The 56,347-nt window shown below is 72.5% G+C and carries 52 protein-coding genes, 1 tRNA gene, 3 pseudogenes and 1 riboswitch (1 of these 57 cut by a window edge); of the genes and pseudogenes, 29 read left to right on the plus strand and 27 right to left on the minus strand.

Features of this window, described 5'->3' with window-relative positions; genetic code table 11:
* Positions 1 to 95 precede the first annotated feature (95 nt).
* The 4 genes from AB0C73_RS17625 to AB0C73_RS17640 all read right to left on the minus strand — a co-directional run bounded on the left by AB0C73_RS17625 (position 96) and on the right by AB0C73_RS17640 (position 4,347).
* Positions 96 to 1,010 carry a DUF2690 domain-containing protein gene (locus AB0C73_RS17625; RefSeq protein ID WP_362530496.1) on the minus strand — a complete coding sequence of 305 codons (915 nt, stop codon included), beginning with the start codon at positions 1,008 to 1,010 and terminating at the stop codon, positions 96 to 98.
* A gap of 130 nt (positions 1,011 to 1,140) precedes the next feature.
* Positions 1,141 to 2,217: a prenyltransferase/squalene oxidase repeat-containing protein gene (locus AB0C73_RS17630; RefSeq protein WP_362530498.1), complete on the minus strand. Its 1,077-nt coding sequence runs from the start codon at positions 2,215 to 2,217 to the stop codon at positions 1,141 to 1,143.
* Complete coding sequence (locus AB0C73_RS17635; protein WP_362530500.1) at positions 2,214 to 2,966, minus strand: class I SAM-dependent methyltransferase; 753 nt, start codon at positions 2,964 to 2,966, stop codon at positions 2,214 to 2,216. Before AB0C73_RS17635 ends, AB0C73_RS17630 begins: the two co-directional genes overlap by 4 nt.
* 49 nt (positions 2,967 to 3,015) lie before the next feature.
* Positions 3,016 to 4,347 carry a glycosyltransferase family 4 protein gene (locus AB0C73_RS17640; RefSeq protein ID WP_362530502.1) on the minus strand — a complete coding sequence of 444 codons (1,332 nt, stop codon included), beginning with the start codon at positions 4,345 to 4,347 and terminating at the stop codon, positions 3,016 to 3,018.
* A 218-nt stretch (positions 4,348 to 4,565) separates the two neighbouring features.
* On the opposite strand from AB0C73_RS17640, the gene AB0C73_RS17645 reads away from it, so the two are divergent.
* On the plus strand, positions 4,566 to 5,231 hold the full coding sequence (locus tag AB0C73_RS17645; protein WP_362530504.1) for a TetR family transcriptional regulator: 666 nt from the start codon (positions 4,566 to 4,568) through the stop codon (positions 5,229 to 5,231).
* A 20-nt stretch (positions 5,232 to 5,251) separates the two neighbouring features.
* On the opposite strand, the gene AB0C73_RS17650 is transcribed toward AB0C73_RS17645, so the two are convergent.
* The 3 genes from AB0C73_RS17650 to AB0C73_RS17660 all read right to left on the minus strand — a co-directional run bounded on the left by AB0C73_RS17650 (position 5,252) and on the right by AB0C73_RS17660 (position 7,619).
* Positions 5,252 to 5,821, minus strand: a complete 570-nt coding sequence (locus AB0C73_RS17650) for a hypothetical protein (protein WP_362530507.1) — start codon at positions 5,819 to 5,821, stop codon at positions 5,252 to 5,254.
* 104 nt (positions 5,822 to 5,925) lie between these two features.
* On the minus strand, positions 5,926 to 6,159 hold the full coding sequence (locus tag AB0C73_RS17655; protein ID WP_362530509.1) for a ferredoxin: 234 nt from the start codon (positions 6,157 to 6,159) through the stop codon (positions 5,926 to 5,928).
* Entirely contained in the window at positions 6,159 to 7,619 is a 1,461-nt protein-coding gene (locus AB0C73_RS17660) for an aldehyde dehydrogenase (RefSeq protein WP_362530512.1), read from the minus strand. The genes AB0C73_RS17655 and AB0C73_RS17660 overlap by 1 nt, the downstream gene beginning before the upstream one ends.
* Positions 7,620 to 7,752: 133 nt before the next feature.
* Here AB0C73_RS17660 and AB0C73_RS17665 point away from each other — a divergent pair, with 133 nt between their 5' ends.
* From AB0C73_RS17665 to AB0C73_RS17695, 7 genes are all read left to right on the plus strand, one after another.
* Positions 7,753 to 8,805 carry an MBL fold metallo-hydrolase gene (locus AB0C73_RS17665; RefSeq protein WP_362530514.1) on the plus strand — a complete coding sequence of 351 codons (1,053 nt, stop codon included), beginning with the start codon at positions 7,753 to 7,755 and terminating at the stop codon, positions 8,803 to 8,805.
* Positions 8,806 to 8,913: 108 nt separating this feature from the next.
* A riboswitch (cobalamin riboswitch) is annotated at positions 8,914 to 8,987 on the plus strand.
* A gap of 94 nt (positions 8,988 to 9,081) precedes the next feature.
* Complete coding sequence (locus AB0C73_RS17670; RefSeq protein ID WP_362530517.1) at positions 9,082 to 10,353, plus strand: prenyltransferase/squalene oxidase repeat-containing protein; 1,272 nt, start codon at positions 9,082 to 9,084, stop codon at positions 10,351 to 10,353.
* A gap of 365 nt (positions 10,354 to 10,718) precedes the next feature.
* Positions 10,719 to 11,366, plus strand: coding sequence for an SCO2322 family protein (locus AB0C73_RS17675; protein ID WP_362530985.1), 648 nt, complete (start codon positions 10,719 to 10,721; stop codon positions 11,364 to 11,366).
* Positions 11,363 to 12,499 (plus strand): energy-coupling factor transporter transmembrane component T, encoded by a 1,137-nt coding sequence (locus AB0C73_RS17680; RefSeq protein ID WP_362530520.1) that lies wholly within the window; start codon positions 11,363 to 11,365, stop codon positions 12,497 to 12,499. The genes AB0C73_RS17675 and AB0C73_RS17680 overlap by 4 nt, the downstream gene beginning before the upstream one ends.
* Positions 12,496 to 14,313 carry an ATP-binding cassette domain-containing protein gene (locus AB0C73_RS17685; protein WP_362530522.1) on the plus strand — a complete coding sequence of 606 codons (1,818 nt, stop codon included), beginning with the start codon at positions 12,496 to 12,498 and terminating at the stop codon, positions 14,311 to 14,313. The genes AB0C73_RS17680 and AB0C73_RS17685 overlap by 4 nt, the downstream gene beginning before the upstream one ends.
* Positions 14,310 to 15,281, plus strand: a complete 972-nt coding sequence (locus AB0C73_RS17690) for an ECF transporter S component (RefSeq protein ID WP_362530525.1) — start codon at positions 14,310 to 14,312, stop codon at positions 15,279 to 15,281. The genes AB0C73_RS17685 and AB0C73_RS17690 overlap by 4 nt, the downstream gene beginning before the upstream one ends.
* 324 nt (positions 15,282 to 15,605) lie before the next feature.
* Entirely contained in the window at positions 15,606 to 16,007 is a 402-nt protein-coding gene (locus tag AB0C73_RS17695) for a transglycosylase SLT domain-containing protein (RefSeq protein WP_362530527.1), read from the plus strand.
* 166 nt (positions 16,008 to 16,173) lie between these two features.
* Here AB0C73_RS17695 and AB0C73_RS17700 read toward each other — a convergent pair whose 3' ends face one another.
* A complete protein-coding gene (locus tag AB0C73_RS17700) occupies positions 16,174 to 17,352 on the minus strand; it encodes a steroid 3-ketoacyl-CoA thiolase (protein ID WP_362530529.1) in 1,179 nt (392 codons plus the stop codon).
* 225 nt (positions 17,353 to 17,577) lie between these two features.
* Between AB0C73_RS17700 and AB0C73_RS17705 the strand changes: the two genes are divergently transcribed.
* The 5 genes and pseudogenes from AB0C73_RS17705 (at position 17,578) to AB0C73_RS17725 (ending at position 21,797) form a co-directional block, all read left to right on the plus strand.
* Positions 17,578 to 18,831 (plus strand): cytochrome P450, encoded by a 1,254-nt coding sequence (locus tag AB0C73_RS17705; RefSeq protein ID WP_362530531.1) that lies wholly within the window; start codon positions 17,578 to 17,580, stop codon positions 18,829 to 18,831.
* Between the two features lie 138 nt (positions 18,832 to 18,969).
* A complete protein-coding gene (locus AB0C73_RS17710; RefSeq protein WP_362530534.1) occupies positions 18,970 to 20,106 on the plus strand; it encodes a DUF2330 domain-containing protein in 1,137 nt (378 codons plus the stop codon).
* Positions 20,103 to 20,780 (plus strand): annotated as a pseudogene (locus tag AB0C73_RS17715) (O-methyltransferase); the annotation flags it as partial. The gene AB0C73_RS17710 and the pseudogene AB0C73_RS17715, both read left to right, overlap by 4 nt.
* A 118-nt stretch (positions 20,781 to 20,898) precedes the next feature.
* A complete protein-coding gene (locus AB0C73_RS17720) occupies positions 20,899 to 21,228 on the plus strand; it encodes an antibiotic biosynthesis monooxygenase (protein ID WP_362530537.1) in 330 nt (109 codons plus the stop codon).
* 92 nt (positions 21,229 to 21,320) lie between these two features.
* Positions 21,321 to 21,797, plus strand: a complete 477-nt coding sequence (locus tag AB0C73_RS17725) for a GNAT family N-acetyltransferase (RefSeq protein WP_362530540.1) — start codon at positions 21,321 to 21,323, stop codon at positions 21,795 to 21,797.
* A 12-nt stretch (positions 21,798 to 21,809) separates the two neighbouring features.
* On the opposite strand, the gene AB0C73_RS17730 is transcribed toward AB0C73_RS17725, so the two are convergent.
* Complete coding sequence (locus AB0C73_RS17730; protein ID WP_362530542.1) at positions 21,810 to 23,882, minus strand: MFS transporter; 2,073 nt, start codon at positions 23,880 to 23,882, stop codon at positions 21,810 to 21,812.
* Positions 23,883 to 24,313: 431 nt separating this feature from the next.
* On the opposite strand from AB0C73_RS17730, the gene AB0C73_RS17735 reads away from it, so the two are divergent.
* From AB0C73_RS17735 to AB0C73_RS17755, 5 genes are all read left to right on the plus strand, one after another.
* Positions 24,314 to 25,381 carry a peptidoglycan-binding domain-containing protein gene (locus AB0C73_RS17735; protein ID WP_362530545.1) on the plus strand — a complete coding sequence of 356 codons (1,068 nt, stop codon included), beginning with the start codon at positions 24,314 to 24,316 and terminating at the stop codon, positions 25,379 to 25,381.
* Between the two features lie 189 nt (positions 25,382 to 25,570).
* Positions 25,571 to 26,242, plus strand: coding sequence for an HAD-IA family hydrolase (locus tag AB0C73_RS17740; protein ID WP_362530548.1), 672 nt, complete (start codon positions 25,571 to 25,573; stop codon positions 26,240 to 26,242).
* A 320-nt stretch (positions 26,243 to 26,562) separates the two neighbouring features.
* Positions 26,563 to 27,213: an HNH endonuclease family protein gene (locus AB0C73_RS17745; RefSeq protein ID WP_362530551.1), complete on the plus strand. Its 651-nt coding sequence runs from the start codon at positions 26,563 to 26,565 to the stop codon at positions 27,211 to 27,213.
* A gap of 186 nt (positions 27,214 to 27,399) precedes the next feature.
* Entirely contained in the window at positions 27,400 to 27,861 is a 462-nt protein-coding gene (locus AB0C73_RS17750; RefSeq protein WP_362530554.1) for a DoxX family protein, read from the plus strand.
* A gap of 148 nt (positions 27,862 to 28,009) precedes the next feature.
* Positions 28,010 to 28,705: a VTT domain-containing protein gene (locus AB0C73_RS17755; RefSeq protein WP_362530557.1), complete on the plus strand. Its 696-nt coding sequence runs from the start codon at positions 28,010 to 28,012 to the stop codon at positions 28,703 to 28,705.
* An 88-nt stretch (positions 28,706 to 28,793) separates the two neighbouring features.
* Here the strand turns inward: AB0C73_RS17755 and AB0C73_RS17760 are convergent.
* Positions 28,794 to 29,000: pseudogene (locus AB0C73_RS17760) on the minus strand (DUF2277 domain-containing protein); the annotation flags it as partial.
* 74 nt (positions 29,001 to 29,074) lie between these two features.
* Positions 29,075 to 29,296, minus strand: coding sequence for a hypothetical protein (locus AB0C73_RS17765; RefSeq protein WP_362530560.1), 222 nt, complete (start codon positions 29,294 to 29,296; stop codon positions 29,075 to 29,077).
* Positions 29,297 to 29,516: 220 nt separating this feature from the next.
* On the opposite strand from AB0C73_RS17765, the gene AB0C73_RS17770 reads away from it, so the two are divergent.
* Positions 29,517 to 30,281: a GntR family transcriptional regulator gene (locus AB0C73_RS17770; RefSeq protein ID WP_362530562.1), complete on the plus strand. Its 765-nt coding sequence runs from the start codon at positions 29,517 to 29,519 to the stop codon at positions 30,279 to 30,281.
* Here AB0C73_RS17770 and AB0C73_RS17775 read toward each other — a convergent pair.
* Both AB0C73_RS17775 and AB0C73_RS17780 read right to left on the minus strand, forming a co-directional pair.
* Positions 30,278 to 30,826, minus strand: a complete 549-nt coding sequence (locus AB0C73_RS17775) for a DUF4231 domain-containing protein (protein ID WP_362530565.1) — start codon at positions 30,824 to 30,826, stop codon at positions 30,278 to 30,280. The two genes, AB0C73_RS17770 and AB0C73_RS17775, sit on opposite strands and share 4 nt — an antisense overlap.
* Before the next feature lie 176 nt (positions 30,827 to 31,002).
* Positions 31,003 to 31,629 (minus strand): hypothetical protein, encoded by a 627-nt coding sequence (locus AB0C73_RS17780; protein WP_362530568.1) that lies wholly within the window; start codon positions 31,627 to 31,629, stop codon positions 31,003 to 31,005.
* A 113-nt stretch (positions 31,630 to 31,742) separates the two neighbouring features.
* Here AB0C73_RS17780 and AB0C73_RS17785 point away from each other — a divergent pair, with 113 nt between their 5' ends.
* A complete protein-coding gene (locus tag AB0C73_RS17785) occupies positions 31,743 to 32,399 on the plus strand; it encodes an HAD family hydrolase (RefSeq protein ID WP_362530570.1) in 657 nt (218 codons plus the stop codon).
* A 44-nt stretch (positions 32,400 to 32,443) separates the two neighbouring features.
* Entirely contained in the window at positions 32,444 to 33,019 is a 576-nt protein-coding gene (locus tag AB0C73_RS17790; protein WP_362530572.1) for a helix-turn-helix transcriptional regulator, read from the plus strand.
* Between the two features lie 579 nt (positions 33,020 to 33,598).
* Here AB0C73_RS17790 and AB0C73_RS17795 read toward each other — a convergent pair.
* Complete coding sequence (locus tag AB0C73_RS17795; RefSeq protein ID WP_362530574.1) at positions 33,599 to 33,994, minus strand: hypothetical protein; 396 nt, start codon at positions 33,992 to 33,994, stop codon at positions 33,599 to 33,601.
* Positions 33,995 to 34,378: 384 nt separating this feature from the next.
* Positions 34,379 to 34,453, minus strand: a tRNA-Val gene (locus AB0C73_RS17800).
* Positions 34,454 to 34,642: 189 nt separating this feature from the next.
* Between AB0C73_RS17800 and AB0C73_RS17805 the strand changes: the two genes are divergently transcribed.
* On the plus strand, positions 34,643 to 35,965 hold the full coding sequence (locus AB0C73_RS17805) for a hypothetical protein (RefSeq protein ID WP_362530987.1): 1,323 nt from the start codon (positions 34,643 to 34,645) through the stop codon (positions 35,963 to 35,965).
* Positions 35,966 to 35,988: 23 nt separating this feature from the next.
* Entirely contained in the window at positions 35,989 to 36,198 is a 210-nt protein-coding gene (locus AB0C73_RS17810) for a zinc ribbon domain-containing protein (RefSeq protein ID WP_362530576.1), read from the plus strand.
* 11 nt (positions 36,199 to 36,209) lie between these two features.
* Here the strand turns inward: AB0C73_RS17810 and AB0C73_RS17815 are convergent.
* From AB0C73_RS17815 to AB0C73_RS17830, 4 genes and pseudogenes are all read right to left on the minus strand, one after another.
* Positions 36,210 to 36,452, minus strand: a pseudogene (locus AB0C73_RS17815) (helix-turn-helix transcriptional regulator); the annotation flags it as partial.
* Positions 36,453 to 36,477: 25 nt separating this feature from the next.
* Positions 36,478 to 37,395, minus strand: coding sequence for an HAD family hydrolase (locus AB0C73_RS17820; protein ID WP_362530989.1), 918 nt, complete (start codon positions 37,393 to 37,395; stop codon positions 36,478 to 36,480).
* A gap of 41 nt (positions 37,396 to 37,436) precedes the next feature.
* Positions 37,437 to 40,418: a phosphoribosyltransferase gene (locus AB0C73_RS17825; RefSeq protein WP_362530579.1), complete on the minus strand. Its 2,982-nt coding sequence runs from the start codon at positions 40,416 to 40,418 to the stop codon at positions 37,437 to 37,439.
* 33 nt (positions 40,419 to 40,451) lie between these two features.
* Positions 40,452 to 41,729 (minus strand): HpcH/HpaI aldolase/citrate lyase family protein, encoded by a 1,278-nt coding sequence (locus AB0C73_RS17830; RefSeq protein ID WP_362530581.1) that lies wholly within the window; start codon positions 41,727 to 41,729, stop codon positions 40,452 to 40,454.
* A gap of 155 nt (positions 41,730 to 41,884) precedes the next feature.
* On the opposite strand from AB0C73_RS17830, the gene AB0C73_RS17835 reads away from it, so the two are divergent.
* Positions 41,885 to 42,781 (plus strand): TerD family protein, encoded by an 897-nt coding sequence (locus AB0C73_RS17835; RefSeq protein WP_362530583.1) that lies wholly within the window; start codon positions 41,885 to 41,887, stop codon positions 42,779 to 42,781.
* 48 nt (positions 42,782 to 42,829) lie between these two features.
* Here the strand turns inward: AB0C73_RS17835 and AB0C73_RS17840 are convergent, their stop codons facing one another.
* From AB0C73_RS17840 to AB0C73_RS17865, 6 genes are all read right to left on the minus strand, one after another.
* A complete protein-coding gene (locus tag AB0C73_RS17840) occupies positions 42,830 to 43,567 on the minus strand; it encodes a Tellurium resistance (protein WP_362530586.1) in 738 nt (245 codons plus the stop codon).
* A gap of 167 nt (positions 43,568 to 43,734) precedes the next feature.
* The gene (locus AB0C73_RS17845) at positions 43,735 to 44,883 is read right to left on the minus strand and encodes a DUF475 domain-containing protein (RefSeq protein WP_362530991.1); all 1,149 of its coding nucleotides are present in this window, start codon (positions 44,881 to 44,883) and stop codon (positions 43,735 to 43,737) included.
* 39 nt (positions 44,884 to 44,922) lie between these two features.
* A complete protein-coding gene (locus AB0C73_RS17850; RefSeq protein WP_362530589.1) occupies positions 44,923 to 45,498 on the minus strand; it encodes a TerD family protein in 576 nt (191 codons plus the stop codon).
* A 178-nt stretch (positions 45,499 to 45,676) separates the two neighbouring features.
* Positions 45,677 to 46,252 carry a TerD family protein gene (locus tag AB0C73_RS17855; RefSeq protein WP_356063160.1) on the minus strand — a complete coding sequence of 192 codons (576 nt, stop codon included), beginning with the start codon at positions 46,250 to 46,252 and terminating at the stop codon, positions 45,677 to 45,679.
* Positions 46,253 to 46,320: 68 nt separating this feature from the next.
* A complete protein-coding gene (locus AB0C73_RS17860) occupies positions 46,321 to 46,803 on the minus strand; it encodes a peroxiredoxin (protein WP_362530592.1) in 483 nt (160 codons plus the stop codon).
* A gap of 178 nt (positions 46,804 to 46,981) precedes the next feature.
* Complete coding sequence (locus AB0C73_RS17865; protein WP_362530595.1) at positions 46,982 to 47,404, minus strand: DUF3052 domain-containing protein; 423 nt, start codon at positions 47,402 to 47,404, stop codon at positions 46,982 to 46,984.
* A 436-nt stretch (positions 47,405 to 47,840) separates the two neighbouring features.
* On the opposite strand from AB0C73_RS17865, the gene aceE reads away from it, so the two are divergent.
* Positions 47,841 to 50,573, plus strand: coding sequence for a pyruvate dehydrogenase (acetyl-transferring), homodimeric type (gene aceE, locus AB0C73_RS17870; protein WP_362530597.1), 2,733 nt, complete (start codon positions 47,841 to 47,843; stop codon positions 50,571 to 50,573).
* Between the two features lie 131 nt (positions 50,574 to 50,704).
* Positions 50,705 to 51,463: a potassium channel family protein gene (locus AB0C73_RS17875; RefSeq protein WP_362530994.1), complete on the plus strand. Its 759-nt coding sequence runs from the start codon at positions 50,705 to 50,707 to the stop codon at positions 51,461 to 51,463.
* Here AB0C73_RS17875 and AB0C73_RS17880 read toward each other — a convergent pair.
* Complete coding sequence (locus AB0C73_RS17880; protein WP_362530600.1) at positions 51,444 to 51,905, minus strand: peptidase inhibitor family I36 protein; 462 nt, start codon at positions 51,903 to 51,905, stop codon at positions 51,444 to 51,446. The genes AB0C73_RS17875 and AB0C73_RS17880 overlap by 20 nt on opposite strands.
* Positions 51,906 to 52,040: 135 nt before the next feature.
* Positions 52,041 to 53,663, minus strand: a complete 1,623-nt coding sequence (locus tag AB0C73_RS17885; protein WP_362530602.1) for an MFS transporter — start codon at positions 53,661 to 53,663, stop codon at positions 52,041 to 52,043.
* A gap of 116 nt (positions 53,664 to 53,779) precedes the next feature.
* Here AB0C73_RS17885 and AB0C73_RS17890 point away from each other — a divergent pair, with 116 nt between their 5' ends.
* The 3 genes from AB0C73_RS17890 to AB0C73_RS17900 form a co-directional block, all read left to right on the plus strand.
* Positions 53,780 to 54,412: a TetR family transcriptional regulator gene (locus AB0C73_RS17890; protein ID WP_362530605.1), complete on the plus strand. Its 633-nt coding sequence runs from the start codon at positions 53,780 to 53,782 to the stop codon at positions 54,410 to 54,412.
* A 128-nt stretch (positions 54,413 to 54,540) separates the two neighbouring features.
* Positions 54,541 to 55,752 (plus strand): alpha/beta hydrolase, encoded by a 1,212-nt coding sequence (locus AB0C73_RS17895; RefSeq protein ID WP_362530608.1) that lies wholly within the window; start codon positions 54,541 to 54,543, stop codon positions 55,750 to 55,752.
* Positions 55,753 to 55,828: 76 nt separating this feature from the next.
* Positions 55,829 to 56,347, plus strand: partial view of a DUF4429 domain-containing protein gene (locus tag AB0C73_RS17900; protein ID WP_362530611.1) — the 5' portion only. 345 nt of this gene lie beyond the right edge of the window; the window shows 519 of its 864 coding nt (coding positions 1-519); the start codon lies at positions 55,829 to 55,831; its stop codon lies beyond the right edge, outside the window.

A 56,347-nucleotide genomic window follows, 5' to 3' on the forward strand; every position in this document is an offset into this window, starting at 1 on the left:
ACGTCCGCCCCGCCCCCACCGCGGGCCCGCGGGGCCCCGCCCCCAGGGGGGTGTGCCGGGCCCCGTCGCCACCGGAGAGGTGCTCGCTGCCGCTCTTACGGCTGCTGCGCCTGCTCCTGGCTCGGGATGAAACGGCCCGTGCAGGTGGGCGCGTTGTCCTCGGCGCCCTTCTTCTTCGGGAGGGCGGCGCAGGCGAAGACCGCACCGTTGTCCGGGGCCGCGATCAGCGGGGTGTAGACGTCGCGGTCGTAGTGGACGACGTCCGCCTGGGCGGCGCCGTCGGAGTTGTTGACGACGACGGTGGCGCCGACCTCGGCGTAGGAGATCCGGCCCCAGGCGGCCTTGCAGGCGCGGCTGTAGCGCAGCTCGATGACCAGGTCCTTGGGGATGGAGCCGGTGCGGACGGTGACCGCGTCGGCGCCGCAGTTCATCTTCTTCGGGTCGCGGCCCTCGCAGGCCGCGAGGGTGCAGCCGGTCGCCGGGCCCGCGACCTTCACGGCCTGGGTCGGCTTCGGGGCCGACGGCTCGTCGTCGCCGGAGAAGGCGGCGACGGCGTACGCGCCCGCGCCGGCCACCAGGAGGACGGCGAGGACGAGCGAGACCCAGAGGGCGCGGCCGCCGCGGCGGGCGGAGCCGGACTCGGGCTCGGCCTCGGGCCCGGCCTCAGGACCGGACTCGGACTCAGGCTCGGGCCCGGGCTCGACGGCCGCCTCGGGCTCCCTGAGCTCCTTGGGCTCGCTCGGCTCCCCGGGCTCGGCCGGGGCGGTGCGGCGGGCGTCCTCCGCGTCCCAGAGGGCGAGCAGCGGCCCCGGGTCGGTGTCGCAGAGCCTCGCGAGGCTCTCGACGGCGTCGCGGGGCGGGAACTGCTTGCCGTTGACCCAGCGCTCCCACGAGGACTTCGCGTAGTGGGTCTTCTCGCTGAGCTGGGCGAAGCTCGATCCCGACGCCTTCTTCAGCGCGAGCAGTTCCCCCGCAAGGTCAAGGTCTCTGTCCGACCCCGCACCGTCCATCGTGCCCGGTTCTCCCTGTTGTGCATGCCCATGCCAGTCATGGGCACGCACATCCTAGAGCGGCCCCGGAGCCCGCTTTTACATGCATCGCGCATGAGTCGAACGGGCGAACGGGCGAGCGGGCGGACGATCAGGCGCAGCAGTCCGGTTCCAGGCCCCGGGGCAGCCGCTCGCCGCCGAAGACCGCGACCGTCGCCTCCTCGCCGCCGAGCGCCGCCACCGCGAGCAGCAGCGAACCGGCGGTCCAGGTGGTCTGCTCCTCCGGCCAGACCGCACGGTTGCCCTCGAAGACGTAACCCGTCCAGTAGTTGCCGTTCCCCGCCCGCAGGTGCCCGATGGAGGTGAGGATCTCCAGCGCCCGGTCGGATTCGCCCATCGCCCAGAGGGTGAGGGCGAGTTCGCAGCTCTCGCCGCCCGTGACCCAGGGGTTGGGCAGTACGCAGCGCACGCCGAGACCGGGCACGACGAATTCGTCCCACTTCTCGTCGATACGGGTCTTCGCCGCCGCGCCGGTGACCGCGCCGCCGAGCACCGGGTAGTACCAGTCCATCGAATAGCGGGACTTGTCGAGGAAGCGTTCCGGGTGGCTGCGGATCGCGTGGCCGAGCGCGCCCGCCGCCAACTCCCAGTCGGGCTGCGGCTCCTCGCGCTCCTCGGCGATGGCGAGGGCGCAGCGCAGTGCCTGGTGGATCGACGAACTGCCGGTGAGCAGCGCGTCGTCGACCGGCGTGCCGTCGTCCTCGCGCTTCCATCCGATCTGCCCGCCGGGCTGCTGGAGCCCGAGGACGAACTCGACGGCGGCGTACACGACCGGCCACATGCGGTCGAGGAAGGCGTCGTCGCCGGTCGACAGATAGTGGTGCCAGACGCCGACGGCGATGTACGCGACGAAGTTGGACTCGCGGCCGCGGTCGGTGACGTCGTCCGGGTCGCCGTCCCGGTAGGCCGCGTACCAGGAGCCGTCCGGGTTCTGGTGCCGGGCCAGCCACTCGTACGCCCGGCGCGCGGCGGCGTGCTCCCCGGCGGTGTCCAGGGCCATGGCGGCCTCGGTGTGGTCCCACGGGTCGAGGTGGTGCCCGCGGAACCACGGTATGGCGCCGTCCTCGCGCTGCGTGGCGAGGATGCCGGCCACGGTCTCGGCGGCCTGCTCGGCGCTGAGGACACCGGGGAGCACCAGGTGCTCCGCGATCCGCTCGGGAGAGGTCACTTGGCGCCGGCCTCTGCCTTCGCGGCGTCCACGGGGAGGTGCGGCTTGGTCGCGTAGGCCACGAAGCTCTTGCCGACGACCGGGTTGAGCAGCTGCTCGGCGACCCGGGTCACGGCGGGCTTCTTCATGATGTCCCAGACCAGGAGCTTGTGGTACGCGCGGACCGGCAGCGCCTTCTCGTTGTCGACGCCGAAGGCGCACTTGAGCCACCAGTACGGCGCGTGCAGCGCGTGGGCGTGGTGGGTGCCGTACGGCCTGAGGCTGGCCTGGCGCATCTTGGCGAGCAGCTCGTCCGCCTTGTAGATGCGGATGTGGCCGCCCTCGACCTCGTGGTACGCGTCGGAGAGCGCCCAGCAGACCTTCTCCGGGCCGTAGCGCGGGACGGTGATCGCGATCCGGCCGCCCGGCCTGAGGACCCGGACCATCTCGGCGAGCACGCCCTTGTCGTCCGGGATGTGCTCCATGACCTCGGAGATGATGACGACGTCGAAGGACTCGTCGGGGAAGGGCAGGTTGAGCGCGTCGCCCTCCATGGCGGTCGCGGACGCCCCGGCCGGGGCCTCGCCGGCCTCCTTCATGGCGGCGAACCACTTGGCGACCTCGCGGATCTCCTCGCCGTTCTGGTCGAGGGCGACGACCTGGGCGCCGCGCCGGTAGGCCTCGAAGGCGTGCCGGCCCCCGCCGCAGCCCAGGTCGAGCACGCGGTCGCCGGGGGCGAGCGGGAAGCGGGTGAAGTCGACGGTCAGCACGGGGTCTGCCTTTCGGGGGCTGCTACGGGGGCGTGGGGGGCACGATCGTTCAGGAGCGGGTGGCCGCGGCGCGGCCGCGGGGCGCTGCGGCAATGGCTTCGCGGTACAGCTCGGCGGTGCCCTGGGCCGCGCGGGCCCAGGTGAAGTTGGCGAGGACCCGCTCCCGGCCGGCCCGGCCGAGCCGCGCCCGCAGGTCCGCGTCGCCGAGAACCCGTCCGAGCCCAGCGGCCAGCGCCCCCGCGTCGCCCGTCGGCACGGCGAGGCAGGTCTCGCCGTCGGGGCCCGCGACCTCGGGGATCGCGCCGCCGGTGGTGGCGACGAGCGGGGTGCCGGTGGCCATGCCCTCGGCGGCGGGCAGAGAGAAGCCCTCGTAGAGGGAGGGGACGCAGGCGACCTGGGCCGACCGGTAGAGGTCGACGAGCTCGGCGTCGCTGATGCCCTTGACGAAGCGGACGGCGCCGTCGAGCCCGTACCGCTCGATGGCCTGGGCGACCGGCCCGTCCTCGGCGCGCTTGCCGACGACGACCAGGTGCGCGTCGGGCTGCTCGGTGCGCAGCTTGGCGAGCGCCTCGATCAGGTAGACCAGGCCCTTGAGGGGGACGTCGGCGCTGGAGGTGGTGACGATCCGGCCGGGGACCTCGGCGACGGAGGGGTCCGGGGACCACAGGCCGGTGTCGGCGCCGATGTGCACGACCCGGATGCGGTCCTCCCGTACGCCGAGGTGTTCGACGATCTCCTGGCGCGAGGTGCCGGAGACGGTGAGGACGGACGGCAGCCGGCGGGCGACGCGCTTCTGCATGCGGGTGAAGGCGTACCAGCGGCGGACGGAGGCGCGGCGCTTCCAGTCGGTGGCGGCGTCGAGTTCGAGCTGCCGGTCGACGGTGATGGGGTGGTGGATCGTGGTGACGAGGGGGGCGCCGAGGGCGCGGGGGCCGCCGAGGAGTCCGTACCCGAGGGTCTGGTTGTCGTGGACGACGTCGAAGGCGCCGCGGCGGGCGGCGAGCATGCGCCGGGCGCGCAGCGAGAAGGTGAGCGGCTCGGGGAAGCCGCCGGTCCACATGGTGCCGACCTCGACGGCGTCGATCCAGTCCCGGTACTCCTCGCGCTTCGGCGTGCGGAAGGGGTCGGGCTGGCGGTAGAGGTCGAGGCTGGCGATCTCGGTGAGCGGGACGCCCTCGTCCAGGGTGGGGTACGGCTGGGAGCCGATGACCTCCACGCTGTGGCCGAGGCGGGCGAGCTCGCGGGAGAGGTGGCGGACGTAGACGCCCTGGCCACCGCAGAACGGATTCCCCTTGTACGTGAGGAGAGCGATCCGCAACGGACGGTCACCGCCCGGGCCGGCACCCTGTCGGGGGCTTGCCTCTATGGCCTCCGCGGTCAACTGGGACCCCCTTCGAGCGTGCTTTTCGCGGGAGCGTAACCGCCCGCGCTAATCTAGAACAAGTTACAGACTTGATCGTGATCGATCCTTCGAGGAGCACAGAATCTACCGGCAGGTAGCTCCGCCGTGAGATCCGGAACAGGTGATTCGCGCCACGGCGGCCGCACGGCCATACTGTCGCTCCCCCACCGAACGGAAGCCGCACGGAACGGGACCTCATGAGCGTGGAAGACAGACCTGCGTCGCCGCCCCTGACCGAACGCCAGGAGGCCCGCCGACGGCGCATCCTGAGTGCCAGTGCGCAGCTGGCCGGGCGGGGCGGCTTCGACGCCGTGCAGATGCGGGAGGTCGCCGAGGCGGCCGGGGTCGCGCTCGGCACGCTCTACCGCTACTTCCCGTCCAAGATCCATCTCCTGGTCGCCACCATGCAGGACCAGCTCCAGCACATGCACACGACGCTGCGCAAGCGCCCGCCGGCCGGCGACGACCCGGCGGAGCGGGTGGCCGAGACGCTGATGCGGGCCTTCCGGGCGCTGCAGCGCGAGCCGCAGCTCGCGGACGCGATGGTGCGGGCGCTGACCTTCGCGGACCGGAGCGTGAGTCCCGAGGTGGACACGGTGTCGCGGCTGACGACGGCGATCATCCTGGACGCGATGGGCGCCGAGCACCCGACGCCCGAGCAGCTGTCGGCGGTGCGGGTGATCGAGCACACCTGGCACTCGGCGCTGATCACGTGGCTCTCGGGGCGGGCGTCGATCGCACAGGTGAAGATCGACATCGAGACGGTCTGCCGGCTGATCGACCTGACGGCGCCGGGCGACGCCGGTACGGGGGCGAGCGCCGGGGCCGCGCCCGTGCCCGTGAGGGGGCGCGGGCGCGGCTGAGGCCGTACCGCCGAGTCGCGTCAGGAGGTCTTCGCCGGACCGGCGGCCTTGAGCGCCTCCGCGCAGGAGGGCTTGGCGTCGGTGGCGACGAACATGACCAGCTTGAGCGTGCCCATGTTGTGCGCCTTCATCAGCCAGGTCCCCTTGTTGAGGCTCTTGATGGTGGTGCCGGCCTGCTCGAAGCTCTTGCCGGTCGTCCAGCCCTCCTTGCCGAGGGCGGCGACCGTCTCCGCGTAGGACTTCGCCGGGTCGGCGGCCTTCTTGCCGTCGGCGTTCCACATGACCATGCACTTCTCGGCACCGGCCGGGACCGGGTCGCCGGTGGTGTCCTGCTGGAAGCCGGCGCCGGTCGCGGCGGTCTCGATCTCCTGCTTGACGTCGTCCGCCGACAGCTCCTCGCCGCCGTCCGAGCCCGACCCACCGGCCGCCCCGGCGGACGCCGAGCCCGCCGAGGACGACGAGCCGCCCGAACCACCCTTGTCCGACCCGCCGTTGCTCCCGCAGCCCGCGACCAGCAGCACCACACCGGCGGCCGCCGCCACCCGCCCCCAGAGCTTCGCCTGGGGGTACCCCCATCTCGCTTCGCTCACCTTGCGCACAACTCTCCCAAATACGTGCGCACGAAGGCCCCTTGCCCCCGTGACCAAGGGAGTAGTTTTGCATACGGGAACCAGTCCTCCGGCCTCCTCCGGCCCTACTCCTCGGGCGGGAACACCGGCTCGCCGCCGTCCGCGAGGGTGATCGTGATCGCCTCCACCGGGCAGCCCTCGGCCGCCGCGAGCACCCGCTCGTTCGCGTCCGACTCCGGCTCGCGCGGGTGGGACTGGCGGGCGGTGTCGAGACGGAAGCCGTCCGGGGCGTGGTTGACGCACATGCCGGAGCCGATGCAGACGGCGCGGTCGACCTCGACGTGCCAGCGGTCGCCCATCACGCCTCCCCGTACCCGGCCGGCAGGTGGATCATCTTGTGCTCCAGGTACGCGGACAGGCCCTCGGGGCCGAACTCCCGTCCCACGCCGCTGTTCTTGTAGCCGCCGAAGGGGCCGAGCATGTCGAGGCTGAAGGTGTTGACGTTGAAGGTGCCGGTGCGGACCTCGCGCGCGAAGCCGATGCCGCGCTCGACGTCGCCGGTCCAGACGCTGCCGGACAGGCCGTAGTCGGAGTCGTTCGCGATCCGCAGCGCCTCGGCCTCGTCCCCGTACGGCAGAAGGCAGATGACCGGCCCGAAGATCTCCTCGCGGGCGATCCGCATCGAGTTGTCGACGCCGCCGAAGAGGGTCGGCTCGACGTACCAGCCGCGCTCCAGGCCCGCCGGACGGCCGCCGCCGGCGAGCACCTTGGCGCCCTCGGCCTGGCCGATGCCGATGTAGTCGAGCGAGCGCCGCTGCTGGCGCCGGGCGACGAGCGGGCCGACCTGGGTGGCCGGGTCGAGCGGGTCGCCGACCACGAGCGCGCCGGCCGCGGCGGCGAAGGCCTCGGCGATCTCCTCGTAACGGGAGCGCGGGGCGAGGATGCGGGTCTGGGCGACGCACGCCTGCCCGTTGTTCATCCACGCGGCCGGCACGATCCCGGCGACGGCCGTGTCGAGGTCGGCGTCCGGCAGGATCACGGCGGCGGACTTGCCGCCGAGTTCGAGGGTGACCCGGGTGAGGTTGCGGGCGGCGACCTCCATCACGCGCTTGCCGGCGGCGACGGAGCCGGTGAAGGAGACCTTGTCGACGCCGGGGTGCCCGACCAGGTACTCACTGACCTCGCGGTCGGCGGGGAGGATGCTGAGCACCCCCTCCGGCAGCCCGGCCTCCGCCGCGATCTCGCCGAGGATGTACGAGTCGAGCGGCGACTCCGGCGAGGGCTTGAGGATCACCGTGCAGCCGGCGAGCAGCGCGGGCCCGAGCTTGGCGGCGGCGGTGAACTGCGGCACGTTCCACGGCACGACGGCCGCGACCACCCCGACCGGCTCGCGCCGCACGAGCAGCGGCCCGAGGACACCGGTGCGGCGCTCCTCGTACGCGTACGAGCGGGCGACGTTGATCGCCGAGTCCCACACCATCATGGCGCCGAGCGCCTGCGCGAGGACGGACCAGGAGTAGGGCGAGCCGTTCTGCGAGCTGATCGAGCGGGCGATCTCCTCGTGCCGTACGAGGATCGCGTCCTTGATCCGCGAGACGACCTCGATCCGCTCCTCCAGGGTCGTACGCGGCCACGGCCCCTCGTCGAAGGCCCGCCGCGCGGCGGCGACGGCGCGGTCGACGTCGGCCGCGGAGGCGTGCGGGACGCGTCCGATGACCTCCTCGGTGTGCGGGGAGATCACCTCGATGACGTCGCTGCCGAGCGGGTCGGTCAACTCGCCGCCGATGAACAGTTTTCCGTGCTCCACAAGCTCGGTCATGCCCGACTGCCTCCCGGGACCGGCGTGCCGCCGCGCGACACGTGGCGACGTCTCCGACGTTTTCTGACGGTGTCTCAGAACTGATACCAGTTCTAGTTATGCTTGACCAGACGGCGACGAGAGATGAGGCCCCATGACCGAGTCCGGCGAGCAGGTGACGGAACACGGCGGTGGCGTCTGGTCGTTGCGGGTGCCGATTCCCGACAATCCGCTCGGACACACCCTCGTGCATGTCCTCGACACCGACCGCGGGCCCGTGCTCGTCGACACCGGGTGGGACGATCCCGGGTCCTGGGCCGAGCTCACCGCCGGTCTTGCGGCCCTCGGGCTCTCCCCCGCCGACGTGCACGGCGTGGTCGTCACCCACCACCACCCCGACCACCACGGCCTGTCCGGCAGGGTGCGCGAGGCGTCCGGGGCCTGGATCGCCATGCACGCCGCCGACATCGCCGTGGTCCGCCGCACCCGCGAGTCCGCGCCCGGCACCTGGCTCGACTACCTGGCCCGCAAGCTCGCCGCCGTCGGCGCCCCCGAGGAGCAACTCGCACCGCTGCGCGCCGCCCGCGCCGCCGGCGGGCGGATGCGCACCCTGCCCGGGCTGCGCTCCGCGCTGCCCGACCGGGAGATCGTGCCCGGCGAGCTCCTCGACCTGGCCGGCCGCCGGCTGCGCGCCGTGTGGACGCCCGGCCACACCCCCGGCCATGTCTGCCTCCACCTGGAGGAGGAGCACCCCGCCGGCCTGCCCGGCCACGGCCGCCTCTTCTCCGGCGACCACCTCCTGCCCGGGATCAGCCCGCACATCGGCCTGTACGAGGACCCCGACGACGCCACGGTGACCGACCCCCTCGGCGACTACCTCGACTCCCTCGAACGCATCGGCCGCCTCGGCGTCGCCGAGGTCCTCCCCGCCCACCAGCACGCCTTCGCCGACGCCGCCGGCCGGGTCCGCGAGCTCCTCGCCCACCACGAGGAGCGCCTCACCGGCCTGCTCGCCCTCCTCGCCACCCCCCTCACCCCCTGGCAGCTCGCCGAGCGCATGGAGTGGAACCGCCCCTGGGACCGCATCCCGCACGGCTCCCGCAACATCGCCGTCAGCGAGGCCGAGGCGCACGTCCGGCGCCTGGTGAAGCTGGGCCGGGCGGAGGCGGTCGCGGGGACGGACCCGGTGGAGTACGTGGCAGTGTGACGTCACACCGGGCAGGCGGTGCCCGGTGCGGCCGCCGGTGTGACGTACGGCTCCGAGAGCCGCGAGGGCCCGGCCGGTACAGTGGCGGGCGTCGTCATGCCCGTACTGGGGGAAGCCGGTGAAAGTCCGGCACTGACCCGCAGCCGTGAGCCACCGCACCGAGGTGGCGAGTCGGAATGCCCGGTACGGGACGTGAGCACCGGCACCGTCGAGGAATACGGCGCCGGAGGCTGGCCCCCCGGGTGCCGGTGTCCGGTGCCCGCAGGAGAGGGACCCATGATCAGCGTTCGCCGCGCGGCCGCCGCACTCGCGGCCGGTGCCGTGCTCAGCACCACCGCCGCCGCCGGAGTGGCCGTCGCCGCGCCCTCTCCGACCCCCTCCCCCGCCAAGATCCCGGCCGGGCTCTACGGCACGACCGACCCCACCTACGACGGCGTCTGGCGCCAGTCGCTGGCCTTCCTCGCCCAGCGCGGCTCCGGCATCCAGCCCGCCGACCAGGCCGTCGACTGGCTGCTCGGCCAGCAGTGCGTGAACGGCGCCTTCGCCTCGTACCGCCCCGAGCCCGCCAAGGCCTGCGACGCCAAGACGATGCTCGACAGCAACGCCACCGCCGTCGCCGTCCAGGCGCTCGACGCGGTCAAGCGCCAGTCCGCCGACCCGGCGAAGGCCGAGAAGGCGGCCAAGGCGGGCGTCGAGTGGCTCAAGAGCGTCCAGAACAAGGACGGCGGCTGGAGCTTCACCCCCGGCGGCCCCAGCGACGCCAACTCCACCTCCATCGTCATCGGCTCCTTCGCCGCCATCGGCGTCCCGCCCGGCGCGACGAAGTCCGCCGACGGGAAGACCCCGTACGACGCGCTCCTCACCTTCGCCCTGCCGTGCGCGGGCGACGCGGTCAAGGACGGCGGCGCGGGAGCCTTCGCCTACCAGCCCGACAAGACCGGCAAGCTCCTCGCCAACGCCGACGCCACGGCCGCCGCCACCCTGGCCGGCCTCGGCAAGGGCATCACCGCCCGCGGCGCCCAGCCCGAGCAGCCGGCGACCTGCACCGATCTGCCGAAGCCGACCCCCGAGCGGGCCGCCCTGAACGGCGCTTCCTACCTCGCCGGGCAGCTCGCCAAGAGCGGGCACCTCGTCACGCCGCCGATGCCGGGCGCCGCCACCGGCGCCGCCGAGCTCCCCGACTACGGCAACACCGCCGACGCGGTCGTCGCGCTCGCCGCCGCCGGGGCGAAGCAGCAGGCCACCGGCTCCCTCGCCTGGCTGGAGAAGAACGCCGCGGACTGGGCCAAGACCTCCGGCCCGGCCGCCTACGCCCAGCTCGTCTTCGCCGCGCACGCGATGGACACCGACCCGCGCAGCTTCGGCAGCACCGACCTCCTGGAGCAGCTGAACGCCACCGGCCCCGCGCCGAAGGCGCCCGACAACTCGCAGGCGTCCGCGGGCGCGGGCGACGACGAGGGCGGCTTCGACCTGTGGTGGATCATCGGCATCGGCATGGTGGTCGGCGTGGGCATCGGCTTCCTGCTCAGCGGCCGCAACAAGAAGTGAGGGCGGGAGTGGCGGGGGCGGCGGGGCACGTGCGGGCCGGGCAGGTGACGACCGGGCGCGCGCGGACGGCCGACGATGCCGGGGCCGGGACCGGGGCCGAGGCCGGGAACGGGGCCGAGGCCGGAACCGGGACCGAGGCCGGGGCCGGGACCGGGAACCGGACCGGGAACGGGAACCAGAACGGGACCGGAACCGGGGCCGGAGCCAAGACCGGGAACGAGACCGGGAACCGGAACGGGACCGGGAACCGGAACGGGACCGAGACCGGGAGCGGGGCCGAGACCGGCGGCTGGACCCGGCTCGGCGCGCGCTTTGGCCGCGCGCGCCTCGGCACGGGGCTCGCCGTCGGCCTCGGCGCCGCGCTCGTGGCCTTCGCCGTCGCCGCGCCCGCCCAGGCCGCCCCGTCCGGCTACCGCTACTGGTCCTTCTGGGAGAACCGGGGCGCGAGCTGGTCGTACGCCACGCAGGGCCCGGCGACCGCCCGGCCCGCCGACGGCGACGCGGTCGGCTTCCGCTTCGCGGTCAGCCGTGACGCGGCCGACGCGACCCGCCCCTCCACCGCCCCCGACTTCGCCCGGATCTGCTCGGGTGTCGAGCCGAAGGCCGGTACGAAGCGGGTCGCCGTCGTCATCGACTTCGGCGGCGCCGAGGACGCCCCGCCCGGCGAGCGGCCGCCCGCCCCGGCGCTGCGCACCGGCTGCCCGCAGATACGGGAGGACGCGACCGCGGCGGAGGCCCTCGCGGCCGTCGCCAAGCCGCTGCGCTACGACAGCAACGCACTCCTGTGCGGGATCGCCGGCTACCCGGAGCAGGGCTGCGGCGAGCAGGTCGCCCTCCCGGAGGAGAAGCCGACCACCACCGCTACCGCCACCGCCACTTCCGGCAAGGCGGCTTCCGGCTCCGGCTCCGGCTCCGGCTCCGGCGGACCGTCCGTGGGTCTCGTCGTGGGCGGCGCCGCGGTGCTGCTGCTCGGCACGGCGGGCGTCGTGCAGGCCCGCCGCCGTCGCGGATGACCCCGGCGGGATCCACAGGCCCCGGCCTCGTCGCGCGGCTGCGCGCGCCGAGGGCGAGCCGCGCGAACGCGCTGCACCCCGGCGCTTGGTGGCTCTGGGCGCTCGGGCTCGCCGTGGCCGCCTCCCGCACCACCAATCCGCTACTGCTCGGGCTGGTCGTGGGCGGCGCGGGTTACGTGGTGGCCGCGCGCCGTACCGACGCGCCGTGGGCCCGCTCGTACGGCGCGTTCGTGAAGCTGGGACTGGCGGTCGTGGGCATCCGGGTCCTCTTCTCCCTTCTCCTCGGATCGCCGATCCCCGGCGCGCACGAACTGTTCACGCTGCCCGAGGTACCGCTGCCGGACTGGGCGCAGGGCATCCGGATCGGCGGCCGGGTGACCGCCGAGCAGCTGCTCTTCGCGCTGTACGACGGGCTGAAGCTGGCGGCCCTGCTGATCTGCGTGGGCGCGGCGAACGCGCTCGCGAACCCGTCGCGGCTGCTGAAGTCGCTGCCGGGCGCGCTGTACGAGGTGGGGGTCGCCGTGGTCGTCGCGATGACCTTCGCACCGAACCTGGTCGCGGACGTGGTCCGGCTGCGCACCGCGCGCCGACTGCGCGGGCGGCCCACCGGCGGGGTGCGGGCGCTGCTCCAGATCGGCCTGCCGGTGCTCGAAGGCGCCCTTGAGCGCTCGGTGGCGGTGGCGGCGTCGATGGACGCGCGGGGGTACGGGCGCACGGCGCAGGTGCCGCCGTCGGTACGGCGCACGACCAATGTGCTGACCCTGGGCGGGCTGCTCGGGGTGTGCGTGGGCTCGTACGGCCTGCTCGCTTCGCAGGGCGCGGGCTACGGGCTTCCGCTGCTCGTGGCGGGCCTGGTCGCGGCGGTCGCGGGGCTGCGGCTCGGCGGGCGGCGGACGGTACGGACCCGCTACCGGCCGGACCGGTGGGGGGTGCGGGCGTGGCTGGTCGCGGGCTCGGGCATCGCGGTGGCGGCGCTCGTGATCTGGACGGGCGCGGCGGTGCCGGGGGCGATGCGCCCCGGGGTCGTACCGCTGGAGTCGCCCGAGCTGCCGGTGTGGCCGGCGCTGTCCGTCCTCGTGGGCCTGCTGCCCGCGTTCGTGGCCCCGGTGCCGGAGGAGGCTGTCCGTCCATGATCCGCTTCGAGAACGTCTCGGTGACGTACGACGGCGAGTCCGAGCCCACCCTGAAGAACGTGGACCTGACCGTGCCCGAGGGCGAGCTGGTGCTGCTCGTCGGCCCCTCGGGCGTCGGCAAGTCGACCCTGCTCGGCGCGGTGTCCGGCCTCGTCCCGCACTTCACGGGCGGCACGCTGCGGGGGCGCGTGACGGTCGACGGGCGCGACACCCGGACGCATCCGCCGCGCGAGCTCGCGGACGTGGTGGGCACGGTCGGCCAGGACCCGCTCGCGCACTTCGTCACCGACACGGTCGAGGACGAGCTGGCGTACGGCATGGAGTCCCTGGGCCTGGCGCCCGCCGTGATGCGGCGCCGGGTCGAGGAGACCCTGGATCTGCTGGGCCTCGCGGACCTTCGCGACCGGCCGATCGCCACCCTGTCCGGCGGCCAGCAGCAGCGCGTCGCGATCGGCTCCGTCCTGACCCCGCATCCCAAGGTCCTCGTCCTCGACGAACCGACCTCGGCCCTCGACCCCTCGGCGGCGGAGGACGTCCTGGCGGTGCTCCAGCGCCTGGTCCACGACCTGGGCACGACGGTCCTCATGGCGGAGCACCGCCTGGAGCGGGTGGTCCAGTACGCGGACCGCGTGCTGCTCCTGCCGGAGGCCGTCATGGGCCCGCCCGCCGAGATGATGGCGGTCTCCGCCATCCACCCGCCGGTCGTCGCGCTCGGCAGGGTCGCGGGCTGGTCCCCGCTGCCGCTGACGGTGCGGGACGCGCGGAGGGCGGCGGGGCCGCTGAAGCGGGCGCTTGCGGGGCGGGTGCCGGTGCCGGGTGCGGTGGCGGTGCCGGGTGCGGTGGCGGGTGCCGGTGCGCCTGCGGGTGCGGGTGCGCCTGCGGCGGGCCTTCTCCCCCACCCCGCCCCTTCCCGAAACCGGGGGCTCCGCCCCCGGACCCCCGCGCCTCAATCGCCGGCGGGGCTGGATTTCCAGCGGCCGCAGGCCGTAAAGGGGCGGGGTGGGGGACTTCCCCTCTTCGGACGGCGCCGCACCGCACCCGCCCCCGCCGAGCCCGCCCGCCCCCTCGTCGACATCCACCGTCTCGCCGTCCGCCGCGCCCGCATCGAGGCACTCCGCCAGGTCACCCTCCAGGTCGCCGCCGGCGAGACCGTCGCGCTCATGGGGCGCAACGGGGCCGGGAAGTCGACGCTGCTCGGGACGCTCGTGGGGACGGTCACGCCCGTCTCCGGGACCGTGCGGGTCGCGGGGCTGACCCCGCACGCCACCGACCCGCGCCGGCTGATCCGCCACGTCGGGCTCGTACCGCAGGAGCCGCGGGATCTCCTCTACGCGGACACCGTCGCCGCGGAGTGCGAGGCCGCGGACGCGGACGCGGGGGCCGCGCCCGGGAGCTGCCGGGAGCTGGTGTCCGAGCTGGTGCCGGGGGTCGCGGACGACACGCATCCCCGGGATCTGTCCGAGGGGCAGCGGCTGGCGCTCGCGCTGGCCGTGGTCCTGACCGCGAGGCCTCCGCTGCTGCTCCTGGACGAGCCGACCCGGGGCCTGGACTACGCGGCGAAGGCGCGCCTCGTACGCCGGCTGCGGGCGCTCGCCGCCGACGGGCATGCGATCGTGCTCGCCACGCATGACGTGGAGCTGGCGGCGGAGCTGGCGCACCGGGTGGTGATCGTGGCGGGTGGCGAGGTGGTCGCGGACGGGCCGACGGCCGAGGTCGTGGTGTCGTCGCCGGCGTTCTCGCCGCAGGTCGCGAAGGTGCTCGCGCCCGAGCCGTGGCTCACGGTCGAGCAGGTCGAGAAGGCGCTCCGCTCATGACCGCCCCGCACACGCACACGCACACACAGGCCCAGACGCACACGCACACGCCCACGCCCACGCGTCCGCGCACCCGCGCCGCTCGTCCCGTCCGGCTCGGCCCCAAGTCCGTCGCCGCCCTCGCGCTCGTCTCCTTCGTCGGGCTCGTCGCCATCGGCTGGCCGCTCTTCGCCGACCGTGACTCCGCGCTCACCGACCACGCCGCCGACGCCCCCTGGTTCTTCGCCCTGATGCTGCCGCTGCTCATCGGCGTCGTCGTGGCGACCATCGCCGACTGCGGCATGGACGCGAAGGCGGTGGCGATGCTGGGGGTCCTGGCCGCCGTGGGGGCGGCGCTGCGGCCGATCGGGGCGGGGACGGCCGGTCTGGAGCCGATGTTCTTCCTGATGGTGCTGAGCGGACGGGTCCTCGGGCCGGGCTTCGGGTTCGTGCTCGGCGCGGTGACGATGTTCGCGTCGGCGCTGCTCACCGGCGGGGTGGGGCCGTGGCTGCCGACGCAGATGCTGGCCATGGGGTGGTTCGCGATGGGCGCGGGCCTGCTGCCGGGCCCGGACCGGCTGCGCGGCCGGCGCGAGCTGGTGCTGCTCGCCGCGTACGGCTTCGTCGCGGCCTTCGCGTACGGCACGGTGACCAACCTGTACGGATGGGTCACCGTCAGCGGCGGCGGCAACACGGGCACCACAGGCGCCGGGGGCGACGGCGGGATCTTCTTCGTGCCCGGCGATCCGGCCTCCGCCAACCTCGTCCGCTTCCTCGCCTTCGTCCTCACCACCTCCCTCGGCTGGGACCTCGGCCGGGCCCTGCTCACCGTCGTGCTCACCATGACGGTCGGCGGCGCCCTCCTCCGAGCCCTCCGGCGGGCCACCCGGCGGGCGAACTTCGAGGCCCAGGTCACATTCGAGGGGCCCGGAGAGGCCCTCCGGGGTGAGGCGCCTCATAGGACCCAGGTCACGTACGACGCGGAATAGTAGTGCCGGGACGAGCCGCCCAAATCACCCCATAGAGGGGCGTGACCTGCGGAAACAGGGCACCCCGCACGCGGCCCCGCGACCCCCGTCCGCCCCCGTCGGGTCCGAACCTTCCTCGTACCGGGGGTCGTTGCACCGCCCCGCCGGATTTGTTTCTGTAGTGGACGTCGCCAGGCAGCCGGTGCTCAGGGCTTCTCGCCGAGAGCACCACGGCAGACCACCAGGCAGGCCGGATCCCCACCAGTTCCCGGTTCTCCGGGCTCTGGTTCCGGCATGCCGAAATCGCCTGGCGCGACCTTTGCCCCCGACGTTAGGTATGACGTTTTGTTCCGCTCGATCGCCACTCGCGCCGCCTCCCGCAAGAAGACCTTCGCCGTCTCCGCCGCCCTTCTCCTCGGCGCCTCGGGTGCGGTGCTCGGCAGCACGGGTTCGGCCTCGGCCGCCACCCCGCAGGAGATCGCCCGACAGATCGTGCCGCCGTCGCAGTTCGCGTCCTTCAGCAAGATCGTCGAGCACGAGTCCGGCTGGAACGCCTCCGCCACCAACTCCTCCAGCGGCGCCTACGGCCTGGTCCAGGCCCTGCCCGGCTCGAAGATGTCCTCCGCCGGTGCCGACTGGAAGACCAACCCCGCCACCCAGATCAAGTGGGGTCTGAACTACATGAACGAGCGCTACGGCTCCCCGAACGGCGCCTGGGCCTTCTGGCAGTCCCACGGCTGGTACTAAGCCGACCGCCCAGTAGCGCCGCGACGCCACGACGCAGCAAGGCCCCGTCCTCCCCAGCGGAGGAACCGGGGCCTGCGGCGTTTCCGGGGCCTGCGGCGTTTCCGGGGCCGGGCGGCTTTTCCGGGGCCGGGCGGCGTTTCCCGACCCCGCGCGGCTTTTCCGTGCCCTACAGGCGCTGGATGATCGTGCCCGTCGCCAGCGCCCCGCCCGCGCACATCGTGATCAGCGCGAACTCCTTGTCCGTCCGCTCCAGCTCGTGCAGCGCCGTCGCGATGAGCCGCGCCCCGGTCGCCCCCACCGGGTGCCCGAGCGCGATCGCCCCACCATTGACGTTCACCTTCGCAAGCCCGTCCAAGTCCCGCTCGAATTCCTGCGCCCAGCTGAGCACCACCGACGCGAAGGCCTCGTTGATCTCGACCAGGTCGATGTCCTTGAGCGACATCCCCGCCTTGCCGAGCACCGCCCGGGTCGCGTCGACCGGCCCGTCGAGGTGGTAGTGCGGGTCCGCGCCGACCAGGGCCTGGGCGACGATACGGGCCCGCGGGCGCAGCTTGAGCGCGCGGGCCATCCTCTTCGACGCCCACATGATCGCGCTGGCGCCGTCGGAGATCTGGGAGGAGTTCCCGGCCGTGTGGATGGCGGTCGGCATGACTGGCTTCAGCCCGCCGAGGACCTCCATGCTGGTGTCGCGCAGCCCCTCGTCGCGGTCGACGAGCCGCCACATGCCCTGGCCGGCGTGCTGCTCCTCCTCCGTCGTGGGGACCTGGACGGCGAAGGTCTCCCGCTTGAAGCGCTCCTCGGCCCAGGCGACGGCGGCGCGCTCCTGGGAGAGCAGGCCGAGCGAGTCGACGCGCTCGCGGGTGAGGCCGCGGCGGCGGGCGATGCGCTCGGCGGCCTCGAACTGGTTGGGCAGGTCGACGTTCCACTCGTCCGGCCAGGGCTTTCCGGGGCCGTGCTTGGAGCCGGAGCCCAGCGGGACGCGGGACATCGCCTCGACGCCGCAGCTGATGCCGATGTCGATGACACCGGCCGCGACCATGTTGGCCACCATGTGGCTGGCCTGCTGGGAGGAGCCGCACTGGCAGTCGACGGTGGTGGCGGCGGTCTCGTACGGGAGGCCCATGGTGAGCCAGGCGGTGCGGGCCGGGTTCATGGACTGTTCGCCGGCGTGGGTGACGGTGCCGCCGACGATCTGCTCGACGCAGTCGGCGGGGATGCCGGTGCGCCCGAGGACCTCGCGGTAGGTCTCCCCGAGGAGGTAGGCGGGGTGCAGATTGGCGAGGGCGCCTCCGCGCCTGCCGATGGGGGTGCGTACGGCTTCGACGATGACGGGTTCCGCGGCCATGTGAGCTCGTCCTCTCCTCGCCCGGGTGGGTGTCCCGGCACCCTCGCCGGTCGACGTCACGTAGAACTAGTACGCGTTCTAGTTCTGAGTGCAGTCTTATGACTGCTACCGCCGGTACGCAAGGGTCCGGGACGCAACAGTTCCCGCCGCGCGCCTTGCTACTTGTAGAACTCGTTACTACCTTTCCGGGCAACTTCTGATGGTCCATCAGATATGGAGTTGCCGATGCACTGCCCCCATCTCTCCGAAGGGTTCGACGCCACCGACCCCGATCTGCTCCAAGCCCGCGTCCCCCACCCGGAGTTCGCACGGCTGCGGCAGACCGCCCCCGTCTGGTGGTGCGCCCAGCCGCCCGGTGTCACCGGCTTCGCCGACGAGGGCTACTGGGCCGTGACCCGGCACGCGGACGTCAAGTACGTGTCCACGCACCCGGAGTTGTTCTCCTCGAACGAGAACACCGCGGTCATCCGCTTCAACGAGCACATCGACCGCGACCAGATCGAGGTCCAGAAGCTGATCATGCTCAACATGGACCCGCCCGAGCACAGCCGGGTCCGCCAGATCGTCCAGCGCGGCTTCACCCCGCGCGCCATCCGCAGCCTGGAGACGGCCCTGCGCGACCGGGCCCGCGCCATCGTCACCGCGGCCAGGACGGCCGCGCTGGCGTCCGGTTCGGACGGCGTCTTCGACTTCGTCACCCGCGTCGCCGTCGAACTCCCGCTCCAGGCCATCGCCGAACTCATCGGCGTACCGCAGGAGGACCGGGCCCGGATCTTCGACTGGTCGAACAAGATGGTCGCGTACGACGACCCCGAGTACGCCATCACCGAGGAGATCGGCGTCGAGGCCGCCATGGAGCTCATCGGCTACGCCATGAACCTCGCCGCCGCCCGCAAGGAGTGCCCGGCCAGGGACATCGTGTCCCAGCTCGTCGCCGCCGAGGGCCAGGGCAACCTCTCCTCCGACGAGTTCGGCTTCTTCGTGCTGCTGCTCGCCGTCGCCGGCAACGAGACCACTCGCAACGCCATCAGCCACGGCATGCACGCCTTCCTCACCCACCCCGATCAGTGGGAGCTCTACAAGCGGGAGCGCCCCGCCACCGCCGCCGAGGAGATCGTCCGCTGGGCCACCCCGGTCGTCTCCTTCCAGCGCACCGCCACCCAGGACACCGAGCTGGGCGGCCAGAAGATCAAGAAGGGCGACCGCGTCGGCCTCTTCTACTCCTCCGCCAACAACGACCCCGAGGTCTTCGAGAACCCCGAGCTCTTCGACATCACCCGCGATCCCAACCCGCACCTCGGCTTCGGCGGCGGCGGACCCCACTTCTGCCTCGGCAAGTCCCTCGCCATCAAGGAGATCGAGCTGATCTTCGACGCCCTCGCCGACGAACTGCCCGGCCTCACCCTCGCGGGCGACCCGCGCCGACTGCGCGCCGCCTGGCTCAACGGCATCAAGGAGCTCCAGGTCCGGGTGGGCTGATCAGGTCGGTCCGCCCCGGGAGGGAGGCGGCCGGGCCGGAACCGGTCGGTCCGACCCGGGAGGGGGCGGCCGGGCCGGAACCGGTCGCTCCCCTCGTACGTCCCAGGTGGCATGCGGGGGATACAACGACTGCTCACCATGCGCCTTCTCACCACGCGACTGCTCACCACGCTGCTCGCACTGCTCGCGCTCCAGCTCGGCTCGCTCGTCGCGCCGGCCTACGCCTGCGGCTGCGGCGCCATGGTCACCAACAAGATGGACCGGATCGGCGTCGACCGGGAGACCTCGGCCGTGCACTGGGACGAGCGCACCGGCACCGAACGGATCGTCATGCGTTTCACCGTGCACGGCGACGCCAAGAAGGCCGCCTGGGTGATGCCGGTGCCGCACCGCGCCGACGTCGCCCTCGGCGACCCCGCGCTCTTCGACCAGCTCGACGCCCTCACCGCGCCCGAGCACCGCACCCGCGACTACTTCTGGCCGCGCGGAGACGACTGGCCCTTCGCCTCCGACGGGGACGGCGTCTCCGCCGGGGCGCCGCCCCGCGCCGGCGCGGGTGTCGGCGTCGTCGGCCGGGAGCGGCTCGGCCCCTTCGACGTCGCGCGCCTCACCGCCACCGACCCGGCCGCGCTCGGCGACTGGCTGCACCGCAACGGCTTCGAGCTCTCCGACCGGCTCGCCGCCGAACTGCGCCCGTACGTCGAGCGGAAGTGGGAGTACGTCGCCGTCCGCCTCGCCCCCGAGAAGGCCGGCGACACCCTCTACGGCGCCCTCGACCCGCTCCGCATCACCTTCCCCAACGACCGGCCCGTCTACCCGATGCGGCTCTCCCGGCTCGCCACCACCCCGCAGTCCCTCGGCCTCTACGTGCTCTCCGGCCACCGCATGGAGCCGAAGGACGCCATCGGCGGCGCCCGCCCCGAGGTACTGTTCGCCGGCGCCGTCGACCGGCCGGCCGGCGCCGTCGCCGAACTCACCGGCCCCGGCCGGGTGTTCCTCACCGCCGTCGACCAGTCCTTCCCCGAGCCCGCCCGCATCAGCGGCGACCACGAGCTCGTCCGGGCCGCCGCCGACACGCCGTACCGCGAGATCGTCTGGAAGGACCGGCTGTGGACGGCCGGCGGCATCCCCGTCTGGCTGATCACCGTCACCGGCACGGTCCTGCCGCTCGCCGCAATCGGCTTCGCCGTGGCGCGAATCCGACGCCGGAACCGACGCCGGACCGGGCAGGATCACCCGCGGCCCGGCGCATCCGGTGTACGTTCGGCCGCATGACCACCCATGACCGTGACCAGGCTCAATGGACCGCCGTCGACACCTACTTCACCGATCTGCTCGTCCCGGCCGACGAGGCGCTGACCGCCGCCCTCGCCGACTCCACGGCCGCCGGCCTGCCCCAGATCGCCGTCGCGCCCAACCAGGGCAAGCTCCTGAACCTGCTGGTCGCCACGCAGGGCGCCAGGAACGTCCTGGAGATCGGCACCCTCGGCGGCTACAGCACCATCTGGCTGGCCCGCGCGCTGCCCGCCGACGGACGGCTCATCACCCTCGAGTACTCCCCGAAGCACGCCGAGGTGGCCCGCGCCAACATCGCCCGGGCCGGCCTCGACAAGACCGTCGAGGTGCGGGTCGGCGCGGCCCTCGACACCCTGCCGCTCCTGGAGCAGGAGGGCGCGGGCCCCTTCGACTTCGTCTTCATCGACGCCGACAAGGTCAACAACCCGCACTACGTCGCCTGGGCGCTCAAGCTCTCCCGCCCCGGCACGCTGATCGTCGTCGACAACGTGGGCCGCTCGGGCAGGGTCGCCACCCCGCACCCCGACGACGCGGCGATCACCGGCACCCGCGACATGTTCGAGCTCATCTCGAACGAGCCCCGGCTCGACGCGACCGCCCTCCAGACCGTCGGCACCAAGGGCTACGACGGCCTGCTCGTCGCCCGCGTCCTCGGCCAGTCCTCGGCCAGTCCTCGGCCAGTCCTCGGCCGGCACCGATCGGTCACCCTCTCGGCCGGACAGGACTTCGGGCCCGGTCCGGCACGGCCGCCCGCGTGCCTATGCTGCTGCCATGAGCGTCGTGAAGATCAATGTCCTGACCGTGCCGGCCGAGCAGCGCGAGGTCCTGGAGCAGCGGTTCGCCGCGCGGGCCGGGGCCGTCGAGAACTCGGACGGCTTCGAGTGGTTCGAGCTGCTCCGCCCGCTGGAGGGGACGGACCAGTACCTCGTCTACACCCGCTGGCGGAGCGAGGAGGACTTCCAGAACTGGATGAACGGCTCCATGAAGGCCGCCCACCAGGGAACCTCCGGGGGCGAGGGCGGCAAGGAGCGTCCGGCGCCCGCCGCGACCGGTTCCACGCTGTGGTCCTTCGAGGTCGTCCAGCAGGCCTCCCCGAAGTAACCCGCAGCAGCCCGAAGCAACCTGCAGCAACCTGAAGCAACCCGAAGTAATTCGGGAGCTTCCCCGGGTCGTGCGCGCCGAGAATGGTGCGCATGACCTGGATCTTCTCCCCCGAGCGCGTCGACACCCCGGACGCCACCGCCCTGCGCCGCGACTACTACGGCGATGTCGCGGGCCGCTACTTCGGCCGGGTGCTGACCGAGGACGAGTACGACGACGACATGATCGACGACGGTCTCGAACTGCTCGCCCCGCCGTCCGGCGGGTTCCTCGTCGGCCGCCGCGACGGCGCGCCGGCGGCCTGCGGCGGGGTCGTACTGATCGACGCCGAACGGGCCGAACTGACGCGGGTGTTCGTCCGCCCGGCGTTCCGCGGTACGGGCGGCGCCGACCTGCTCATACGCGGCCTGGAGGACGCGGCCCGTGCGCTCGGCGCCCGCCGGACGGTCCTGAACACCCGCCTGGACCTGGTGGAGGCGCGGGCGCTGTACACCCGCCACGGGTACGCCGAGATACCCGCGTACTGCACCGGCCCGTACATGGAGATCTGGTACGGCAAGGAGCTGTAGCCACCTGACGGGTCACACCTGGTGGTCTCCGGGCGGCTCCGGCGAACGGGGCCGTTCCGCGTCCGAGCCCGCCAGCTCGGCGGTGAGCAGTTCCACGAGCCGTACGAGATCGGTGGGCCGGTCGGGCCCCCACCAGTCGCCGAGGAGTTCCGAGAGCGAGTCCTCGCGCGCCTTCGCGAGCCGTACCGCCGTCGCCGCGCCCGACTCGGTGAGGACCAGCTGGGCCCCTTCACGGTCCACGAGCCGCCGTTCCTCCAGCTGCCGGGCCGCCTCGGTGATCGCCCGCGGCGGTACGGGCGTGGCCTCGGCGAGCCGGGCCGGTTCGACGGTGCCGTGGCACCGCACCCGCAGCAGCAGCCAGCTCGACGCGGGCATCAGGTCGAGCCCTGCCCGGGCGGTGATCTTCTCGTAGATCCGTCTGCGGCCCTCGCGTGATCCGAGCACGGAGAGCGCGCGGGCGCACTCGTCGTACGAGGAGCGCTCGTCGTACGAGGAGCGCTCGACCGGGTTGCCGGCGAGGGTCCGGCTGGGGTCGGGCACGGTGACGGAGCCGCGCAGCCGGTCCTCCTTGAGGAACCAGGAGACGCCGAAGGCGACCAGGACGACAGGCGCCGCGTACAGGAACACGTCGGTGATGGAGGTGGCGTACGCGTGCAGCACGGCGGGCCGCAGCTCCGGCGGCAGTTCGCCGATCGCGCGCGGGTCGGCGGCGAGCCGCCCGGCGCCGGCGCCGGGCGGGAGTTCCGCGCCGGCGAGGGCGTCGCCGAGTTTGCCGGTGAGGCGGCTGGTGAAGAGGGTGCCGAAGACGGCGACGCCGAAGGAGGCGCCGATGGAGCGGAAGAAGGTGACTCCCGAGGTGGCGACGCCGAGGTCCTGGTACGGGACGGCGTTCTGCACGACGAGCACCAGGACCTGGATGACCATGCCGAGTCCGGCGCCGAAGACGAAGAAGTAGACGCTCATCTCCCAGGTCGAGCTGGTCTCGCTGAGCCGGTGCAGAAGCAGCAGGCCGAGGGCGGTGACGCCGGTCCCGGCGATCGGGAAGACCTTCCAGCGGCCGGTGCGGGAGACGATCTGCCCGGAGGCGGTCGAGGTGAGGAACATGCCGACGACCATCGGCAGCATGTGCACGCCGGACATGGTGGGCGTGACGCCCCGCACGACCTGGAGGAAGGTCGGGAGAAAGGTCATCGCGCCGAACATGGCGAAGCCGACGACGAAGCTGATGACGGAGACGAGGGTGAAGGTGCGGATCCGGAACAGCTTGAGGGGCAGCACGGGTTCGGCGGCGCGCCGCTCCACGTACACGAACCGGACGAGCAGCACGGCCCCGAGCACGGCCAGGCCGATGATCTGCGGCGAGTTCCAGTCCCAGGTGGTGCCGCCGAGGGAGGCGACGAGAACGAGGCAGGTGGCGACCGAGGCGATGAGGAAGGTGCCGAGGTAGTCGATGGTGTGGCGGGTGGTGCCGACCGGGATGTGCAGGACGGCGGCGATGACGAAGAGGGCGACGATCCCAATGGGGAGGTTGATGTAGAACACCCAGCGCCAGGAGAGGTGTTCGGCGAAGAGCCCGCCGAGCAGCGGCCCGAGCACGCTGGTGGTGCCGAACACCGCACCGAACAGGCCCTGGTAGCGCCCGCGTTCGCGCGGCGGGACGAGGTCGCCGACGATCGCCATGGAGAGCACCAGGAGCCCGCCGCCGCCGAGGCCCTGGACGGCGCGGAAGCCGATGAGCTGGGGCATGTTCTGGGCGATGCCGCAGAGCGCCGAGCCGATGAGGAAGAGGACGATGGCGCCCTGGAACAGTTTCTTGCGCCCGTACTGGTCGCCGAGCTTGCCCCAGAGGGGGGTGGCCGCGGTCGACGCCAGCATGTAGGCGGTGACGACCCAGGAGAGGTGCTCCATGCCGCCGAGCTCGCTGACGATGGTCGGCAGGGCGGTGGAGACGATGGTCTGGTCGAGTGCGGCGAGGAGCATGCCGAGCAGCAGCGCGCCGATCGCGACGAGCACGGTCCGGTGACTCCGTCCCTCCCCCGGTGCGGGGCCGTCACCGGCCTCCGGCGCGCGTACTTCCTGGGCCATGGGCGTCTCCTCCGTCTCCGCGGACTCCGCCGACCGGTTCGCGGTACCCCCATCCTGGGGTGTTCGTCCCGGTATGGCCTGCCGAGGGGCACAGGTGTTCACCTGGCTCCCAGGTGCGGGCTGCATAATCGCTCGCAGTTGAACCGGGGAGGGACCCAACGATGTCCGGACACACCTGTCCTGAATGCGGTGTACACAGACCTGGCTGCGCCTGCGAGCGCGCGCAGGCGCGTGCGCAGGCGCAGGCCGCGGCACTGGCCGCGGCGGAGGGCTTCGACCCGTTGCGCATCCGGCCGTATGTGACGCTGCCGGGGGCGGGGGCGGGGACCGGGGCGGACACGGCCGCGGACAGGGCTGCGGAGAGGGCTGCGGAGACGGGTCCGGACGAGACGACGGTGTTGCCGCCGGTCGTGGTACCGGAGGCGCCTCCGGTGGCACCGCCGGTGGCACCTCCGGTGACGCCGGGGCCGCTCGCGGGTCCGCTGCCGCCGGAGGTGACGCCCGCGACGGCTCCGGCCGCCGGGGCGACGGCCGCGGGTCCGGGCGGGGGGCCCGAGACCATGCGCCTGCTGCTGCCCGGTACGGCGCCGGATGCCGCGTACCAGGAGGGGTACGAGGCCGGGGGCGCCCCCTACGGGTACGGGGCCGGGTACGAGGGCGGGGCCGGGTACGGGCACGAGGGCGGGGCCGGGTACGAGGGCGGGGCCGGGTACGGATTCGGGGAGGGACACCCCGGCGGCGCATACCCGGACGGGGGATACCCGGACGAGGGATACCCGGACGAGGGATACCCGGACGAGGCGTACCCGGACGAGGGGCCCGCGCACACCCTGGCGTACGCCCCCGGCGGGCGCGGCGGCCGGAGCGGGCGGCGGCAGAGCCGGGCCCGCGGCAGGGCGATCGCGGGTGTGGTCGCGGCCGCCGTGGTCGGCACCGCCGCCCTGGCCGCCGCGCTGATCGGCGGCGGTGACGACGAGACCGAGGACCGGGCCGGCGTGCCCGAGGTCACCACCAGCGCGTCCGAGAACGTGGTCGTCTCCGAGGCTCCGACCACCACCCCCTCCCCCTCGGCGAGCACGTCCGACTCCGCGAGCCCGACGCCGTCCGCCACCGGCTCACCGTCCCCGGTGGCCACCCGCGCCGCGCGCACGACGCCCGCGCCCGCGGCCCCGCCCCGTACGACCTCCGCGGCACCGACCCGCGCGACCAGCACCCCCTCGACGGCCACGACCCTGCGCATCGGCTCCACCGGTGCCGAGGTGGAGGACCTCCAGCTGCGCCTGCGCCAGGTGGGTCTCTACGGCGGACCCATCGACGGCAGGTACGGGCGGAAGGTCGAGCACGCGGTCGAGGTCTTCCAGTCGTACATGTACATCAAGGACGACCCCAAGGGGGTCTACGGGCCCAGCACCCGGCGCGCCCTGGAGAACCAGACGAGCAGCCAGGACGGCGGCTCGGGCGGCGGCGGCTCCGACGGCTGGGGCGGCGGCTGGGGGTGAGGCCGTGACCGGGTCAGGGTCGGCGCCCGGGACCGGGGCGGCGCCCGGGATGTGGACGGACTTGGCGGCCTCGGCCTCGTTTTGTATCGTGGAGGAACAAAGTGGCCCCGCCCGCACTCCCTGACCGGTGGGCGGGACCGCTTCGTACTGCCACACCCCATCTCCGACCACCCCTCCTGGAGATCCCCGATGACCGCCACCACCCCGGCGTCGCTCACCGCCCGCGCACTCCTGCTCGACATGGACGGCACGCTCGTCAACTCCGACGCCGTCGTGGAGCGCTGCTGGCGGCGCTGGGCCGAGCGGCACGGGCTCGACCCGGACGAGGCCCTGAAGGTGGTGCACGGACGTCAGGGGTACGCCACGATGGCCGCCCTGCTCCCGGACCGCCCGATGGAGCAGAACCACGCCGAGAACCGGGCCATGCTCGCCGAGGAGACCGCCGACCTCGACGGGGTGGTGCCGGTGGCGGGCGCGCCCGCGTTCATGGCCGCGCTCGCGCGCCTGCCGCACGCCCTGGTGACCTCGGCCGACGCGGCGCTCGCCGCGGCCCGGATGGGCGCGGCCGACCTGGCGATGCCGGAGACCCGGGTCACCGCCGAGTGCGTCGGCGCGAGCAAGCCGGACCCGGAGGGCTTCCTGAAGGGCGCGGCGGCGCTGGGCTTCGAGCCCGCCGACTGCGTGGTCTTCGAGGACTCCGAGGCCGGTATCCAGGCGGGCCGGGCGGCGGGCATGCGGGTGGTGGGCGTGGGCCCGCGGGCCGCCGCCTTCGCTCCCGACGTGCACGTCGAGGACCTGACCGGGGTGCGGATCGCGCCGGCGGCGGACGGCACCCTCACCCTGAGCTTCGCGCGCGCCTGACCCCGCACCCGCGCCGTACCCCCGTACCCCCGGAGGTCGCGGAAGGGCGGCCCGTACTCGGCGTACGGGCCGCCCTTTCGCGTACCCATCGGCACGCCCTCTCCCGCTCCCGAACTCCCGAACTCCCGAACTCCCGAATTCCCTTGCAGCCAGGGCACGTCACAGCTCTTGATGTGACGTGTTCATGTCGCCACTCTGTTACCTGGCGCACCCCTCACGGAAACCAGGCGCCGCCACGATGACCGGGCCGCCCGGCACCCGGGGTCGCGCCCCGGGCGGGCCGACCGCGGCCAAGGTCCCCCCACCCCAAGGGAGTTCGCATGTCCGCCGCCAGCGTCTACGCGCGTCGAACCGCTGTCCTCGCCGCCTCCGCCGCCCTGACCGTCACCGGCCTCCTCGCCACCGCCCCGGCCGCCCAGGCCTCCCCGCCCACCCCGGTCAGCGCCTCCACCGCCCGCACCTACCTCGCCTCCCTGACGGTGAAGGCGGAAGGTTCCTCCACCGGCTACAGCCGCGACCTCTTCCCCCACTGGATCACCCAGTCCGGCACCTGCAACACCCGCGAGGTGGTCCTCAAGCGCGACGGCGTGAACGTCGTCACGGACTCCAACTGCGCGGCGGTGAGCGGCAGCTGGTACTCCGAGTACGACGGTGCCACCTGGACCCTCGCCTCCGACCTGGACATCGACCACGTCGTCCCGCTCGCGGAGGCCTGGCGCTCGGGCGCCAACTCCTGGACCACCAGCAAGCGTCAGGGCTTCGCCAACGACCTGACCCGCCCGCAGCTCATCGCGGTCACCGACAACGTCAACCAGAGCAAGGGCGACCAGGACCCGGCGGAGTGGATGCCGCCGCGCACCGCGTACCACTGCACGTACGCCCGCATGTGGGTGCAGGTGAAGTACTACTACGGCCTCAGCGTCGACTCGGCGGAGAAGAGCGCCCTGCAGTCGACCCTCAACGGCTGCTGAACGGCCCCCGAGTCCGCGGGCGGACGGCGAGTTCGTGAACGGGCGCTGAACTCGGGCGTCTTCCGCAGGATTGTTGTTGAAGTTGCAAGCATTGGTGAGGTCCGCCTAATCTGAGGACTCGTCGGTTCCGTCCCCACGACCCGTGCCACCTCGGCACGGGCCAGACCGAAGGAGTCCCCACCTCCCATGAACGCGCTCACGAGCCGCCTGAACCAGGCCCAGCCCTACACACTCGGCCTCTTCCGGATCGTCATCGGTCTGCTCTTCGCCTGCCACGGCGCCGCCTCCCTCTTCGGCTGGATCGGCGGCGCCGACGGCAGCGGTGGCACGCTCCCCGGCGGCACCTGGCCGGGCTGGTACGCGGCGGTCATCCAGCTCGTCGCGGGCGGCCTGGTGCTGCTCGGCCTGGGCACGCGCGGCGCGGCCCTCATAGCCTCCGGCTCGATGGCGTACGCGTACTTCGACGTGCACCAGTCGATGGAGCTGTTCCCGCTCCGCAACGGCGGCGAGCCCGCGGCCCTGTTCTGCTGGGCCTTCCTGCTGCTCGTCTTCACCGGCCCGGGCGCGCTGGCGCTCGGCGGCCTCTTCGGCGCGCGTGGCACGGCCGCGGGGCGCGCGGAGGAGAAGTCCGCCGCGGTGACGGCGTAAGAACGAATCGTCAGGACCGAGCACGACCGAGCAGGGCCGAGCAGGGCCGCAGGACCGCAGGACTGCGGGGCCGGGGCCGGGGACCGCTGAGGCGGTTTCCGGCCCCGGTCGGCGTCCGGGGCCTGGTCGCCGCGTAGGCTCAGGCCCCGTGAACGTGCTCGACGGCACGGGGTGGTCACTGCAGTCGCTGACCTCGGGCCCGTGGATCTACGCGGCGGTGGCGACGTCGATCCTGCTCGACGTCTTCCTGCCGGTGCTGCCGAGCGGAATCCTGGTGGTCACGGCCGCCACCGCCGCCTCGGCCTCGGCGGCAGGTGCCGTGACCGCGGCCGCGGCCGCGGCGGGCCCGGCCGGTGCCGCCGTCGCGACCGGCGCCCCCTACGCCCCTGCCCTGCTCCCGCTGCTGCTCTGCGCGGCCGGCGCGTCGGTGCTCGGCGACCTCGCCGCGTACCGTCTGGCCCGGCGCGGCGGCGGCCGGCTGAGCCGCGCGGTGGCCCGTTCACGTCGCCTGAGCGCTGCGCAGGAACGTCTCGGCGAGACGCTGGCGCGCGGCGGCGGACTGCTCGTCGTCCTCGCCCGGTTCGCCCCGGCGGGCCGCTCCGTGGTCTCCCTGGGCGCGGGCGCGACCGGGCGGCGGCTGCGCGACTTCCTGCCGTGGTCGGCACTGGCGGCCACGGTCTGGGCGACGTACGGCGTCGGGCTCGGCTGGCTCGGCGGCCGCTGGCTCGGCGCGACCTGGCTCGGCGCCTGCGTCCCGGTGCTCGCGCTCTTCCTGGCGGGCTCGCTCGCGGCCTATGTCATACGGCGTCCGGCTGCGGCTCCGGCGCCGACACTGGCGGGCTGACCGGGTGCGGGTGCCCGTCCGGGTGCGGGTGCCCGTCCGGGTGCGGGTGCCCGTCCGGGTGCGGGTGCCCGTCCGGGTGCGCGTGCGCACCGCGTACGTGCAGGTCGGCGAGGAGGTGCGCGGTGGCCTCGGCGATCTGGTCCACGGCGCGGTCGAAGACCTCGCGGTTGTGGGCGGCGGGCGCGCGGAAGCCGGAGACCTTGCGGACGAACTGGAGCGCGGCGGCGCGGATGTCGTCCTCGGTGGCCTCGTGGGGCAGGGCGGGCGGGCGGAGGGTCTTGATGCTGCGGCACATGCTTCCAGTGTGACGCGCCCCACTGACAGCGCTCCACTGACAGCGCTCCACTGACAACGGCGGCCCGCCCGCCGTCAGCTCAGGCCCCGCCGGCTCCGGGCGTTGATCTCGGCGGCCCGGGCACGCAGCTCCCGCATCGGGGTGGCGGGCTGGACGTCGGCGGGCTCGGCCTCCCACTCGGGGCCGCCGTGGACGGGCCGGATGAGGAAGCGGCCGGCGACGGCGTCGACGTAGAAGCCGACCCGCCCGGTGGCCGTGTCCCGTACGAGGTCACCGACCTCGGGCTCTGACTTCACGCATCCCTCCCGTCCGGCTCGTCCATCTCGTCCCTCTCGTCCATCTCTCCGGAGATCAGATGGATACACCCAGCGAAGCCCGGGCGTCGCGCTGTGTCAACGCATCTCTAGAGATGTCCCCCGAAGGATGGATCGCCCACGCGGGCCGCCCCACCGCTGCACACCGCCTCGCGGAGGCTCGCCGTAGGGTGTCCCGCAGACGGAAGGGAGTGGTCCACTCATGACTGACCCGGAAAGCGGTCGTCGGCCCAAGTACCAGCGGATCGCCGACGAGTTGAGGACCGCGATCCAGTCGGGCACCTTCGCGCCGGGCGACCGGCTCCCCGGCGAGAACGATCTGATGTCCACCTACGACGTGGCCCGGATGACCGCCCGCCAGGCCCTGTCCGTCCTGCGCAACGAGGGCCTCGCGGAGGCCCGCAAGGGCGCCGGCGTGTTCGTCCGCTCCTTCCGCCCGCTGCGCCGCCGGGGCATCCCGCGGCTGGCCCACGACCACTGGGGCAGCGGCCGTTCGGTCTGGTCGGCGGACATCGAGGACCGCGCGCTCGTGATCGACCAGCTGGAGGTGACCCCGGCCGCCCCGGCGGGCGCGCGGGTGGCCCGGGTGCTCGGCCTGGACTCGCCGGACGCGCCGGTGTGCGTACGCAGCCGCCGCTTCGTACTCGACGAGCGCCCGGTGCTGCTCTCGGTCTCGTACCTGCCGGCCTCACTCGCCGAGGGCACCGCGATCACCGAACCGGAGACGGGCCCCGGCGGCACCTACGCCCGGCTCGCCGAACTGGGGCACCGGCCCGTCCACTTCCGCGAGGAGATCCGCAGCCGGATGCCGACGGCGGAGGAATCCACCCGCCTGGCCCTGGAGTTCGGCACACCGGTCATCCTCATCGGCCGAACGGCCCTGACGGAGGCGGGAGTCCCGGTGGAACTCAACGAGATGACCCTCGACTCGGCGTCGTACGTACTGGAGTACGACTTCCGCGCCTAGGCGGCACCGGCGGGGGCGCCGCTGCTCCCCTCGCGCTGCGGGGGGAGCCCGTACTGCTGCAGCTCGGAGTTGACCTGCCCGCCGAGCGTCATGACGTTGAGCGTCGCGGAGTTCTCACTGGCGATGGCCTTCTCCACCCGGGCGACGAGCGTCGTGAACGCGTCCCGGTCGGACTGCCCGTGGTACGGCCCGACGCGGGCGGCGAAGTACACCCGCTCGTGCCCGAGCAGCTGCTCGGTCGACCGGTAGTTCTTCCACTGCTCGCGATACCGGTACACACTCTCCAGCGACACCGACGCCACCACGACCACACTGAGCACGGTCGCCGTCACCCGCGCGAACCCCAGATCCACATTCACCAGCACGGGCACGAGCGCCGCCCCGACCACGGACACCGTCCGCATCCGCAGATGCATCGCCTTCATCCTGGTGGCCTTGCGGTCGTACCACTCCTGGTACTGCCCGAGCCGCTGATCGACATACCCCTGCGGCGTCATCTCCCCGTTCGGCACCTGCACTTCGGGCCCGTCCCCCATGTCTTCCATACTCCGGAGTACACCGGGCCCGCCGCGCACACGTCAAGCGACGCTGTCACACCCCGCGCCTGCTGTGGCCCCTGGCGCTCACAATCCCCAGGCGTTCCGCGTGGGGAGCAAGCTCCGGGAGCTGCACGGCCGGACCGCCTGGCGGCAATCCGGCCATGGAACCGGCGTCACCGCACTCATTCCGGCGGAACGGGCGCCACAGGCAGCCGCTCGCTGTGGAGCCACGTGAACGTGCGGTCAGGTTCGAGATGAGCGTCTCCCCAGTGGATGGCGTGGATTCCGCGATCGGGGTCAGCGGTGAAGAAGACACAGATGAGCTTCGTCGTGGCGCCCAACTCCTCGAACGCCTCGTGCATCTGCTCGTACTCCTCGGTCACGAGGCCGTCATCCAGTGGGAACAGGGCTTCCTGAGGGTCCGGCCCGTGCCCGATCAGCATCCGCCGACGCGTCGAGGACGCGTCCGCGGCCAGCCGGGCACGGTCCAGTGGCGTCGGACGGTTCGCGTACTTGAAGGGGAAGAGCGCGTGATCATTGACCACGGCGTAGTCGTACCCGCGCACGTCTCGCACGGCCCCGCCCAGGTCCAGCGCCGCCGTCGCCAGCTCTTCGCGTACGGCCTCCGCCAGGGTGGCCCCGTACGGGCTCCGCTTCTTCAGCCGCGCGGCCAGATGCACCTCACGCGCGCGAAGATGCGCCCTCGCCAACTGCACCGGCACCGCGGCTGCGAGCCGCCCGGCCTCCTTGCCGAAGCGCCCTGCCGCCCACGCCGAAGGCCTCGCCCCGCGATCACCGGTTCCAGACACGCGACACCGCCCCTCCCCCTGCCTGTCCGCTCGCCTCAACCTGTGTGCCAGCTACACCGAGGTCACGCAAGAGGGCCTGCCGCAGGAGGGACGCCGCCCGTACGCTCGGGCGCGTGATCAAGTGCATCGTGTTCGACATCGGCGAGACCCTCGTTCACGACGACCGCTACTGGGCGCTGTGGGCCGACTGGCTCGGCGTCCCCCGGCACACCCTCTCCGCGCTCGTCGGCGCCGTCGTCGCCCAGGGCCGAGACAACGCCGACGCCCTCCGCCTCCTGAAGCCGGACATCGACATCAGCGCCGAGTACGCCGCCCGCGAGGCCGCCGGCCGTGGCGAGCACCTCGACGAGACCGACCTGTACGGCGACGTCCGCACCGCGCTGGCCGCGCTGCGGGACCTCGGCGTCCGCGTGGTGATCGCCGGGAACCAGACGAAGAAGGCCGCTGGGCTGCTGCGGGCGCTCGACCTCCCCGCCGACCTCGTCGCGACATCCGGAGAGTGGGGCTGCACAAAGCCGAGCGCCGAGTTCTTCACCCGCGTGAACGACGTTGCGGGCGGCGCGTTGCCACGGGAGACCGTCTATGTCGGCGACCACCCGGCGAACGACACTCTGCCGGCGGCGGCGTACGGGTTCCGTACGGCGCACCTACGACGCGGCCCCCGGGGACACCTGTGGGCGGAGGACCCCGCCGTGGCTGCGGCAGCGGACTGGGTCGTCGACTCCCTGCACGACCTCGTCGACATCGCACGCCGGGAGAACGACCTGTAGCCGTTCCGGCACACGCCTGGTGATGGCGGGGGTACGGTCAGTGCATGCCCGCTGACAGCCCGCGGGAGGTGGGCGAGCGGATCGCCGCCCGCCGACGCGCCCGCCGCCTCACCCAGACTCGACTCGCCGCGCTCGCCAACGTCTCGTACGCCACCGTTCGCTCCGTCGAGCGCGGCGCCCGCTGCCCGAGCGACGGCGTCCCCGAAGCTCTCGCGCGCGCTCTCGATGTCGATGCCACCCAGCTCCGCTCCGGTGATCAAGGCACGGAGCGGCGAGTGCACACTGCGCTGTCAGAGCTGTCGGCGGTCATCGCGGGGTACGAGATCCCGCGGGGCCCGCCGACGCGGCACCCTGGCGAGTCGACCGATGCAGTCGGCACAGCGGTCGAATGGCGGCTGGGCGCACAGTACGGCCGGATCGCCTCCGCGATCCCGGACGTGCTCGCTGACGCAATCCGCCACGTCCATGCCGCACCCAGGCGCGAGCACGCCGACGCCGCCCGGTTGCTGGCGTCGGCGGCCCGCACGGCGGACGCGGTGGCGTTCAAATACGGCGCCCGTGATCTGTCGGCCCGGCTCATCGACCTCATGCGGTGGGCCGCAGACCGCTCCGAGGGGTGACGACGCGGGGACCGGAGTGCACCCGCCGGCGTACTTGCACAAGGACTGGCGTGTGTGCGGGCCGAAGCTGCCGCCGCTCCCCGGACCGGACGACGGCGTAGTGATCCCGCCGCGGTTCGTGCGGTCTCGGAACCAGGCACGACCCTGATCTCCTGCCTGTTCGTGGTCACGGCGGACCACGAGCGGGCAGGGCATACGGCCCCCGGCCGGACACCAGTCCCCCGGCCGGGGCTACTTCACCAGCTCCGCGAGGGGAGAGAAGTAGCCTCCGAGCCCCGCCTCAAGCTGCGCAGGAAGCCTCTACGCTGATACGTGAACCCACGCCGTCCGGTCCCGAAACGACTTGAACGGGGACCGCTCAACGGCCAATCACGCACGAGCCGTTGTCAGTGCCGGCCCGTATGGTCTCAAGCGCGCGGTCGGCTTCCGGGGGTTCCAGCTCTGAAGGGAATGGTTGCATCCCCGGCCTGTCTGGGGGCGGCCCGGAGACTCGTCCGGGACCTAACCGACGGTCGGGCTTCGTCGATGGCCAGGAGATCACCTGCCAGCGCCGACCGCGCACCACATCGGTGGGAGTGCCTACCAATCGCGCCACTTGTCCGTGAGCTCATACCGCCCAAGCCCGTGCCGGGCGGTCAACGCGGTTACGTCGACGCCGTGCTCACTCAGAGCCTGGTCGATGTAGGCGCGCAATGCCTCACGTTCACCCGTCTCGTAGCCGCAGTGGATGTCGTCCACAGCGTTCAAAGCCAGGACGACGCGCTCCACCACGGCGAAGACCTGGACGTCTTCCGTGCTATCCAGCTCGGCCACCTCCGCGTCGAAGGAGTCGAGGACGGTATCGGTCGCCGTCAGGAGTTCCTCCGGGTACAGGTCAGCCATGCAAGCACAGCCAGGATCCAGGGTGCCGGTAGCAAGTTGCTCGGCCTCGCGGGCTATGCCCTTGCGCCAGCTCGTTGTCGGTCTCTCAGACATGACGCGGACCGTACAACGTGCATACGACACCGGGGCCGCCGCGCAATCGCGACATGATCTCGGAATCACCGGTCTTTCAGCCGCTTTCGGGCTTCTGACCAGCGCATACGGGTCAACCCGAGCTGTCAGGCGTGCGGCCGGCGGGCGGGGCGGACTGGGGCATAGCAGGAGCGCGGCCCGGGCGACGGGCCGCGCGCCGCGCTGGGCGTGCCATCGCCGCCCACGTCGACGAGCAGATCAGGAAGGTCCGGCCGGGCGAGTCCGGCGACGCATCTGCCACGGAACTGGCACGGAGCCGCTCCCTCGCCTCCACACCCAAAGAACGAACAAGGCCCAGGTTCCCGGTTCAGTGCCGGTGGCCTGGGCCTTTGTCGTGCTGCCTGCTGGTGGGCGCGGACGGTTTCGAACCGCCGACATCTGCTTTGTAAGAGCAGCGCTCTACCCCTGAGCTACGCACCCGTGGAGTGAAGCAACAGCGTACATGGCGGACGGGTGGGGACCGCAAACGGATGGAGGGGGTGAACCGGTGGGGGGCGTGTGGGCGTCTGTAGTGGGTGGGAGAATTGGACCGATCGGGCACGCGGTGAGACGGCACGGGGAGAGGGCGACGTGAGGGCGAGCGAGGGCAGGGGCAGGGCGGCGTCCGGGATCAGCAGCACGCTCCGGTTGGCCCTCGCGCTTCCGCTGCTCGCCGGGGCGCTGCTGCCGCAGGCCCTCGCCGGTGGCGGGGGTGGCGGGCGGCGGTGGTTCGGGGGGCGGGACGAGAGCCGGCGGGCCGAGGCGCAGGCCGCGAAGGACGCCGCCGCGGCCGCGTTCTACGAGCTGGACACCGCGCAGCGCGGGCTGCGGATCTCCATCGAGACGATCAGCGCCGTGGACGACTCGGCGGACGCCCGCCGCGCCGTCGACGGCTTCGCGGCGCTGGGGCGGCGGATCGACGAGGTCAGCCATACGTACATCACGGCCGTCGACGCCCATGACCTCGACCGGGTCGAGCTGGACGCGGCGACCGCCGGGCGGGCCCGCGGTGAGCTGGAGCGGGCCAAGGCCGAGCTCGTACGGACCAAGGAGGAGCTGGACCGGTTCGAGCAGGGGCTCGCGCCGCTGCTCGAACGGGCCGAGACCCAGCTGGCCCGGCTCGCGCCCGCCGTCGAGCGGGCGCGGCAGGCGCTGCGTCACGCGAGCACCGCCCTCGACGCGGTACGGGAGCGGGGCTTCCGGGCCGACGACCTCGCGCTCCGGCTCGCCCGGCTCGGGCCCGAGCTCACCCGGCTCAACGAGGGCGCCGGGCGGCACGGCGTCGCCGAGACCCTGCAGCGTGCCGACACCGTGCTGCGCGAGGCCGAGGCGGTACGGGCCGAGGCCGAGCGGGTGCCCGAGCGGGCCGCCGAGATCGACAAGCGGCTCGTGTCGCTCCGTACCCGCGCACAGGCGCTCGCCACCCGCGCCGCCGGGGTCGAGCCCGTTCTGTCCGAGCTGCGCCGCCGTTTCGCCGTCGCCTGCTGGCAGGACCTCCAGCATGTGCCGGAGCAGGCCGACACCGCCGCCCGCCAGGCCGAGGAACGGCTCGCCGAGGCGTCGAAAGCCCGCTCCGAGCAGCGCTGGCCCGACGCCACCTCGCTGCTCTCCACCGCCCGCGCCCTCCTCAACACCGCCGACGAGGGCGTCGCCGCGGCCGGCGACCGGCTGCGGCGCCTGAACGCCGTCGCCAAGGACCCGCAGGCCGAGATCGAGCGCGCCCGCTTCGCCGTACGGGACGCGCAGCGGCTCGCGATGGCCGGCCGTACCACCCCCGACCCCCGGCACGCCCGCCCCCTCGACGAGGCCGTGGTCCGGATCGACCGGGCGGTGGCCGCGCTCGACGGCGACCGGCACCCCGACTACTGGGCCTTCCTCACCGAGCTGGAGGCGATCCGCGGCACCGCCGCGCACGTGGTCGAGCAGATCCGCGAGGAGCGGGGCCGGGCCTGAGCCTCACCCCGTAACCTGTGGCCATGCCTCGTTACGAGTACCGCTGCCGGACCTGCGGCGACACCTTCGAGCTCAGCCGTCCCATGGCCGAGTCCGCCGCCCCCGCCGCCTGCCCCGCCGGGCACGACGACACCGTCAAGCTGCTGTCGGCCGTGGCCGTGGGCGGGACCGCCGCCGCACACCCCAAGGCCTCCGGCGGTGGCGGGTGCTGCGGCGGAGGCTGCTGCGGCTGACCAAGCAGGCTCTAGCTGTCCAGGTACCTCAGCACCGCGAGCACCCGCTTGCTGTAACCCTCGCTCCGGCCCGTCAGCTCCAGCTTGTCGAAGATCGCGTTGATGTGCTTCTCCACCGCGCTCTGCGACACATGCAGCCGCGCCGCGACCGCCGCGTTCGTGTGCCCCTGCGCCATCGCCGCCAGGACCTCGCTCTCGCGCGCGGTCAGGCGCGCCAGCGGGTCGGCGTGCGAGGAGCGGACGAGCAGGCGGCGGCTCCTGCGGCCGTCCCCCGGGTGGTCAGGCCGGGTCCGGGAGCGCGGCGGGGGCGCCGTTGAGCCGGGGCGACGTGTGCTCCCGGGTGTGCTCCCGGGCCGCCGCGCGGAAGGCGCGGACGATCTCCTCGCCCGCCGCGACGCCCCGCGCGGCCATCGCCGTCACGTGCGGCGCGCCCCAGTCGGTGTCGGCGAGTTCGCCGTGGCCAGGGCGCCAGGCCCGGTCGGCGGCGAGCAGCAGATCGGCGTCGAGGAGCGAGTCGCCGGCGGCGAGGGTGAGGGTGGCGCCGGTGCGGCGGGCGACCTCGCGCATGGCCGCGCTCTTGGTGAGCGGCCGGGGCACGGCGTACACCTTGCGGCCCTGGAGCGAGACGGTCCAGCCGCGTTCGCCCGCCCACGCGGTGAACCGGTCGAGCCAGTCCTGGGGCAGCCGTTCGCGTTCGACGACGAGATAGGCGAACAGGTCCTCGGCGACGCGGTGCTTGCGCACCCAGGACAGGTCGGTGGTGGCGGTGAGGTAGGCGCGGACCTCGGACAGCGGCGCGCACGCGTCGTCGACCCGGCGCCGGACCTCGGCGTGCCAGTCGGGGTCGGAGACGCCGTCCACGAGCAGGTGTCCGCCGTTGGCGCAGATCGCGTACCGGGGGGCGAGATCGCCGCCGAGCAGTGAGATCCGCTGGTACTGCTTGCGGGTGCGGGTGGTGGTCGGCACGAAGACCGTCTCGGCGGCGAGCGCGCGCAGTTCGGCGGCGGCGCGCTCGGTGACGTACGAGAGCGGCTTGGCCTCGTGGACCTCGACGCAGAGGAGGCGGGGGGCCTGCGGGTCGGGCATGCCGAGGGCGAGGGCGCCGGTGGAGTAGATGAGGGTGCGGTCGAGGTCGCTGGCGACGAGGACGGTGGCGCCCGTGGCGGAGGCGGCGGAGGTGGCGGAGCCGGTGCTCACGTCGGTGCCGGTGGCGGCGCTCACGCCGCTGTTGGCGCTGGTCACTCGGACACCACCGCCTTGCCGTCGGCGCCGGTCGCCCCGCGGGTGAACCGGGGGTGGATCAACCCCACGCAGCTGTACGGCAGTTCGTCGACCTCCTCGACCGGCACCCCGCGCTGTTCGGCGAGCAGCCGTACGTGCGCGAGGTCGGCGTCCGCGCCCCGCTTGGCCAGGATCTTCCAGGGCACGCGGCGCAGCAGCACGCGGGTCGTCTCGCCGACGCCGGGCTTGACCAGGTTCACGTCGTGGATGCCGTACTCCTCGCTGATCCGCTCCACCGCCGCCCAGCCCTCCCAGGTGGGCGTGCGGTCGGCGGCGAGGAGCTCCTTGACCTCGGTGCCGACGGCGTCGGCGACCTCGTCGAAGCGGGCGGCGACGGCGTCCAGGAAGGCGGTGGACACGTCGGCGCCGGCCAGTTCGCGGTAGAACTTGGCGCCGTGGAAGTCGTGCGCGCCGACCAGGTCGGCGCGCAGCACGGTGCGGGAGATCAGGCCGGAGACGGTGGAGTTGAGGCACGCGGAGGGGATGAGGAAGTCCTCGCGGGTGCCGTAGGTGCGGACGCACGAACCGGGGTCGGCGAGCACCGCGATCTCCGGCACGAAGCCGGCGGACGCGGACCCGTTGACCTCGTCGAACTCCCTGATGGCCTCGGTGAGTTCGCGGGTGATGGCGCCCTTGCCGGTCCAGCCGTCGACGAAGACGACGTCGGCCGGATCGTGGTGCGCGGCGAGCCAGCGCAGCGCGTTGGCGTCGATGCCGCGGCCGCGCACGATCGACACGGCGTAGTGGGGCAGGTCGAGGCCGTGCCGGTGCTGGGCCCAGCGGCGCATCAGGACGCCGACCGGGGTGCCGGCACGGGCGAGCGAGACGAGGACGGGGCGGGGGCCGCGTTCCGCCAGGACGGTCTCCGTGACCGTGCCGACGGCGCGGGCGATGCGGGCGGCGGAGGCGTCCAGGGCCGTGTGGAACAGCTCCTGGTAGCGCGCGCTCGGCTGGTACTCCACCGGCAGCGACTCCGCGTAGTGCGCGCCGCCGCTCTGGATCGCCTCCTCGCGCTCCTCGGTCGGGGCCTCCAGCTCCACCTCGGACAGGTCCTGGAGCAGCCAGCCGACCTCCTCCGGCGCGTACGAGGAGAAGGCGGGGCCACGGAGGGGCTCGGGCAGCATGGAGCTCCTTTCGGGAGCTTCGGGAGCATCGGGAGCGGGAGCTTCGGGAGCGGGAGCTTCGGGAGCGGGAGCTTCGGGAGCGGGAGCTTCGGGAGCGGGAGCTTCGGGAATCGGCGACGGCGTGTAGGACGGGACGACGGCCAGTACGACGTGCGGTATGTGCGCGGCGAGCTGCGCGAGCAGTCCGTCCGGCGCGTGCAGCTCGGGGGTGTCGGCGACGGAGTCGACGACGGCGACGACCGCGTCGAACCCGGCGCCCGCCACGTTGTACGCGTACCGTTCCCCGGGCCCGTCGGCGGGCACGTCGTGCGCCGGGAAGGCGAGCCGGGTCCTTATGGCGTACCCGGGATCGTCGACGGCGAGCACGGGCGAGCGCGTGGTGGTCGAGTACCGCACGTCCACCCCCGCCCGCTCCAGGGCGAGGGCCAGCCGCAGCGGCGCGTACATCAGCTCCTCGAAGCCGAGGACGAGGACGCGGGGGGTGACGGACGGGGCGGAGGGGCCGGCAGTCGGCCGAGCGCCGACGGGCGCCGACGGGCTCGCGGCGGTCGGGAGCTGCGCCCCGGCGGCCGGCGCGGCCGCGCCGGCCCCTTGCCCGGGGGGCGAGCCCGCGTCCTCCAGCGCCTCCGCGATCCTCGCCGCCATGTCCGGCAGGGCCTCTTCCAGGGCACCCCGGTGCTCCGGGGTGAAGCCGTGGCGGCCGCCGTCCGGTATCGCCGGCGGCCAGGCGAGAGAGATCCGGGACGGGGCGCGGCGCGGCGCACGGGGGGCGGGTACGGCGGCAGGGCCGGTGGTCCCTGACGGCGCGGTCTGCGCGGCCCCGTCAGGGGCGGGCGCGGCCCCCGGCGCGGACGGCAGAGCCAGCCCGACTTCGCTGGAGGCGGACCCAGCCGGATCGGCGGCACCGGACGGCCCGGCCTCGCCTGAGGCGGGGCCGAGCGGGGCCGCAGGGGCCGCCGGGGTCACACGGTCCGCCGGGGCCGCAGGGACAACCGGAGCCGCCGGGGTCACAGGGGCAGCCGGAGCCGCCGGGACCGCAGGGGCAGCCAGGGTCACACGGTCCGCCGGGGGCGCAGCCGTCGTGTTCGCCGGCGTCCGTGCCTCCTGGGCCGCCACGATCTGCTGGCCCTTCGTCAGGACGCCGTCCGGGAGGAGGACCGTGCCGGTCGCGCCGGTGATCAGGTCGATGCGGGCGCCGATCTCGCCGCCGAAGGCCTCCAGGCGGCCCAGGTCGGCGGCCGAGCGCATGTCGACCAGGGCGACGATCACGTAACGCTCGCGCGGGTAGCGCTCGTGGAGGTCGCGGATGGTGTTGAGGACGGTGTTGCCGGTGGAGAACTCGTCGTCGACGAGGACCAGCGGGCCCGACCCCGGGCCGCCCGCGAGCAGCTTCGGGTCCTCGGGGAGGAGGAGGTGGGAGGTGGCGTGGGAGTGGGACTCCTCGAAGCCGCCGGCGCTCGGCACGCCCTCGACGGGGCGGCGGGTGGAGTGGAGGTACGGGGCGGAGCCCAGGCCGTCGGCGACGGAGTGGCCGAGGCCGGTCGCGGTCTCGGCGTAGCCGAGGACGACGGACCGGGCGGCCTCCGCGTCGCCGAGCAGCGCCCGTACCCGTACGCCCAGCTCGTACCCCGCGCCGTAGACGACGCTCGGGCGCTGCGGCACGTGCTTGCCGAGCACGTTGGACACCAGCAGATGGGCCCGCTTGGGGTTGCGGCGCAGTGCGAGGCCCAGCAGGTCGGGCAGCTTCTCGTCGCCGATCAGTTCGACGCCCAGTCGCTCCGCGACCCAGGTTCCGGTCCACACCACGTCGTCCATGTCCCTTCGTCAGTCCGTCAGCTCGTCAGCTCGTCAGCCGGTCGCAACGGCGAGGCCGGCGGTGAGCAGCTCCACGAAGCCCACGTCCTCGCGGGCCACGCCGAAGACCTCGGCGCGTCGCAGGGTCCGTTCGGCCCAGGCGCGGTGCGGCTTCACCTCGTTCATCTTGTTGGTGTACGCGGAACGGAGCACCCCGCCACCACCGCGTTCCGGCCGCAGTATGTCCTGGGCGTCGCTGAACTCCTCGTGGGTGACCACGGAGAGTGCGTGCACCGGCACCACGTGGGTGGGGTGGATGCAGGTCTTGCCGAGCAGGCCGTTGGCGCGGTCGAGTTCGATCTCGCGCAGCAGTCCGTCGATGTCGTGCTCGATGAGCGCGGTACGCAGGTCGTCGACGCGGCCCGCCATGAAGGGGCTGCGGCGCAACTGTGGCTTGAACATGCGCTCGCCGGTGCGGAAGTACTCCCAGACGGGGCCGGTGATGGTGAAGCCGGTGCCGTCGGCGCGGCCGAGGACGTTGACGACGTCGCCGATGGCGGCGGCGACGATCTGGACGTCGTACGCGGTCATGTCGGGCGAGCGGCGCAGCCCGTAGTTGGAGCAGAAGTCGGTGACGCCCAGGCGGAGGGCGAGGATCCGCTCGCGGTACTTGTCGGTGAGGGCGGCGATGCCGGCCAGGGTCTCGGCCCGGGTCTCCAGGTGGAGCAGCTCGGGGGACTCCAGGACGGGCATGGCGAAGAGCCGACGGCCGCAGGAGCGCTCGGCCTCGGCGAGGGCTTCGAGGAAGGGGCGGCCGCGGGTCTCGGTGAACTTGGGCAGTACGAATCCGGACAGCAGGTGGACCGTCTCGCCGAACCGGGCGACCAGGTCGGTGATCTGGCGGGGCTCGCGGACCCGGATGAAGAGCAGTGGCAGAGCGCCCGCGCCGTCCGCGCCCTGGCCGGCGCCCGCGGCTTCCCGGGCCTCCTCGCCGCCCCCGGTACGCCCGCCCCCGGCAGCCCCTGTACCCCCGTCACCGGCAGCCCCAGCGCCCGCCGCGAGTTCGGCGAACTGGCGGACCAGATTGGCCTCGCCCGCCTCGACCTCCGCGTCGCTGATCGAGTCCTCCAGGCAGAGGACCATCGAGACGACCCCGCGGGCGGCCTGCTTGCGTATGTCGTCGGCGAGGCGCGGCCGGGTGGCGGGGCTGTAGAGCGTGGCGCCGAGGGCCGTGGCGAGCGTGGACGCGGGCGAGTCCGCCGTGAAGGCGGCCGGCTCCTGATGGAACAGACCGGACCGCACATCGGCCGGGATGTGCCCGAAATGACGCATTTGTTCTCCCCCGACTACGTGGACGGCCCTGACGACATGTGGCCGGTAATAGTACGTAGGCAAGGGTGTCCATAGTTCCCCACGTACGTGAAGTTCAGGTAACTCGTCCGCTTCCAGACCCCCCGCGTTGTCCTGGGGGCGGGTGGGCAGGGAAGATGACCGGCATGACGCACGCGATGCTGAAGGGCTCCAACGTCCCTCTCGACACCGCGGCCGTACGGGCCGTGCTCCGCTGGACACCGGGACCCGGCGTGCCCGACGTGGACGCCTCGGCCCTGCTGCTCGGTGCGGACGGACGTGTGCGTTCGGACGAGGACTTCGTCTTCTACAACCAGCCGCGGCACCCCTCGGGGCTCGTCCGCAAGCTGGCGAAGAAGCGCGGCCCGGAGGGTCTGACGGACATGGTCGAGGCCGATCTGGGCGCCCTGGAGGCGTCGGTCGACCAGGTCGTGATCGCGGCCTCCTCGGACGGCGGCTCGTTCCGGGCGGTCACCGATCTGCGGATCATGCTGTACGACGCGGCCCCGGGCGCGGCGGGCGGCGAGCCGCTCGCGGTGTTCGACGTGTCGGCGGAGACCGGCGAGGAGACCGCGATCATCTGCGGCGAGCTGTACCGGCGCGGCGAGGGCTGGAAGTTCCGGGCGGTCGGGCAGGGCTATCCGACCGGTCTGGTGGGGCTCGCGACGGACTTCGGGGTCTCGGTCGACGACGCGGCGGAGGGCGCCCCCGAGGCCGCCGGGCCAGAGGCCGCCGGGCCCGCGTCCGAAGCCCCGGCCCAGGCCCCGGAGGCCGCCACCGCGGCGCCGCCGCACGACCCGGACGCCACGATGGTGCAGCCGCCCGCCGAGGCCGCCGGGCCCGCGCCCGGGCCCGTACCGGCGCCCCCGGTCGTACCGCCGCAGCCGACCACTCCCCCGGCGACGGCTCCGGCGCCCGCGTACGGCTATCCCCAGCCCGTCGCGGCACCGCTGCCCGCACCCGCGTACGGCTACCCGCACGCGGCGCCCGAGTTCCGGATGCCGCCGATGGGCCCGCAGTTCGTCGGACGCTGAGCCTGGCACCGAGCCGGGCAGGACGGCCCGCGGCTGACGGCCCGCGGCTCAGGTCTTGGACTTGTAGCCGCGGCCCCACTGCAGGCCCCAGCCGTACAGCCGGTCCAGCTCGGCCTGGAAGCCGTACACGAAGCGCACCTCGCGCCGGACGACCAGCTCGCCCTTGACGTTCTCCAGGCTGAAGATCGCGCAGGAGCGGGCCTGCGGGGCCGCTTCGTCGAGTTCGATCTCGATGCGCGGGCCGTTGCTCGGGTAGAGCGTGGCCTTGGCGTGGGTGCGGTCGAAGGCCGGCGTCTGGTCGTAGATGTAGACGAAGAACAGCAGGCGCTTGATCTCGTCGCGGTGGTCGAGATTGACGAAGATCGTCTCGCCGGAGGGGGCGCCGAACCGGTCGTCGCCGCTGAGCTTCACGTACGGCGGCTCGTTGATGTCGCCGAAGAAGCCGCCGAGCGGCTGCACCACGCCCTTGCTGCCGTCGGCGAGCTCGTAGAGACAGCCGAGGTCGAGGTCGACGTTGACCATGCCCTGGGTGTGCGCCTGCACCTCCTCGGGCTTGAAGAGCCGCAGCGGGTGGCGCAGCAGGCTGCTGGACTGGCGGCGGCCGCTCTCGATGTCGGAGGCGCGCATCCGCCAGGAGAGGTTGACCCGGAGGTTGCCGGTGGCGGCGCCCTGCTTGGTGAGGGAGACGCTGGGGCGGCGGCGGGTCAGGTCGATGGAGCCGGAGGCCGAGCCCCCCGCGTCGAACGGTTCTCCCCGCCCCGGAAAGAGATTGTCGAAGAAGCCCACGGCTTCGCCACCCCCACCATCGTTCGTCCGCTCCGGCCCACCCCGGACCTGCGCCGTCGGCCTGTGCCGGCGGCCGTGTGCCGTCGGCCTTGTGCCGCACACACGCCGCGGGGCGGCCGGGTGCTCCCGGCCGCCCCGCAGTGAAGCGTTCCTCATTGTCGGGGGTGTCACACCCCGGACGGCACCTCGGTCTTGTCGTCCGAGGAGTCAGCTTTTCCCTCGGCCGCCGCGAGCGCCTTGTTGCGCCGCACGGAGGACCAGAAGGACCAGCCGATGAGCGCGACACCGATGAGGCCGGTGACGACCTCGGGGATCTCGTACTGGATGGTGATCATGAGGACCACGGCCAGGGCGCCGATCGCGTAGTGGGCGCCGTGCTCCAGGTAGACGTAGTCGTCGAGGGTGCCCTGGCGGACCAGGTAGACGGTCAGGGACCGCACGTACATGGCGCCGACGCCGAGGCCGAGGGCCATCAGGACGATGTCGTTGGTGATGGCGAAGGCGCCGATGACCCCGTCGAAGGAGAAGGAGGCGTCGAGGACCTCCAGGTAGAGGAACATGAAGAAGGCGGCCTTGCCGGCGAGGACCACTGCAGGAACCTTCTTGCCGGTGCGCCTGGCCTCTTCCTCGGCCTCGTGCTCGGCTTCCTCTTCCTCCTCCAGCTTGTTCTCGAAGTAGCCGGAGAGACCGCCGACGACGAGGTACGTGATGAGGCCGGCGATGCCGGAGATGAGCACCGTCTGCGCCTTGTCGACGTGGACGCCGCCGTGCTGGTGGGCCTGGGTCGCGAAGGTCATCGAGGTGACGAGCAGGACGATCAGCGCGATGCAGACCGACAGCATGTCGACCTTGCCGAGCTTGGCCAGCGGGCGCTCGATCCAGCGCAGCCACTGGATGTCACGCTCCTCGAAGATGAAGTCGAGGAAGATCATCAGCAGGAACATGCCACCGAAGGCGGCGATCGACGGGTGCGCGTCGGTGACCAGCTGCTGGTAGCGGTCGGCGTCGTTGAGCGCGAGGTCCACGGCCTCGATCGGGCCGATCTTGGCGCTGATCGCGACGATCACGACGGGGAAGACCAGGCGCATGCCGAAGACGGCGATGAGCACGCCGACCGTGAGGAAGATCTTCTGCCAGAAGGCATTCATCTTCTTCAGGATTCCGGCGTTGACCACCGCGTTGTCGAACGAGAGCGAGATCTCGAGGATGCAGAGGATGGCGACGACTCCGAAAGCCTCCCACCCCCCGTAGAGCACCGCGGCCGCGAGGCCGAGGGCGGTGATCGCGAACGACCAGCCGAAGGTTTTCAGAACCACTGTCTTCCCCATCGTGAGTTTTACCGTCTTTACGCGGCTTTACGAAACGTTGACCCCGAAGTCTAGAGCGATGCCGCGCAGACCGGACGCGTACCCCTGTCCCACGGCCCGGAACTTCCATTCGCCGTTGTACCGGTACAGCTCGCCGAAGATCATCGCGGTCTCGCTGGAGGCGTCCTCGGAGAGGTCGTAACGCGCGAGTTCCTGACCGTCGGCCTGGTTCACCACGCGGATGAAGGCATTGCTCACCTGGCCGAAGGTCTGGCCGCGATTGTCCGCCTCATGGATCGAGACCGGAAAGATGATCTTGTCGCACCGCTCCGGGACCTTGGTGAGGTCGACGATCAGCGACTCGTCGTCGCCCTCGCCCTCGCCCGTCAGGTTGTCACCGGTGTGCTCGACGGAGCCCTCGGGGCTCTTGAGGTTGTTGTAGAAGACGAAGTACTCGTCCCCGAGCACCCGCCCCGACTGGCACAGCAGCGCGCTGGCGTCGAGGTCGAAGGGGGCTCCGGTGGTGGAGCGCGCGTCCCAGCCGAGACCCACAAGGACCTGGGTGAGGTTGGGTGCGGCCTTGGAGAGGGAGACATTGCCTCCCTTGGCGAGCGTGACGCCCATGACGGTGGTTTCCTCCCCGGTCAGGCTGTTGGTGCTGCAGGCGCGTCTGCCTGGATCGCAGGCACGTCTGCCCGTGCTGCAGGCAGGTGCGTTCGCGCCGGAGGCACGTCCGTGCGTGCCACAGGCACGTCCGGCGCCGCACGGAGGGTGCGGCGCCGGACGGTGTCGGGTGCGCGGCTCAGACGTTGACGCCGAAGTCCTGCGCGATGCCGCGCAGGCCGGAGGCGTAGCCCTGGCCGACGGCGCGGAATTTCCACTCGGCGCCGTTGCGGTACAGCTCGCCGAAGACCATGGCGGTCTCGGTCGAGGCGTCCTCGGAGAGGTCGTACCGGGCGATCTCGGCGCCGCCGGCCTGGTTCACGACGCGGATGAACGCGTTGCGGACCTGACCGAAGGACTGCTGGCGGTTCTCGGCGTCGTAGATCGACACCGGGAAGACGATCTTGGCGACATCGGCCGGAACCGCGGCCAGGTTGACCTTGACCTGCTCGTCGTCGCCCTCGCCCTCACCGGTGAGGTTGTCGCCGGTGTGCTCGACCGAGCCGTCCGCGCTCTTCAGGTTGTTGAAGAACACGAAGTCCTGGTCGTTGCGGACCTTGCCCGCCTCGTTCACCAGGATGGCGCTGGCGTCCAGGTCGAAGTCCGTACCGGTGGTGGTGCGGACGTCCCATCCCAGACCGACGGTGACGGCGGTGAGGCCAGGGGCCTCCTTGGTCAGCGAGACGTTGCCGCCCTTGCTGAGGCTGACTCCCACGAGTCCCTCCATTGGTTTCCAGGGGCAGCGCCCCCGTCGTGCGTTGGCATCGGATCAACGAATGGATCCTAGTGACGGGTTCCCAGGGTGGCGAGCGCCTTGGCGTACGCGTCGGCGTCGCGGGCGTCCGGCAGGGCGTTGACGACGGACCAGCGGACGATGCCGGTCTTGTCGATGACGAAGGTGCCGCGCACCGCGCAGCCCTTGTCCTCGTCGAACACGCCGTACGCGCGGGAGGCCGCGCCGTGCGGCCAGAAGTCGGAGAGCAGCGGGAACTCCAGGTCCTCCTGCTCGCCGAAGACGCGCAGGGTGTGCATGGAGTCGGCGGAGACGGCGAGCAGCTGGGTGTCGTCGTTGACGAACTCGCCGGCCCGCTCGCGCAGGACGCGCAGCTCGCCGGTGCACACGCCGGTGAAGGCGAAGGGGTAGAAGAAGAGCACCACGTTCTTGCTCCCCGCGGGGCCCCCGGCGAAATCCGAGAGCCGCACGGTGCGGCCGTGGTTGTCCTTCAGCTCGAAGTCGGGGGCCTGTGCGCCGATCTCGATCGCCATCCCGTACGCATCCCTTCGCCGACGGCCCAGCCCTTGGGCCGAAACGGTGAAACCCACCCTAAGGGTGCGCCGGCGGCGGATGCGCGGAGCCCCCCGCCGAGCGGGACACGTGCCCCGGATGCGCGGAGCCCCCGCCGGAAAGGGTCCGGCGGGGGCTCGGCGCAGCGTTCGTGGGTGATCAGCGCTTCGGGGTGCCGAGTCGGGTGCCGACCCAGTCCTTGGCGACGCTGATGCTCTTGCTCTGTGTGAGACCAGCGGTCTGCGCGGCATCGTTGATGTCGCTCGGCTCGATGTAGCCGTCGCGGCCCGTCTTCGGGGTCAGCAGCCAGATCTGGCCGCCGTCCTCAAGGAAGCCGATGGCGTCCACCAGGGCGTCGGTGAGATCACCGTCCTCGTCGCGGAACCACAGCAGCACGACGTCGGCGACGTCGTCGTAGTCCTCGTCCACGAGTTCCTGGCCGATAAGGGACTCGATGCCTTCACGGAGATCGAAGTCGACGTCGTCGTCGTAGCCGATCTCCTGGACCACCTGTCCGGGCTCGAACCCCAGCCTCGCTGCCGGGTTGGTCCGCTCCTCCGCGTGGTCCGCGGTCGCGCTCACGGCTTGCCTCCTGCTCATGTATCGGAAAATGCCTCACCACGCGCGGGCGCGCGGCGCTGGCCGTAGTCCACACGTGCCGGGGCGGATCGCGCAAGTACCCGGCCGATGAGACCGCCGAAACGGTGACGTTTGGGGCCGTCTCGCCGCAACTTCCGGCGAACACCCGTCGCGTTCCGTGACGAGACGTGCACGCTTCGCCCCAGCTTGTGGGCCTCTGCGGCTTCAGTCTGCCGAACGTACTGCCGAAACGCATGCGCGGGATGAGCGTAAGGTTGCGATTTGACCGGACTGGGGCGGCCCAGGACACGCCTGGGCGCCCCGCGAGGGTTACCGCCCGGTAAAGATGACGTTTGCCGTCGGCGGGGTACACGATGAACATCCCGGCCCCTGCGGGGTCTTCCGTCCCCCGGGCTCCACCGACCAGCGAAGGAACAGCGTGGCTTCCGCATCCGATCGCAACCCGATCATCATTGGCGGCCTTCCCAGCCAGGTCCCGGATTTCGACCCCGAAGAGACCCGGGAATGGCTCGACTCCCTGGACGCCGCCGTCGACGAGCGGGGCCGGGAGCGGGCCCGCTACCTCATGCTGCGCCTGATCGAGCGGGCCCGCGAGAAGCGGGTCGCCGTTCCGGAGATGCGCAGCACGGACTACGTCAACACCATCGCGACGCGGGACGAGCCCTTCTTCCCCGGCAACGAGGAGATCGAGCGCAAGGTCCTCAACGCCACCCGGTGGAACGCGGCCGTGATGGTCTCGCGCGCCCAGCGTCCGGGCATCGGCGTCGGCGGCCACATCGCCACCTTCGCGTCCTCGGCCTCCCTCTACGACGTCGGCTTCAACCACTTCTTCCGCGGCAAGGACGAGGGCGACGGCGGCGACCAGATCTTCTTCCAGGGGCACGCCTCCCCGGGCATCTACGCCCGCGCCTTCCTGCTCGACCGGCTGAACGAGGCTCAGCTCGACGGCTTCCGCCAGGAGAAGTCGAGGTTCCCGAACGGTCTGTCCTCCTATCCGCACCCGCGGCTGATGCCGGACTTCTGGGAGTTCCCGACCGTGTCGATGGGCCTCGGCCCGCTCGGCGCGATCTACCAGGCCCGGATGAACCGCTACATGGAGGCGCGCGGCATCGCCGACACCTCGAAGTCGCACGTGTGGGCCTTCCTCGGCGACGGCGAGATGGACGAGCCGGAGTCGCTGGGCCAGCTGACCCTCGCGGCCCGGGAGAACCTCGACAACCTGACCTTCGTCGTCAACTGCAACCTCCAGCGCCTCGACGGCCCGGTGCGCGGCAACGGCAAGATCATCCAGGAGCTGGAGTCGGTCTTCCGCGGCGCCGGCTGGAACGTCATCAAGCTGATCTGGGACCGCTCCTGGGACCCGCTGCTCGCGCAGGACCGGGACGGCATCCTGGTCAACCGGATGAACACGACGCCGGACGGGCAGTTCCAGACGTACGCGACGGAGACCGGCGGCTACATCCGGGACCACTTCTTCGGCGACGACCAGCGGCTGCGGGCCATGGTCGAGAACATGACCGACGACCAGATCCTGCACCTGGGCCGCGGCGGTCACGACCACAAGAAGATCTTCGCGGCCTTCTCCGCGGCCAAGGCCCACAAGGGCCAGCCGACGGTGATCCTCGCCAAGACCGTCAAGGGCTGGACGCTCGGACCCAACTTCGAGGGCCGCAACGCCACCCACCAGATGAAGAAGCTGACGGTCGACGACCTCAAGCGCTTCCGCGACCGGCTGCACATCCCGATCACCGACAAGCAGCTGGAGGAGGGCCTGCCGCCCTACTACCACCCGGGCCGGAACTCCGAGGAGATCCAGTACATGCACGACCGCCGCAAGGCGCTCGGCGGGTACGTGCCCACCCGTGTGGTCCGTGCCAAGCCGCTGGTCCTGCCCGGCGACCAGGCCTACGCCGCGGTGAAGAAGGGCTCGGGCCAGCAGTCCATCGCCACCACGATGGCCTTCGTCCGGCTGCTCAAGGACCTGATGCGGGACAAGGAGCTCGGCAAGCGCTTCGTGCTGATCGCGCCCGACGAGTACCGCACCTTCGGCATGGACTCCTTCTTCCCGAGCGCCAAGATCTACAACCCGCTCGGCCAGCAGTACGAGGCGGTGGACCGCGAACTGCTGCTCTCCTACAAGGAGTCGCCGACCGGCCAGATGCTGCACGACGGCATCTCCGAGGCGGGCTGCACCGCCTCGCTGATCGCCGCCGGTTCGGCCTACGCCACGCACGGCGAACCGCTCATCCCCGTCTATGTCTTCTACTCGATGTTCGGCTTCCAGCGCACCGGCGACCAGTTCTGGCAGATGGCCGACCAGCTCGCCCGCGGCTTCGTGCTCGGCGCCACCGCCGGCCGCACCACGCTGACCGGCGAGGGCCTCCAGCACGCCGACGGCCACTCCCACCTCCTCGCCTCGACCAACCCGGCCTGTGTCGCCTACGACCCGGCCTTCGGCTTCGAGATCGCGCACATCGTCAAGGACGGTCTGCGCCGCATGTACGGCCCGGAGTCCGAGGACGTCTTCTTCTACCTGACGGTCTACAACGAGCCGATCCAGCACCCGGCCGAGCCGGCCGACGTGGACGTGGACGGCATCCTCAAGGGCATCCACCTCTACCGGCGCGGCGAGTCCGGCGCGGTCCCCGCGCAGATCATGGCCTCCGGCGTGGGCGTGCCGTGGGCCCTGGAGGCGCAGCGGATCCTCGCCGAGGACTGGAACGTCCGCGCCGACGTCTGGTCCGCCACCTCCTGGAACGAGCTGCGCCGCGAGGCCGTGGCCGTCGAGGAGCACAACCTGCTCCACCCGGACGAGGAGCAGCGCGTGCCGTACGTGACGCGCAAGCTGCAGCACGCCCAGGGCCCGTTCGTGGCGGTCTCCGACTGGATGCGCTCGGTGCCGGACCAGATCTCCCGCTGGGTGCCGGGCCGCTACACCTCGCTCGGCGCGGACGGCTTCGGCTTCGCGGACACCCGCGGCGCGGCCCGCCGCTTCTTCCACATCGACGCCCAGTCGATCGTCCTCGCGGTGCTCACCGAGCTCGCCCGCGACGGCAAGGTGGACCGCTCGGCCCTGAAGCAGGCCGTGGACCGCTACCGGCTCCTGGACGTCGCGGCGGCCGACCCGGGCACCGCGGGAGGCGACGCGTAGTCGCTCCGCCGGGAGAGCAGGAGGCCGGGTGCGGGTACGTCGTGGCTGGTCGCGCCCACGCGGCGGAGCCGCATGGCGTCACGGTCCCGCGCCCCTTACGGGGCGCGGGCCTGCCTACGATGCCCGGCGTGATGGAACGCTGGGAACGACATATCCAGACGCCGCTGCTCGCGCTCGCGGTGGTGTTCGGCGTGGCCTACGCCGTACCGATCGTGGCGCCCGACGCCGACCCCTGGGTGCACCGGCTGTGCACCCATGTGGAGTGGGCGGTGTGGGCCGCGTTCGCCCTGGACTACCTCGTCCGGCTCGCGCTCGCGCCGGCCCGGTGGGCCTTCGTACGCTCGCATCCGCTGGATCTGCTCGCGGTGATACTGCCGATGGTGCAGCCGCTGCGGCTGCTCAGGGTGGTCTCCACTCTCCTCCTGGTGGGCCGGCGGGCCCGGATGGCCCCGCAGATAACGCTCACCACCTATGTGGCGGGCGCGGTGGTCGGACTGATGATGTTCGGCTCGCTCGCCGTGCTCCATGTGGAGCGCGACGCGCCGAACGGCAACATCAAGACGCTCGGGGACGCGGTCTGGTGGTCCTTCACCACGATGACCACGGTCGGCTACGGCGACCACGCCCCGACGACGGGCCTGGGCCGGGTGCTCGCGGTGGGCCTGATGCTGTCCGGGATCGCCCTGCTCGGTGTGGTGACCGCGAACATCGCCGCCTGGTTCATCTCCCGCTTCGACCGGGACGACGAGGTCGAGCGCCGGCAGACCGAGCTCCTGGAGGCGCTGACCGCCGAGGTGCGGGCGCTGCGGGCCGAGGTCGCGCGCCTCTCGCCCCCGCCGCCGCCCGCCGAGTCCGAGGCGGTCCCCGCCCCTATCGCTCCCAGAGTTTGAACGCCCGTACCTGATAGGGCGACTGCGGCACCCACACCCCCTTCCCCGGATAGGTCTCGAACTCCCCGGTCTCCGCGCACTCCGCGGACTGGTACGTGGTGACCGGCCGCCCGGTCCGGTTGGCCAGGGACTGGGCGCTGGTGCCGGGCGGCAGGGCGACGCAGCTCTCGATGTCGACCGCCGCCAGCTCGTGCGTCTGGGCCTTGCCCTTGAAGTCGGCCTTGGGCCACAGGCAGAGCTGGCCGGGCCCGCAGGCCCCGAGGGCGACTCCGGAAGCCGCCCTCGGCGCGGCGGCCGGTGCAGTGGCTGGCGCCGTGGCCGGGGCAGTGGCCGGCGCCGTGGCCGGGGCTGTGGCCGGCACGGCGGCCGGTGCGGCCTGGGCCGGGATCGCCACCAGGGCGGTCAGCAGTACTCCTGCGGCCAGAAGCGTCTTCGTATACATGCAGGTGAACCCCCGTTTCGTAACTCTCTGTAACCAAGAGCATGGCGGAGGGTCCGCGGAGATGGAAGAGGGGCCGCCCCCGTTCACGCGAACGGGTGACGGCCCCCTACGGGAACCCCGAGAAGCCTCGGCCGGCTAGATGTGCGCCGCCCCCGCGCCCGCCTCCGCGTTCTCACCGCGCTTGGTGAGGGTCGCGACGACGGCCGCGACGACGGCGACGACACCGGCGACGGTGAAGGCCAGGCCCATGCCGTCCAGGAAGGTGTCGTGGATGACCTTGCCGATGACCTGGACCATGTCGGGCGTCATGCCCGGCGCCTTGGCCAGCTCCGGCGGCACCATGCCGAACTCGGCGGCCTGCTCCAGACGCGGGTCGGCAGGCCCCGGCAGCCCGGCGGCCGTCCAGTTCGCGCCGAAGGAGTCGGACACCTTCGAGGACATGACCGCGCCGAGCACCGCCGTACCGAGCGCGCCACCGACCTGCATGGCGGCCTGCTGCAGACCGCCGGCCACGCCGGACAGCTCCAGCGGCGCGTTGCCGACGATGACCTCGGTGGCGCCGACCATGACCGGGGCCAGGCCCAGGCCGAGCAGCGCGAACCACAGGGACATCACAAGCTTCCCCGTACCGGCGTCGAGGGTGATCATGCCGAACATGGCCACGGCCGTGCACACCATGCCGCCGACCAGCGGAACCCGCGGGCCGAACTTGGTGATCAGCAGGCCGGCCAGCGGCGAGGAGACGATCATCATGCCGGTCAGCGGCAGCAGGGCAAGGCCGCTGTCGACCGGCCTGAGCCCCTTCACACCCTGGAGGTAGAAGGTGACGAAGAACAGGCCGCCCATGAAGGCGAAGGCCATCAGGACCATGAGGACCACACCGGCCGACAGCGGCACGGAGCGGAACATCTTCAGCGGGATCAGCGGCTCGCGGACCTTGGTCTCCCAGATCGCGAAGACCACGAAGAGCAGCACGGCGCCGAGCAGGCAGCCCCAGGTCTTGAGGTCGCCCCAGCCCCAGGACTCGCCGGCCTTGATGATGCCCCAGATCAGGGCGCCCATGGCGGCGGAGAGCAGCACGATGCCGGGGATGTCGAAGGAACGCGGGGCGTTCTCGGCGCGGTGGTCCTTGAGGATCACCAGACCGAGGACGAGCGCGAGGACGCCGACCGGCACGTTGATGAAGAAGACGGACTGCCAGCTGACGTGCTCGACGAGCAGTCCGCCGACGATCGGGCCGCCGGCCGTCGAGGCGCCGATGACCATGCCCCAGATGCCGATGGCCATGTTGAGCTTCTCGGCCGGGAAGGTGGCGCGCAGCAGACCGAGCGCGGCCGGCATGAGCAGGGCGCCGAAGACGCCCTGGAGCACGCGGAAGGCGATCACGAGCCCGATCGAGCCGGACAGGCCGATCGCGCCGGAGGCGGCGGCGAAGCCCGCGATGCCGATGAGGAAGGTCTGCCGGTGCCCGAAGCGGTCACCCAGCTTGCCGGCGGTGATGAGCGCGACGGCCAGCGCGAGCAGATAGCCGTTGGTGATCCACTGGACCTGCGCGAGCGAGGCGTCGAGGTCTTCCTTGATGGCCGGGTTGGCGATGGCGACGATCGTGCCGTCGAGCGCGACCATCATCACGCCGACCGCGACGCTGAACAGGGTCAGCCACGGGTGACCGCGCAGTCCCTTCGCCGGGGCCCCTTCCGGGGTCCGGCCACCCCCCTGACCCTGCGGGGTCTTTTCCATGGTGATCTGACTAGTCATGCGAAGGAGGCTAGTGTCAGTGACTGACAATTGACAAAGCGATTCACGCGCCGGTAACTGTCACGTAGCTCACAGGTAGCCTGACCCGGGAAAAGCGACGGAAAGAGGACCGATACGTGACCACCGCGCCCGGGCTGCGCGAGCGCAAGAAGCAGCGCACCCGCGACACGCTGATCCGGGCCGCCCTGGAGCTCTTCACCACCCAGGGGTACGAGGCGACCACCGTCGACGAGATCGCCGAGGCGGTCGAGGTCTCCCAGCGCACCTTCTTCCGCTACTTCGCCACCAAGGAGGACGTGGCCTTCGCCGTCCAGGACATGGTGGAGGAGAGCTTCGTCCGCGCGCTCGGCGAACGCCCGCCCGCGGAGGGCCCCTTCGACGCGATGCGCAACGCGGTGCTGAGCAGCTGGGACACCATCGGCGAGGCGATCGAGGAGGTCGTCCCCGTCGAGCTCTACCTCCGCAGCTACCACCTCATCGAAACCACGCCCGCGCTCTTCGCCGCGCATCTGCGCCGCTCCACCGAGGTGGAGGAGCGCATCGCCAGGCTGATCGCCGAGCGCGAGGGCCTGGACGTGGACGAGGACCCGCGGCCCCGGATCGCGACCGCCGCGTTCGGCGGGGTCATGCGGGTCACCGGGCGCCTGTGGGGGTGCGGCGAGGACTGGAGCCTGGAGTCGATGCGCACGCTGACCGAGCGCTACCTGGACCAGCTCGGCGCGGCCCTCGCCCCGCGCTGGCGCGCCTGACGCCGTACCCCCTACCCGCGCGTCCCGTGCTCCCCCACACACGCACCGTCACCACCCGCCCGCTCCGCAACGTGATCCGCGTCACTCGCCGCACGGGCACCCCCCGGCGCCCCCTAGGGTGGCGGCCAATGTCTTCCTTCGACTCCTCCCCCACCCTCACCGTCTGGCGGATGCTGCTCGCGCTCGCCGTGGTGTTCCTGCTCCTCGCGACGACCGGGTGGACCACGATCCGGCATCAGCCCACGCCAGGGCAGACGCGGGAGGAGGCGCTCGCCGCGTGGGCGCGCGACCGGAGCGACGGCCGCGCGCTGCCGGACCCGATGTCCCCGGCCCGTACGATCGCCGCCTTCTTCGCCGCGCTCGGGCCCGCAAGGAGCGCCCGGCTCGCCGACACCCATCCGCTCGTCGTCGGCAATCTCAACGGCGCGCCCGTCACCCTGCGCTACCGCGCCAACCGCGTCTCGCTCGCCCGGGCGCTCGACGCCGAGCGCGGCAGGGTCGACGACCCGCGGCTCACGGCCGACGGGCGCCACGAGGCGCTGCGCCGCCTGCACCGCTTCGCCGGCCTGATGGAGCCCGGCCGGCAGATCCTCGCCTTCGACCCGAACGGCACGGGCCGGACCGCCGAGGTCCTCGGCGACCTGGCGCGGGCCCGGCGGGTCTCGGTGATCGTGCCCGGTGTCGACACCAATCTGCTGACCTTCCAGAAGACGAACCGCCGCTACTCGGCGCCCGCCGGCATGGCCGACGCCCTGTACGCCGCCGAGCACGGGGCCGATCCACGCGCGCGTACCGCCGTCATCGCCTGGGCCGACTACACGGCACCGGTCGGCGTCGGCGTCGAGGCCGCCATCGGCCGGCTCGCCGCGAACGGCGCGGTCCGGCTCGTCGACCTGACCGCCGCGCTGCCCGGCGACTCGCGCGTCACCCTCTTCTGCCACAGTTACGGCTCCGTGCTGTGCGGCGTCGCCGCGCCGCGGCTCCCCGCCCGGGTCACCGACGTGGTGGTGGCCGGCAGCCCCGGCATGCGGGCCGAGCGCGCCGCCGATCTGCGCACCCCGGCCCGGATCTGGGCGATGCGGGACGCCGACGACTGGATCGCGGACGTTCCCCATCTGGAGGTGGGCGGGGTCGGGCACGGCACCGATCCGGTGGACCCGGCGTTCGGGGCGCGGCTGCTCTCGGCGGCCGGGGCGGCCGGCCACGCGGGCTATTTCGAGCCGGGTACCGGCAGCCTGGCGAACTTCGCCGCGATAGGTGTCGGCGCGTACGGCTCGCTGACCTGCGCGAGCGCCGACAGCGCTTGTCTCGACGGAATCTCCGGCCGGACAGCTGCCTGACGCGCGTAGATCACGGCGGATTTACGATGGTTGCGCAGGGGCGACGTCGGGGCATACGCCGCATACGATGAGGCGTATGGGTGATGTGCTGGCCGGAATTCATGCCACCTGGCAGTTCGAGAGCGACGCAGTCGTCATCCGCTTCGAACGGGGGATCCGTACGCCGAAGCTCCTCAACGCGCTGCGCGAGCGGCGCGTTCCTCTTGAGGCGCTCGCTTCGGTGACGCTCGCCCCGGGCAAGCGGGGCACCGTCGTGCTGCACGCGGAGCCGCGGCCCGGTGCCGATCCGCTGATGGAGGCGGCGGCCGGGCAGCTCAAGGACGGCTCCGATCCGTACCGCCTGGTGCTGCCCGCCGACCGGGAGACCCTCGCCGAGTACTACCGCGACGAGCTGCGCACCGCGATCGCGCCGTACGGGGGTCTGGGCCCGGCGGACGGCTTCCTGGTGGCGGCGCCCGAGGGGCCGCAGTCCTTCAAGGCGTACGACGGGAAGGCGAGCTTCGACGGGACCGGCGAGATCAACTTCCGCTGGTTCTGGACCGGTGCGTCCTCCGAGAAGTGGAAGGCCGGCGACCAGACCTTCCGGGTACGGGAT

Source organism: Streptomyces sp. NPDC048623, assembly GCF_040650755.1.
Taxonomy (GTDB): Bacteria; Actinomycetota; Actinomycetes; order Streptomycetales; family Streptomycetaceae; genus Streptomyces.

Coding starts and splice junctions, on each gene's coding strand:
- AB0C73_RS17850 (WP_362530589.1), bottom strand. CDS start 45,498: ATGGGCGTCACGCTCGCCAAGGGAGGCAATGTCTCCCTCTCCAAGGCC.
- AB0C73_RS17685 (WP_362530522.1), top strand. CDS start 12,496: ATGATCCGCTTCGAGAACGTCTCGGTGACGTACGACGGCGAGTCCGAG.
- AB0C73_RS17795 (WP_362530574.1), bottom strand. CDS start 33,994: ATGTCTGAGAGACCGACAACGAGCTGGCGCAAGGGCATAGCCCGCGAG.
- AB0C73_RS17665 (WP_362530514.1), top strand. CDS start 7,753: ATGACCGAGTCCGGCGAGCAGGTGACGGAACACGGCGGTGGCGTCTGG.
- AB0C73_RS17730 (WP_362530542.1), bottom strand. CDS start 23,882: ATGGCCCAGGAAGTACGCGCGCCGGAGGCCGGTGACGGCCCCGCACCG.
- AB0C73_RS17655 (WP_362530509.1), bottom strand. CDS start 6,159: ATGGGCGACCGCTGGCACGTCGAGGTCGACCGCGCCGTCTGCATCGGC.
- AB0C73_RS17750 (WP_362530554.1), top strand. CDS start 27,400: ATGAACGCGCTCACGAGCCGCCTGAACCAGGCCCAGCCCTACACACTC.
- AB0C73_RS17790 (WP_362530572.1), top strand. CDS start 32,444: ATGCCCGCTGACAGCCCGCGGGAGGTGGGCGAGCGGATCGCCGCCCGC.
- AB0C73_RS17895 (WP_362530608.1), top strand. CDS start 54,541: ATGTCTTCCTTCGACTCCTCCCCCACCCTCACCGTCTGGCGGATGCTG.
- AB0C73_RS17720 (WP_362530537.1), top strand. CDS start 20,899: ATGAGCGTCGTGAAGATCAATGTCCTGACCGTGCCGGCCGAGCAGCGC.
- AB0C73_RS17775 (WP_362530565.1), bottom strand. CDS start 30,826: ATGGAAGACATGGGGGACGGGCCCGAAGTGCAGGTGCCGAACGGGGAG.
- AB0C73_RS17705 (WP_362530531.1), top strand. CDS start 17,578: ATGCACTGCCCCCATCTCTCCGAAGGGTTCGACGCCACCGACCCCGAT.
- AB0C73_RS17885 (WP_362530602.1), bottom strand. CDS start 53,663: ATGACTAGTCAGATCACCATGGAAAAGACCCCGCAGGGTCAGGGGGGT.
- AB0C73_RS17825 (WP_362530579.1), bottom strand. CDS start 40,418: ATGGACGACGTGGTGTGGACCGGAACCTGGGTCGCGGAGCGACTGGGC.
- AB0C73_RS17710 (WP_362530534.1), top strand. CDS start 18,970: ATGCGCCTTCTCACCACGCGACTGCTCACCACGCTGCTCGCACTGCTC.
- AB0C73_RS17810 (WP_362530576.1), top strand. CDS start 35,989: ATGCCTCGTTACGAGTACCGCTGCCGGACCTGCGGCGACACCTTCGAG.
- AB0C73_RS17625 (WP_362530496.1), bottom strand. CDS start 1,010: ATGGACGGTGCGGGGTCGGACAGAGACCTTGACCTTGCGGGGGAACTG.
- AB0C73_RS17835 (WP_362530583.1), top strand. CDS start 41,885: ATGACCGGCATGACGCACGCGATGCTGAAGGGCTCCAACGTCCCTCTC.
- AB0C73_RS17725 (WP_362530540.1), top strand. CDS start 21,321: ATGACCTGGATCTTCTCCCCCGAGCGCGTCGACACCCCGGACGCCACC.
- AB0C73_RS17690 (WP_362530525.1), top strand. CDS start 14,310: ATGACCGCCCCGCACACGCACACGCACACACAGGCCCAGACGCACACG.
- AB0C73_RS17670 (WP_362530517.1), top strand. CDS start 9,082: ATGATCAGCGTTCGCCGCGCGGCCGCCGCACTCGCGGCCGGTGCCGTG.
- AB0C73_RS17740 (WP_362530548.1), top strand. CDS start 25,571: ATGACCGCCACCACCCCGGCGTCGCTCACCGCCCGCGCACTCCTGCTC.
- AB0C73_RS17880 (WP_362530600.1), bottom strand. CDS start 51,905: ATGTATACGAAGACGCTTCTGGCCGCAGGAGTACTGCTGACCGCCCTG.
- AB0C73_RS17770 (WP_362530562.1), top strand. CDS start 29,517: ATGACTGACCCGGAAAGCGGTCGTCGGCCCAAGTACCAGCGGATCGCC.
- AB0C73_RS17830 (WP_362530581.1), bottom strand. CDS start 41,729: ATGCGTCATTTCGGGCACATCCCGGCCGATGTGCGGTCCGGTCTGTTC.
- AB0C73_RS17875 (WP_362530994.1), top strand. CDS start 50,705: ATGGAACGCTGGGAACGACATATCCAGACGCCGCTGCTCGCGCTCGCG.
- AB0C73_RS17860 (WP_362530592.1), bottom strand. CDS start 46,803: ATGGCGATCGAGATCGGCGCACAGGCCCCCGACTTCGAGCTGAAGGAC.
- AB0C73_RS17745 (WP_362530551.1), top strand. CDS start 26,563: ATGTCCGCCGCCAGCGTCTACGCGCGTCGAACCGCTGTCCTCGCCGCC.
- AB0C73_RS17660 (WP_362530512.1), bottom strand. CDS start 7,619: ATGACCGAGCTTGTGGAGCACGGAAAACTGTTCATCGGCGGCGAGTTG.
- AB0C73_RS17700 (WP_362530529.1), bottom strand. CDS start 17,352: ATGGCCGCGGAACCCGTCATCGTCGAAGCCGTACGCACCCCCATCGGC.
- AB0C73_RS17645 (WP_362530504.1), top strand. CDS start 4,566: ATGAGCGTGGAAGACAGACCTGCGTCGCCGCCCCTGACCGAACGCCAG.
- AB0C73_RS17680 (WP_362530520.1), top strand. CDS start 11,363: ATGACCCCGGCGGGATCCACAGGCCCCGGCCTCGTCGCGCGGCTGCGC.